At 72.1% G+C, this 56,058-nt stretch carries 48 protein-coding genes and 2 pseudogenes (2 of these 50 cut by a window edge); 24 read left to right on the top strand and 26 right to left on the bottom strand.

What is annotated here, in order from left to right; genetic code table 11:
- Together fbaA and MTQ01_RS02635 are read right to left on the bottom strand one after the other, a co-directional pair.
- Positions 1–799, bottom strand: partial view of a class II fructose-bisphosphate aldolase gene (gene fbaA / locus MTQ01_RS02640; RefSeq protein ID WP_247486656.1) — the 5' portion only. Its footprint begins 224 nt before the window's first position; only the first 799 of its 1,023 coding nucleotides appear in the window; its start codon is at positions 797–799; its stop codon lies beyond the left edge, outside the window.
- A 309-nt stretch (positions 800–1,108) separates the two neighbouring features.
- Positions 1,109–1,480 (bottom strand): helix-turn-helix domain-containing protein, encoded by a 372-nt coding sequence (locus tag MTQ01_RS02635; RefSeq protein WP_247486655.1) that lies wholly within the window; start codon positions 1,478–1,480, stop codon positions 1,109–1,111.
- A gap of 84 nt (positions 1,481–1,564) precedes the next feature.
- Here MTQ01_RS02635 and MTQ01_RS02630 point away from each other — a divergent pair, with 84 nt between their 5' ends.
- Positions 1,565–2,485, top strand: coding sequence for an NAD(P)-binding domain-containing protein (locus MTQ01_RS02630; RefSeq protein WP_308294349.1), 921 nt, complete (start codon positions 1,565–1,567; stop codon positions 2,483–2,485).
- A 38-nt stretch (positions 2,486–2,523) separates the two neighbouring features.
- Here the strand turns inward: MTQ01_RS02630 and pyrE are convergent, their stop codons facing one another.
- From pyrE to MTQ01_RS02600, 6 genes are all read right to left on the bottom strand, one after another.
- On the bottom strand, positions 2,524–3,120 hold the full coding sequence (gene pyrE / locus MTQ01_RS02625) for an orotate phosphoribosyltransferase (protein ID WP_247486654.1): 597 nt from the start codon (positions 3,118–3,120) through the stop codon (positions 2,524–2,526).
- Between the two features lie 53 nt (positions 3,121–3,173).
- On the bottom strand, positions 3,174–4,007 hold the full coding sequence (locus MTQ01_RS02620) for an aldose 1-epimerase (RefSeq protein WP_247486653.1): 834 nt from the start codon (positions 4,005–4,007) through the stop codon (positions 3,174–3,176).
- Positions 4,008–4,181: 174 nt separating this feature from the next.
- Positions 4,182–5,444, bottom strand: coding sequence for a serine/arginine repetitive matrix protein 1 (locus tag MTQ01_RS02615; protein WP_247486652.1), 1,263 nt, complete (start codon positions 5,442–5,444; stop codon positions 4,182–4,184).
- 387 nt (positions 5,445–5,831) lie between these two features.
- Positions 5,832–7,886, bottom strand: a complete 2,055-nt coding sequence (locus MTQ01_RS02610; RefSeq protein WP_247486651.1) for a polyamine aminopropyltransferase — start codon at positions 7,884–7,886, stop codon at positions 5,832–5,834.
- A 253-nt stretch (positions 7,887–8,139) separates the two neighbouring features.
- Entirely contained in the window at positions 8,140–8,676 is a 537-nt protein-coding gene (locus tag MTQ01_RS02605) for a DUF2617 family protein (protein WP_247486650.1), read from the bottom strand.
- Positions 8,677–9,308: 632 nt separating this feature from the next.
- On the bottom strand, positions 9,309–9,557 hold the full coding sequence (locus MTQ01_RS02600) for a hypothetical protein (protein ID WP_247486649.1): 249 nt from the start codon (positions 9,555–9,557) through the stop codon (positions 9,309–9,311).
- Positions 9,558–9,832: 275 nt separating this feature from the next.
- On the opposite strand from MTQ01_RS02600, the gene MTQ01_RS02595 reads away from it, so the two are divergent.
- Positions 9,833–11,017 carry a pyridoxal phosphate-dependent aminotransferase gene (locus MTQ01_RS02595; RefSeq protein WP_247486648.1) on the top strand — a complete coding sequence of 395 codons (1,185 nt, stop codon included), beginning with the start codon at positions 9,833–9,835 and terminating at the stop codon, positions 11,015–11,017.
- Between the two features lie 231 nt (positions 11,018–11,248).
- Here the strand turns inward: MTQ01_RS02595 and MTQ01_RS02590 are convergent, their stop codons facing one another.
- Positions 11,249–11,512: a type II toxin-antitoxin system RelE/ParE family toxin gene (locus tag MTQ01_RS02590; RefSeq protein WP_247486647.1), complete on the bottom strand. Its 264-nt coding sequence runs from the start codon at positions 11,510–11,512 to the stop codon at positions 11,249–11,251.
- Positions 11,505–11,774, bottom strand: a complete 270-nt coding sequence (locus tag MTQ01_RS02585; protein ID WP_247486646.1) for a type II toxin-antitoxin system Phd/YefM family antitoxin — start codon at positions 11,772–11,774, stop codon at positions 11,505–11,507. The genes MTQ01_RS02590 and MTQ01_RS02585 overlap by 8 nt, the downstream gene beginning before the upstream one ends.
- 92 nt (positions 11,775–11,866) lie before the next feature.
- On the opposite strand from MTQ01_RS02585, the pseudogene MTQ01_RS02580 reads away from it, so the two are divergent.
- Positions 11,867–12,310: pseudogene (locus MTQ01_RS02580) on the top strand (aminotransferase class I/II-fold pyridoxal phosphate-dependent enzyme); the annotation flags it as partial.
- Between the two features lie 569 nt (positions 12,311–12,879).
- Positions 12,880–13,110, top strand: coding sequence for a hypothetical protein (locus MTQ01_RS02575; RefSeq protein ID WP_247486645.1), 231 nt, complete (start codon positions 12,880–12,882; stop codon positions 13,108–13,110).
- 166 nt (positions 13,111–13,276) lie between these two features.
- Here the strand turns inward: MTQ01_RS02575 and MTQ01_RS02570 are convergent, their stop codons facing one another.
- Positions 13,277–13,864, bottom strand: a complete 588-nt coding sequence (locus tag MTQ01_RS02570) for a snapalysin family zinc-dependent metalloprotease (RefSeq protein ID WP_247486644.1) — start codon at positions 13,862–13,864, stop codon at positions 13,277–13,279.
- A 443-nt stretch (positions 13,865–14,307) separates the two neighbouring features.
- On the opposite strand from MTQ01_RS02570, the gene MTQ01_RS02565 reads away from it, so the two are divergent.
- Both MTQ01_RS02565 and MTQ01_RS02560 read left to right on the top strand, forming a co-directional pair.
- Positions 14,308–14,568, top strand: a complete 261-nt coding sequence (locus MTQ01_RS02565) for a hypothetical protein (protein ID WP_247486643.1) — start codon at positions 14,308–14,310, stop codon at positions 14,566–14,568.
- Positions 14,569–14,945: 377 nt separating this feature from the next.
- The gene (locus tag MTQ01_RS02560) at positions 14,946–15,755 is read left to right on the top strand and encodes a carbonic anhydrase (protein WP_247486642.1); all 810 of its coding nucleotides are present in this window, start codon (positions 14,946–14,948) and stop codon (positions 15,753–15,755) included.
- A 131-nt stretch (positions 15,756–15,886) separates the two neighbouring features.
- Here the strand turns inward: MTQ01_RS02560 and MTQ01_RS02555 are convergent, their stop codons facing one another.
- Positions 15,887–16,492, bottom strand: a complete 606-nt coding sequence (locus tag MTQ01_RS02555) for a YbjN domain-containing protein (protein ID WP_247486641.1) — start codon at positions 16,490–16,492, stop codon at positions 15,887–15,889.
- 121 nt (positions 16,493–16,613) lie between these two features.
- A complete protein-coding gene (gene clpB / locus MTQ01_RS02550) occupies positions 16,614–19,223 on the bottom strand; it encodes an ATP-dependent chaperone ClpB (RefSeq protein ID WP_247486640.1) in 2,610 nt (869 codons plus the stop codon).
- Between the two features lie 542 nt (positions 19,224–19,765).
- On the opposite strand from clpB, the pseudogene MTQ01_RS02545 reads away from it, so the two are divergent.
- A pseudogene (locus MTQ01_RS02545) lies at positions 19,766–20,161 on the top strand (pyridoxamine 5'-phosphate oxidase family protein); the annotation flags it as partial.
- Positions 20,156–20,698 carry a GNAT family N-acetyltransferase gene (locus MTQ01_RS02540; protein WP_247487679.1) on the top strand — a complete coding sequence of 181 codons (543 nt, stop codon included), beginning with the start codon at positions 20,156–20,158 and terminating at the stop codon, positions 20,696–20,698. The pseudogene MTQ01_RS02545 and the gene MTQ01_RS02540, both read left to right, overlap by 6 nt.
- Positions 20,699–20,848: 150 nt before the next feature.
- On the opposite strand, the gene MTQ01_RS02535 is transcribed toward MTQ01_RS02540, so the two are convergent.
- Complete coding sequence (locus MTQ01_RS02535; protein ID WP_247486639.1) at positions 20,849–21,925, bottom strand: helix-turn-helix domain-containing protein; 1,077 nt, start codon at positions 21,923–21,925, stop codon at positions 20,849–20,851.
- Between the two features lie 409 nt (positions 21,926–22,334).
- Between MTQ01_RS02535 and MTQ01_RS02530 the strand changes: the two genes are divergently transcribed.
- Together MTQ01_RS02530 and MTQ01_RS02525 are read left to right on the top strand one after the other, a co-directional pair.
- Positions 22,335–22,856, top strand: a complete 522-nt coding sequence (locus MTQ01_RS02530; RefSeq protein WP_247486638.1) for a phospholipase A2 — start codon at positions 22,335–22,337, stop codon at positions 22,854–22,856.
- A 289-nt stretch (positions 22,857–23,145) separates the two neighbouring features.
- Entirely contained in the window at positions 23,146–23,565 is a 420-nt protein-coding gene (locus tag MTQ01_RS02525; RefSeq protein WP_247486637.1) for a DoxX family protein, read from the top strand.
- A 132-nt stretch (positions 23,566–23,697) separates the two neighbouring features.
- Here MTQ01_RS02525 and MTQ01_RS02520 read toward each other — a convergent pair whose 3' ends face one another.
- The 3 genes from MTQ01_RS02520 to MTQ01_RS02510 form a co-directional block, all read right to left on the bottom strand.
- A complete protein-coding gene (locus MTQ01_RS02520) occupies positions 23,698–24,153 on the bottom strand; it encodes a tellurite resistance TerB family protein (RefSeq protein WP_247486636.1) in 456 nt (151 codons plus the stop codon).
- Positions 24,154–24,355: 202 nt separating this feature from the next.
- Positions 24,356–25,450: an ABC transporter permease gene (locus tag MTQ01_RS02515; protein ID WP_308294348.1), complete on the bottom strand. Its 1,095-nt coding sequence runs from the start codon at positions 25,448–25,450 to the stop codon at positions 24,356–24,358.
- A 277-nt stretch (positions 25,451–25,727) separates the two neighbouring features.
- Positions 25,728–27,803: a PhoX family phosphatase gene (locus MTQ01_RS02510; RefSeq protein WP_247486635.1), complete on the bottom strand. Its 2,076-nt coding sequence runs from the start codon at positions 27,801–27,803 to the stop codon at positions 25,728–25,730.
- Positions 27,804–27,998: 195 nt separating this feature from the next.
- Here MTQ01_RS02510 and MTQ01_RS02505 point away from each other — a divergent pair, with 195 nt between their 5' ends.
- Positions 27,999–29,624: a VWA domain-containing protein gene (locus tag MTQ01_RS02505; RefSeq protein WP_247486634.1), complete on the top strand. Its 1,626-nt coding sequence runs from the start codon at positions 27,999–28,001 to the stop codon at positions 29,622–29,624.
- Positions 29,625–29,852: 228 nt separating this feature from the next.
- The gene (gene metG / locus MTQ01_RS02500) at positions 29,853–31,574 is read left to right on the top strand and encodes a methionine--tRNA ligase (RefSeq protein WP_247486633.1); all 1,722 of its coding nucleotides are present in this window, start codon (positions 29,853–29,855) and stop codon (positions 31,572–31,574) included.
- A gap of 154 nt (positions 31,575–31,728) precedes the next feature.
- Here metG and MTQ01_RS02495 read toward each other — a convergent pair whose 3' ends face one another.
- Positions 31,729–32,202: a hypothetical protein gene (locus MTQ01_RS02495; protein ID WP_247486632.1), complete on the bottom strand. Its 474-nt coding sequence runs from the start codon at positions 32,200–32,202 to the stop codon at positions 31,729–31,731.
- 176 nt (positions 32,203–32,378) lie between these two features.
- On the opposite strand from MTQ01_RS02495, the gene MTQ01_RS02490 reads away from it, so the two are divergent.
- Complete coding sequence (locus MTQ01_RS02490; RefSeq protein ID WP_247486631.1) at positions 32,379–33,758, top strand: VanZ family protein; 1,380 nt, start codon at positions 32,379–32,381, stop codon at positions 33,756–33,758.
- A 211-nt stretch (positions 33,759–33,969) separates the two neighbouring features.
- On the opposite strand, the gene aspS is transcribed toward MTQ01_RS02490, so the two are convergent.
- Positions 33,970–35,739, bottom strand: a complete 1,770-nt coding sequence (aspS, locus tag MTQ01_RS02485; RefSeq protein ID WP_247487674.1) for an aspartate--tRNA ligase — start codon at positions 35,737–35,739, stop codon at positions 33,970–33,972.
- A 167-nt stretch (positions 35,740–35,906) separates the two neighbouring features.
- Between aspS and MTQ01_RS02480 the strand changes: the two genes are divergently transcribed.
- Positions 35,907–38,144, top strand: a complete 2,238-nt coding sequence (locus MTQ01_RS02480; protein ID WP_247486630.1) for a SpoIIE family protein phosphatase — start codon at positions 35,907–35,909, stop codon at positions 38,142–38,144.
- 91 nt (positions 38,145–38,235) lie between these two features.
- On the opposite strand, the gene MTQ01_RS02475 is transcribed toward MTQ01_RS02480, so the two are convergent.
- On the bottom strand, positions 38,236–39,192 hold the full coding sequence (locus MTQ01_RS02475; RefSeq protein WP_247486629.1) for a pirin family protein: 957 nt from the start codon (positions 39,190–39,192) through the stop codon (positions 38,236–38,238).
- A gap of 364 nt (positions 39,193–39,556) precedes the next feature.
- Here MTQ01_RS02475 and MTQ01_RS02470 point away from each other — a divergent pair, with 364 nt between their 5' ends.
- Both MTQ01_RS02470 and MTQ01_RS02465 read left to right on the top strand, forming a co-directional pair.
- Positions 39,557–39,766, top strand: coding sequence for a hypothetical protein (locus tag MTQ01_RS02470; protein WP_247486628.1), 210 nt, complete (start codon positions 39,557–39,559; stop codon positions 39,764–39,766).
- A gap of 147 nt (positions 39,767–39,913) precedes the next feature.
- Positions 39,914–40,123 carry a hypothetical protein gene (locus MTQ01_RS02465; RefSeq protein WP_247486627.1) on the top strand — a complete coding sequence of 70 codons (210 nt, stop codon included), beginning with the start codon at positions 39,914–39,916 and terminating at the stop codon, positions 40,121–40,123.
- 28 nt (positions 40,124–40,151) lie between these two features.
- Here MTQ01_RS02465 and MTQ01_RS02460 read toward each other — a convergent pair whose 3' ends face one another.
- A complete protein-coding gene (locus MTQ01_RS02460) occupies positions 40,152–40,727 on the bottom strand; it encodes an SseB family protein (protein ID WP_247486626.1) in 576 nt (191 codons plus the stop codon).
- Between the two features lie 211 nt (positions 40,728–40,938).
- Here MTQ01_RS02460 and MTQ01_RS02455 point away from each other — a divergent pair, with 211 nt between their 5' ends.
- The 4 genes from MTQ01_RS02455 (at position 40,939) to MTQ01_RS02440 (ending at position 45,908) form a co-directional block, all read left to right on the top strand.
- The gene (locus MTQ01_RS02455; protein ID WP_247486625.1) at positions 40,939–42,765 is read left to right on the top strand and encodes an acyl-CoA dehydrogenase; all 1,827 of its coding nucleotides are present in this window, start codon (positions 40,939–40,941) and stop codon (positions 42,763–42,765) included.
- A 375-nt stretch (positions 42,766–43,140) separates the two neighbouring features.
- Positions 43,141–43,758, top strand: coding sequence for a TOPRIM nucleotidyl transferase/hydrolase domain-containing protein (locus MTQ01_RS02450; RefSeq protein WP_247486624.1), 618 nt, complete (start codon positions 43,141–43,143; stop codon positions 43,756–43,758).
- 236 nt (positions 43,759–43,994) lie between these two features.
- Complete coding sequence (locus tag MTQ01_RS02445) at positions 43,995–45,293, top strand: M18 family aminopeptidase (RefSeq protein ID WP_374207574.1); 1,299 nt, start codon at positions 43,995–43,997, stop codon at positions 45,291–45,293.
- A 471-nt stretch (positions 45,294–45,764) separates the two neighbouring features.
- Positions 45,765–45,908 (top strand): hypothetical protein, encoded by a 144-nt coding sequence (locus tag MTQ01_RS02440; RefSeq protein WP_247486622.1) that lies wholly within the window; start codon positions 45,765–45,767, stop codon positions 45,906–45,908.
- Between the two features lie 260 nt (positions 45,909–46,168).
- Here MTQ01_RS02440 and MTQ01_RS02435 read toward each other — a convergent pair whose 3' ends face one another.
- Complete coding sequence (locus MTQ01_RS02435; protein ID WP_247486621.1) at positions 46,169–47,380, bottom strand: glycosyltransferase; 1,212 nt, start codon at positions 47,378–47,380, stop codon at positions 46,169–46,171.
- Between the two features lie 171 nt (positions 47,381–47,551).
- On the opposite strand from MTQ01_RS02435, the gene MTQ01_RS02430 reads away from it, so the two are divergent.
- The gene (locus tag MTQ01_RS02430; protein ID WP_374207573.1) at positions 47,552–48,448 is read left to right on the top strand and encodes a class I SAM-dependent methyltransferase; all 897 of its coding nucleotides are present in this window, start codon (positions 47,552–47,554) and stop codon (positions 48,446–48,448) included.
- Positions 48,449–48,560: 112 nt separating this feature from the next.
- On the opposite strand, the gene MTQ01_RS02425 is transcribed toward MTQ01_RS02430, so the two are convergent.
- Together MTQ01_RS02425 and MTQ01_RS02420 are read right to left on the bottom strand one after the other, a co-directional pair.
- A complete protein-coding gene (locus MTQ01_RS02425; protein ID WP_247486620.1) occupies positions 48,561–49,529 on the bottom strand; it encodes an XRE family transcriptional regulator in 969 nt (322 codons plus the stop codon).
- Entirely contained in the window at positions 49,519–50,565 is a 1,047-nt protein-coding gene (locus tag MTQ01_RS02420) for a helix-turn-helix domain-containing protein (RefSeq protein WP_247486619.1), read from the bottom strand. Before MTQ01_RS02420 ends, MTQ01_RS02425 begins: the two co-directional genes overlap by 11 nt.
- A 359-nt stretch (positions 50,566–50,924) precedes the next feature.
- On the opposite strand from MTQ01_RS02420, the gene MTQ01_RS02415 reads away from it, so the two are divergent.
- Positions 50,925–51,422, top strand: coding sequence for a peptidoglycan-binding protein (locus MTQ01_RS02415; RefSeq protein ID WP_247486618.1), 498 nt, complete (start codon positions 50,925–50,927; stop codon positions 51,420–51,422).
- Between the two features lie 213 nt (positions 51,423–51,635).
- On the opposite strand, the gene MTQ01_RS02410 is transcribed toward MTQ01_RS02415, so the two are convergent.
- Positions 51,636–52,373: a DUF998 domain-containing protein gene (locus tag MTQ01_RS02410; RefSeq protein ID WP_247486617.1), complete on the bottom strand. Its 738-nt coding sequence runs from the start codon at positions 52,371–52,373 to the stop codon at positions 51,636–51,638.
- A gap of 302 nt (positions 52,374–52,675) precedes the next feature.
- Here MTQ01_RS02410 and MTQ01_RS02405 point away from each other — a divergent pair, with 302 nt between their 5' ends.
- Positions 52,676–53,110, top strand: coding sequence for an ATP-binding cassette domain-containing protein (locus MTQ01_RS02405; protein ID WP_247486616.1), 435 nt, complete (start codon positions 52,676–52,678; stop codon positions 53,108–53,110).
- 147 nt (positions 53,111–53,257) lie between these two features.
- On the opposite strand, the gene MTQ01_RS02400 is transcribed toward MTQ01_RS02405, so the two are convergent.
- Positions 53,258–55,111, bottom strand: a complete 1,854-nt coding sequence (locus MTQ01_RS02400; protein WP_247486615.1) for an NHL domain-containing thioredoxin family protein — start codon at positions 55,109–55,111, stop codon at positions 53,258–53,260.
- Between the two features lie 560 nt (positions 55,112–55,671).
- Between MTQ01_RS02400 and MTQ01_RS02395 the strand changes: the two genes are divergently transcribed.
- On the top strand, positions 55,672–56,058 hold the 5' portion of the coding sequence (locus MTQ01_RS02395) for a helix-turn-helix transcriptional regulator (protein ID WP_247486614.1). Its footprint extends 567 nt past the window's final position; 387 of the gene's 954 nt are visible here — the first part of the coding sequence; the start codon lies at positions 55,672–55,674; its stop codon lies off the right edge, out of view.

Raw genomic sequence — 56,058 nt, 5'->3', positions numbered from 1 at the left:
CGCCGTTGTCCAGCGCGGTGGCGATCTCCTCGGCGGTCGAGCCGGAACCGCCGTGGAAGACGAAGTCGAACGGGTCGGCCTTGCCGTGCTCGGCCGCGACGCCCTGCTGGAGGTCCTTGAGCAGCTCGGGACGGAGGACGACGTTGCCCGGCTTGTAGACGCCGTGCACGTTGCCGAAGGAGGCGGCGAGCAGGTAGCGGCCCTTCTCGCCCAGCCCGAGCGCCTCCGCGGTGCGCAGCGCGTCGTCGACGGTGGTGTACAGCTCGTCGTTGATCTCGTGGGTGACGCCGTCCTCCTCGCCACCGGTCGGGGTGATCTCGACCTCGAGGATGATCTTCGCGGCGACCGCGAGGGCCAGCAGCTCCTTGCCGATCTCCAGGTTGTCGGCGAGGGTCTCGGCGGAGCCGTCCCACATGTGCGACTGGAAGAGCGGGTTCTCGCCGCGCTCCACGCGCTCGCGGGAGACCTCGAGCAGCGGGCGGACGTAGCCGTCCAGCTTGTCCTTGGGGCAGTGGTCGGTGTGCAGCGCGATGTTCACCGGGTACTTCTTGGCGACGATGTGCGCGTACTCGGCCAGCGCGACGGCTCCGGTGACCATGTCCTTGCTGTACTGGCCGCCGAGGAACTCCGCGCCGCCGGTCGAGATCTGGACGATGCCGTCGCTCTCGGCCTCGGCGAACCCGCGCAGCGCCGCGTGCAGGGTCTGCGACGAGGTGACGTTGATGGCCGGGTAGGCGAACTTGCCGGCCTTCGCCCGGTCGAGCATCTCGTTGTAGACCTCGGGGGTTGCGATGGGCATGTGTCCGCTCCTTGGGAGATGTGCACGTGTGCGGGGTGTGAGTTGAGTCCAGCCCTGACCGTTGGGGCGACGTCATCGTCGGGGGCCATCCTTCCAGACGCACCGCCGAGCGCCCCAGGGGCCGCCCCCGTGCACCCGCCACCGACCCGCACACGGCCCCGGCCTGCGGCGCCGCGCCGACGTGACGGGACGCCGCGCCGGGCTGCGGTCAGCGGGACGGGGCAGCGGGCCCGGGCGCGGTCAGGGGTCAGGGCAGCGGGACGGGGCGCGGTCAGCGGGACGGGGCGCGGTCAGCGGGACGGGGCGCGGTCAGCGGGACGGGGTCGGTGCGGCCTCGACCGTCGCGCAGCCCTCGCGCCGCATCCGCTCCTCCCCCCAGTCGCCGAGCGCCGCGAGCGCCTGGTTGAGCGTGCGGCCGTGCTCGGTCAGCGAGTACTCGACCCGCGGCGGCACCTCGGCGTACACCTCGCGGTGGACGAGCCCGTCCGCCTCCATCTCCCGCAGGTGCTGCGTCAGCATCTTCTCGCTCACCCCCGCCAGAGCACGCCTGAGTTCGCCGAAGCGGCGTACGCGGTGGGAGTCGAGCTCCCAGAGGATCAGGCCCTTCCACTTGCCGCTCATCACGTCGAGCGCTGCGTCGATTCCACAGATGTAGGGCCCGCGCCTCAGCACTCCGGCCATCTCTGCTCCCCCTTACGAATTGGTCAGTACCGCAGAAAATAGTGGGTACTTCCGGCAGCGGCGAGACTCTTCGAGCATGGCGGTGTGAACAGACAACAGGGCTCCAACGACGCGAAGAACACCGCTGTGACCGTGATCGGGCTCGGTCCGATGGGCCGGGCGATGGTCCGCACCCTCCTCGCGGCAGGGCATCCGGTCACCGTGTGGAACCGGACTCCGGGCCGGGCCGACGGCGTCGTCGCCGACGGGGCCGCGCTCGCGGCCACGCCCGCCGAAGCGGTCGAGGCGAGCGGCCTCGTGATCCTCAGCCTCACCGACTACCGGGCGATGTACGACATCCTCGGCGACGCCACCGCCTCGCTCGCCGGCCGGACACTGGTCAACCTCAGCTCCGACACCCCCGACCGCTCGCGCGAGGCGGCGGCCTGGGCGGAGGGCCACGGCGCCACCTTCGTCACCGGCGGCGTCATGGTCCCCCCGCCGATGGTCGGCACCGAGGCGTCCCACGTCTACTACAGCGGGCGCACCCGACCGCCGGAGAGCCATCTCGCCACGCTGGCGCTGCTCGGCGCGCCCCGCCCGCTGGGTGAGGACCCGGGACTGGCCCAGCTGATGTACCAGGCCCAACTCACCGTTTTCCTCACCACCTTGTCCGGGCTGATGCAGGCCACCGCGATGCTGGGCGCCGCGGGGGTGAAGGCCGAGCACGCGCTGCCGGAACTCCTCGCCTCCACGGCCGGGGTCGGCGACATCCTGACGTCCGGTGACGAGAGCCCCGGCTCCGCGATCGACGCCGGAGAACACCCCGGAGAGCTCAGCACCGTCACCATGATGGGCGCAACGACCGACCACATCGTCGAGACCAGCACCTCGCTCGGCCTCGACCTCGCGCTTCCCCTGGCCGTGCAGGCCCACTACCGGCAGGCCATCGGCAACGGACACGGCGGCGACAACTGGACCCGCATCATCGACGGCATCCGGGAGCCCGGGACGATCGCACGCTGAACCCGGCAGTCGGGCGGGCCACGCGTGGCGGGCGGTGTTCAGCCCAGGTCGAGGTCGGCGAGGTCGTACGCCGAGAGGTACGTCAGCCCCGCCTCGGCCATCGCGCCGGCCGCGCCCCGCTCGACGATCGTCGCGACCGCGACGACCTCCGCGCCGGCTTCCCGGGCGGCCTCGACAGCGGTCAGCGGCGAGCCTCCGGTCGTCGAGGTGTCCTCCACGATCAGCACCCGCCGCCCGGCGATGTCCGGGCCCTCGATACGACGTTGCAGCCCGTGCGCCTTTCCGGCCTTGCGGACGACGAAGGCGTCGAGCCGGCGTCCGCGCGCGGCGGCGGCGTGCAGCATCGAGGTGGCGACCGGGTCGGCGCCGAGCGTCAGCCCGCCGACGGCGTCGAAGTCCAGATCGGCGGTGAGGTCCAGCATGACCCGACCGGCCAGGGGCGCGGCCTCCGCGTCCAGCGTGATCCGGCGGAGGTCGACGTAGAAGTCGGCCTCCTTGCCGGAGGAGAGCGTCACCCGCCCGTGGACGACGGCCTTCTCCTTGATCAGCCCCAGCAGCGCGGACCTCGGCCCGCTGTCGGCCGTGCCCGTACCGCTGTTCTCGCCCGTCACGCTCGTGTCGCTCGTCTCGCTCATGGGCACCGAGCGTAGCGCGGGCGGGCCGACCGGCTTCCCGGGCGGGTCGGCGGTCACTGCGGAGTGCGCCAGCTCCAACGGCTGCCCAGCTCCAACGGCGCGATGGGGGTGACCAGTTGGGGATGGGTGTTGAGCCCGTTGGGCGGACCGGACTGCGGTTCGACGCACACCGCGTCCTCCGGCTTGTCGTAGACGACCACCCACTCGGCCCGGCTGGTGATCTGCAGCTCCAGCTCGTCCGGCCAGGTCAGCGTGGCGTCGACACCGTCGGGCATGCCGAAGCAGTCGTCCCAGCGGCCGGTGCCCGCGTCCTCGGTGGCGAGCGCGGCCTCGTCCAGACGGTGGCCGGTCGGAATGTGGTCGGGTCCGCGCTCCTCGCGCCAGGCCGGGGCGAAGTCGAGCCGCACGTCACGGCCGCCGAGGCCGAGGTTGCGCCGGAACCACGGATGCCAACCCACCTGCGCGGGAAAGGAGTTGTCGTAGGTCTCGACGCTGAGCGTGTAGTTGACGCCGCTGCCGTCCTCGTCCAGCTCCACCACCTGGTTGACGGTGGCGGCCCACGGCCAGGGGTCGCCCAGCTCGCAGACGAAGGAGGCGCTGCGCTCGTCCGCGCGGACGGTGCGCCAGGGCCGGTCGTTGACGAGGCCGTGCAGCGCGTGCTCGCCGTCGTTGAGCGGCAGTTGGTGCAGATCGGCGCCGTTGCGGAAGCGCCCCTGCGCGGTGCGTCCGCACCACGGCGCCATCACGAAGGAGCCGTGTTCGAGCCCCTGGAGCAGCAGTTCCTTGCCGCCGACCCGCAGCGAGGCCGTCCGGCAGCCCTCCGAGGGGCGCAGCAGCAGCTCGGCGTCGCCGGCGGTGAGTCGTACGTCAGTGGTCTGGGTCGTCACCCTTCGAGACTAGGCCAGGTCGTACGACGGCGTCGGCAGCACAGCACACAGCCGGGCAGCGCCCGACCGGTCCCGGGCACGGATACGGGCGGCGGGACCGGGCCGGGCGGCGGGACGCGGTTACGGGCGGCGGGACGCGGATGCGGGACGGGTACGGGGCGCGGGCGGCTCGGGTCAGCGGTTGCGGCGGCGTACGGCCCTGCTCAGGACGACCACGCCGGCGACCGCGAGCGCCGCGGCGGGTGCGGCCCAGCGCAGCGTGGCGCCGGGCGCGGTCTGCGCCGGCGGCGGTACGGGGGCGTACCGGCCGCGCGGCGGCGCGTGGTCGACCTCCTCGGCGCTGCGGCCGATCATGGTGCGGCGCGCGTGCGCGGCCTCGGCGGGCGGTGCACCGGGTGCGGGGATCTCCGCGCCCCGCGGCAGCCCGGGCGGAGTCCCGGAACCGTCGGCGTCGCCGTTGCCGAAGGGGTCGTCGAAGGGGTCCCGGGAACCCACCGGGGTCTCCTCGGCGCCGGACGCGGTGCGGTCGGCGTCGGAGGGGTCGGTGCCGGACGGGTCGCCCTCGTCGGAGGTCCGGTCCAGCGACGGCGGGGGGATCTCGGTCTCGAACACCGAGAGCCCGGAGTCCTCGTCGTGCACGGCCTGCGGCGGCTGGTCCTGCCCGCCGCTCTCGCCCGCCGCACCACCGGTCGCCTCCTGCGGTGCCGGGGCCTCCTCCGACGTCTCCTCCGCATCGGCACGGGCCCGGGCCGCCTCGGCCTCGCCCGCAGCCGGCTTCGCCGCAGCCTCGGCGTCGGTGGTCTTCCCGTCGGTGGTCTCGGCGTCCGGGGTGGTGGCGTCCGGGGCGGGGATGCCCGGGATCACCGGCGCGTTGTCGTCCCCGGGCGGGTCGGCGGCGAGGCTGTCCGCCAGCGATTCGGCGAAGCGGTCCAGCAGCCGGCGCCCGGCCGCCCGCAGTTGCTTCTCCTCGAACTCGGCGATCCGGCCCTGCCCGCTCGCCGCACCGGTGAACGCCAGTACGGTGCCGGACTCCTCGGTGCCGCTCCGCGCGGCCTCCCGCGGTACGACGGTCAGCTCCATCCGCGCGGTACCGGCGCCGCGCGCCTCGGTGCCGTCGGCCTCGACGACGAAGCCGGGCTCGCGTGCGGTCAGCCGGAGCGTGCCCCGGTAGGTGACCGTGGAGCCGCCGATCCGGACCCGCAGACGGCCGCGCACGACCACCTCGTCGACGCCGTCGACCTCGTCGGCGGCGGTCCGCTCCCCGGCAGCGCCGGTCGCGTCGCCGGCTGTCGCGTCGCCGATCGCCGTGGCGTCGGGCCCACTTGCGGCCCCGGCCTCAACCGTCAGCCCCGGTACGCACCGCATCCCGCGCTCGGCCTCGGCGAGCGCGGCACGCACGGAACCCACGGGGAACGGAACGTGCACCTCATGCTCCATGCCCGGAGCCTACCCACGGCCCACCGAACATGCGCCGCCCTTGCACCGGGACACCGCGGAGAGTCGAAACTCACCCCTGTGGCCGGGCGCACCGGGCCAAATGCCGAGCGCCGCAACGGAGTTCACCGCCCTCCGGAACACCTCCGGAACACCTCCGGAACGCCTGCGGCACCTGACTGCGCGGTCTGCGGCAGGAGCCCGCACGCCGTCGCGCAGGGCAGGCGAGGACGGAACGAAGGTTCACGAAAGGCGGGGGGCGTCGAAGTCCGCAGGGAGACGAACCCGGAACGGAGGACCCGGGCGGGCGGCCGGACGGAGCAACCGGGCGGTGGGCGGGCGGTGGGGCCGGCCGGGCGGTGGGGCCGGCCGGGCGGTGGGGCCGGCCGGTCAGAAGCGGGGGTGCAGGAGAGTGGAGGCCGGGAGGTCGGCGTGCCGGTGGTCGGCGGCCGTCGCGGCGGCCCGCCGCAGATCGTCCTCCGTGAGCCGGTCGGGCCGGTGCGCCGAACCGGACAGCCGAAGCGCCGGCCCCCCGGCGGCCGTGGCGCCGCCCTCCCCGGAGCGGGCGCCCAGCAGGAACCCCCAGTCCTTCGGCGGGTCCTCCGCACTGCTGCGCTGCGGGCGGTCCGGCGAGTTGCCGAAACCGGAGAGCCGACCGTCGAGGGCGTACGGGGTGGTGACCAGCCCCGCCGCCCGCAGGGTGGCGTCGATGGTCCAGAAGGTGCGCGGGTCCGCCGCGACCGGGCCCGCGTGCACCGCCAGCCGTCCGCCCTCGGCGAGCGAGCGTCCCAGCAGCCCGTAGAACTCCAGCGAGTACAGCTTCGTGCTCGTGGTGAGCCGCGGGTCGGGCAGCGCGGAGACGATCACGTCGTACGGCCCGCCCCCGTCCCGGTCGCCGCCGCTGTCGCCATCGCCGTCCCCGTCGCCGCCGCCGCTGTCGCCGTCGCCGTCGTCGCCGTCCGGGAGGTGGTCGCGGAGCCAGCGGAAGGGGTCGGCGCTGACCCGGCGCACCCGGGGGTCGTCGTGCGCGCCCTCGTTGAGCGTGCTCAACTTCGGGTCCCGGCGGGCGAGTTCGAAGAGTTCCGGGTCCCGGTCGACCACCGTCACCCGGGAGACGTCCGAGTGGCGCAGCACCTCGCGGAGCGCGAGTCCGTCGCCGCCGCCCAGTACGAGCACACGTTCCCGGCGGCCGGTCGCCATCGCGGGGTGCACCAGGCCCTGGTGGTGCCGTGCCTCGTCCGAGCTGCACACCCGCAGCCGGCCGTCCAGGAAGAGTTCGAGGCTGCTGTCCGGGTCGGCGTGGGCGGCGCGTTCGCCGGCCGCGGCGCCGTCGGTGAGCACGATCTCCTGGTACTCGCTCTGCACGGCGACCCGCACCGCGCTGCCGTACACCGCCCGCCTGGCCGCCTCCTCGAAGGCGGAGGAGGCACCGACCGCGCCGAGCAGCAGCGCCAGCACCAGCGCGTTGGCGAGCAGCAGCCGGTTGCGGGTGCGGCGGCTCAGTTCGTGCCGGAAGAGCCACAGCACGACCACTCCCCCGGCGAACACGTTCACCACTCCGACCAGCAGCGCACCGGTCAACTGCCCGAACATCGGCAGCAGCAGGAAGGGGAACGCCAGCCCGCCCACCAGCGCTCCCACGTAGTCGGCGGCGAAGAGGTCCGCGACCGCACCCCCTATGTCCTGCTCCCGGATCCGCTGGATGAGGACCATCAGCAGCGGCATCTCGGCGCCGATCAGCACGCCGATCAGCAGCGAGAAGACGACCAGCGCCGTACGGGACTCGCCGAACCACGCGAAGCAGGCGTGCAGCGCCATCACCGAGCCGCCGCCGACCAGCGCGAGCAGGGCCTCGATGAAGCCGAAGCCCGCCGCCGCACGGGCGCACAGACGTTTCGCCAGCAGCGAGCCGATGCCCATCGCGAAGACCATCATGGAGAGCACGACGGATGCCTGGGTGATCGAGTCGCCCGCCAAGTACGAGGCGAGCGCGACGAGTTCGAGCTCGTACACCAGGCCGCAGGCAGCGCAGACGAACACCGAGGCGAGCACCAGCAGCCTGCCCACGCCCGGCCGCACCGGCAGCCGGACGCCCTCCCCGGCCGACTCGGCCTGCTCGACCTGCTCGACCTGCTCGACCTGCTGAGCCTGGTCCGCCGGCCCGGCCTGCTGCGCCTGCTTCACGTTCTCCGCCTGCTGCGCGTCGTCGCCCGGGCCGCCGGTGTGGCCGGCCTGCTGCGCGGCCTCCGTGGCTGCGGCGGCTCCCGCCTCCGGGCCGGATCCGCGCGAGCCGGGCGACGGCGCGACGGCCGGGGACGGCACGGCGGCCGGAGAGGGGGCGCTGCCCGGACGGGAGCGGGGTGCGCCGCCGCGGGCCCCGGCCGGCTCGTACGACGGCGCGCCCGTCCTTCCTGCGGTCCCGGGCGGCGCGGGCTTGTCGATCATGCCGTGAACGCTACGTGAACGCCCAGCTTCGTCATGTCACGTACGGAGAAGGGCAGTTGGCGACGGACTCCGCCCTCGACCGCACCTGCGGCCGACCCCTTCCGTGCGCCGCCGCACCCTCGCGTTCGAACAGCCCCGCACACCCGGTGTGACGGCGCCGTCCACCGGCCGCGGACGCCGTCCGCGCCGCCGACTCCCGCGAACGGTCCCCCGGCCGGACGCCCCGCGAGGCAGCTCCCGTAGCCCGGGTACGTCACGCCATGGACGCTTCGCGTACCTCGCCCAACGTACGTACGGCGATCCTCGTGCGCGTCGCCACCAGCCGGCCCTCCTGCGGGTACGAGTGCCAGGTGCGCCAGGACACCTGCCCCTCGGCTCGCTGCACCAGCAGCGCGGTGAACGCGTGCGGGCTGCCGGGGAAGTTGCCGGCCAGTCCGTGCGGATGGTCGGCGACCAGCGCGAGCAGCTCCTGGGCACGGCCGGCGAAGGAGCCGCTGGAGAGCGTCTCGACGCGGGCCGCGAACTCGTAGTCCCAGATGCCCACTCGCTTGGAGACGCCCACCGGCAGCGGCGCGCTGCTGCCCGGCATGCACGCGACGGTCTCGGAGCAGACCTCGCCGTCCTCCTCGACCAGCACCTGGTGGGAGGCGCCGAGGAGACGCAACTGCACCCGGGTGGCGTCCAGTTCGAGGTCCAGAGTGGCCAGGGACGGCAGCGGTTCGTGGCCGAGCGCCCAGGACAGGTCGCTGGAACGGGTGTCGGAGTAGGCGGTTTTCAGGGTCGTGAGCATGGGTCGGCTCCGCAAGCACATGTGAAGGATGAACGGTCGTCACCCCTCGGTCTCCACCTCGGGACGAGCAATCGCCGGGTCATGCCCACTGGGGTCCGGACAGGACTTCACCGAATCATGAATTGCGTCAAGTCCACAGCGTTTTTACCCAACTTCGTAGGGTTTCCATACGCCAGGGGGCAGGGGTGGTCAGGTGTTCAACGAGGCAATCCATCACATCGAGTGACTGCCCGGGCAGCACGAGCCGTACGACTCGAACATCTCCGCGGAAACCGGCAACGGGCCTGATCCGACGCCACCGACGACACCAATACCGCCGACGCCGCCCGACCGGGCCCGTGCGAGGTGCGCACCGGTCTCAACCGAGTTGCGCGGGCGGGCCGTTGGAACGAGATCCGCCGTTCCGCCCGGAGACCGCGCCCCGACAATCCCGTCCGTGGTGCCACCCGTCGCGGCCGTCCCGCAACGCCGACCCGCAACGCCGACCCGCAGCGCCGTCCCGCGCGTCGCGACGGCCCGGACGCACCGGCTGCGAGGGGCGGCTCGACGCTGTCCGCCGCCGCCTCAACTCGCCGCGCGCACAGGCCCGTTCAACGCACTCGACCGGCCCGGAGGATCAGCAGCCCGGAGGATCAGCAGCCACCGCCACCGCCGCCGTCACCGCCGCCGCTGCTTCCGCCGCTGTCGCTGCCACCACCGCAGTCTCCGCCGCCGAAGAATCCGCCGGACCCGCCGTCGTCCCCGCCGGTGCTCCAGAACGGGGTGTGGGACGCACCGGCGGCCCGAGCCTTCCCCTGCGCCCGCCCAAGTCGCATGGCCAGCATGCCGACCACTCCGCCGACCAGCACCATCACTCCCACGACTGCCAAAGTCACCAGCATCGCAACTCCCCCTGTTTCGACCGTCGTTCGGTACAGCCGCGTTCGCGACCGCCCGGATCCGCACCGTGCCGGCCGGCCTTGCGCTCCAACGGCCTTGCCCGCACGGTGAGTTCGACGCCCCGGTGCCCGACGCGGTTCCCGTCCCGGACACCGCGACGCCTCCGCCGGTCCTCCGCCGCCCTGCCGGTGTGCCGCGTCAACCAGCGCGAACGACACGGCGCGCCCACCCGCCGGGCCGGTTGAGGAAGGCCACCCGATCACCGAGGATGAGCCGTATGGGACGACCACCGCTGAACCGACGACTCGCCGAGTTCGGGACGACGATCTTCGCCGAGATGTCGGCCCTGGCCACCTCCACCGGCGCGATCAACCTCGGGCAGGGCTTCCCGGACACCGACGGCCCCGAGGAGGTCCGCGAGGCGGCGGTTCGGGCGCTGCGGGACGGCCGCGGCAACCAGTACCCGCCGGGCCCGGGCGTGCCCGAGCTGCGACGGGCCGTCGCCGAGCACCAGTCGCGCTTCTACGGGCTGTCCTACGACCCCGACACGGAGGTTCTCGTCACCGCCGGTGCGACCGAGGCCCTCGCCGCCTCGCTGCTCGGCCTCGTGGAGCCCGGTGACGAGGTCATCGCGCTGGAGCCCTACTACGACTCGTACGCCGCCGGGATCGCCATGGCGGGCGGCACCCGGGTGCCCGTCACACTGCGCCCGGACGGCGAGCGGTACCGCCTCGACCCGGACGAGCTGCGCGCCGCCGTCACCGACCGCACCCGGCTCATCCTCCTCAACACCCCGCACAACCCCACCGGCACCGTGCTGGACCGCGACGAGCTGGCGATGATCGCCGAACTCGCCTGCGAACGCGACCTGTTGGTGGTCACCGACGAGGTGTACGAGCATCTGGTCTACGACGGCGAGCACGTTCCGCTGGCGACCTTCGCCGACCGCTTCCCCGAGCTGCGCGAGCGGGTGCTCACCATCTCCTCGGCCGGGAAGACCTTCAACTTCACCGGCTGGAAGGTCGGTTGGGTGACCGGCGCACCCGAGCTGGTGAGCGCGGTGCGGGCGGCGAAGCAGTATCTGACCTTCGTCTCCGCAGGACCGTTCCAGTACGCGGTCGCCGAGGCACTGCGGCTCCCCGACTCGTACTTCGCGGAGATCCGCGACGACCTGCGAGCCAAGCGGGACCTGCTGAGCGCGGGACTCGCCGACGCCGGCTTCCGGGTCTTCCGGCCGGCCGGCACGTACTTCGTCACCACGGACATCCGCCCGCTCGGCGAGAACGACGGCATCGCCTTCTGCCGTGCCCTTCCGGAGCGCGCCGGCGTGGTGGCGATCCCCAGCGCCGTCTTCTACGACCACACGGAGACGGGCGCCCCCTGTGTCCGGTTCGCGTTCTGCAAGCGCGCCGAGGTACTGAGGGACGCGGCGGAACGGCTCCGCAAGGCATTCGCGCACTGACCACTGCCCTACGGGGCCAGTCGTCGCATTCCTCGTTGCCTGCCACCCCTCACCCGCCAGGGACTTGCGCCGGAGACGCCCCGGTCTCGGCCGTCGTTTTGACACTTGCCGCACCGCCCAGCTCCACGTCACAGCGGCGCATGACCGCGGCGGCGGTCGCCGCAACGCCCGCCGCCGACGCCCGGACATCGAGTCCGCCCGACGTCAGGAGTGCTCAGGTGTCAGGAGTGCTCAGGTGTCGTAGACGGTGGAGCGATGCCCTACGTGTACGACCCACACCACCAGCTCGCCGTTGTCGATTGTGTAGATCACGCGGTAGTCGCCCACCCGTAGGCGGCGCCGGTCAGGCTGGGAGACGAGGGCCGTGGTGTTGCACCCCGTCGAGTCGCCCTCCAGTTCGGTCAGCTTGACCAAGATGCGGAGGGCCATGTCTCGCGGGACCTTGCGGAGCTCGGCCTGAGCCTCGGGCCGGAAGACGGTGCGGTACTCACTCACTGCGCGCCAGCGTCTCCCTCATGATGTCCTCGATCGGGATGCCGGGTGCCGGGTTGCTCATGCGCTCGTCGATGATCCGGTTGATCTCGCGCTCTTCCCACTCCTGGTACTTGCGCAGCACCTCAATGGACACCACGGCGGCGACCTGCTTGCCGCGCCGAGTGATGACGGTGGGTACATCGTCCCTGTCGGCCCGCTCCACGACTTCGGCGAGGTGTGCCCGGACATCGCGAATGGACTCTATGGGCATGGGCTGCGTCATGCGCCCAAGAGTACCGAATGTCGCATGTGTACACAACAGCTTCGAGAATGCACTCCTGTCGGCCCGCATGCCAATGAGTGCGTGAACGTGGAGTGGACTGGGTGACCGGCGCACCCGAGGTGGTGAGCGCGGTGCGGGCGGCGAAGCAGTATCTGACCTTCGTCTCCGCAGGACCGTTCCAGTACGCGGTCGCCGAGGCACTGGCCCTGCCCGACCGGTACTACACGGAGTTGGCCGACCGGCTGCGCACCACCCGCGACCTGCTCAGCGAGGGTCTGCGAGAGGCCGGCCTCACCGTGTACCGGCCGGCCGGCACGTACTTCGTCACCACGGACATCCGCCCGCTGGGCGAGAGCGACGGGCTCGCGTTCTGCCGCGGGCTGCCCGAGCGCTGCGGCGCGGTCGCGATCCCCAACGCGGTCTTCTACGACCACCGCGAGGAGGGCGCGCACTTCGTACGATTCGCCTTCTGCAAGCGTCCCGAGGTCATCCGGGAGGCCGGCGCCCGCCTCGCCCGCCTCGCGGACCGCCCCTGACCCGACCCCGGTCGGCGCGGACCGGCACGACGGCCCGGCCTCCACGGGCCGGCACGACGCCGGGCGGCGCGGCGGCTCGTGCGGCGGTCCCGCGCACGCCGAGACCGGTCGGCATGCAGCCCGCACAACTCACAGGGCACTGGGGCGAGTTCGGAGCCGGTCGGCGCAGTGGGAGCCGGTGGCGGGGCAACCGGTACGGGGAGGCGGACGCGGCGGGGGCGCCTGACCGTCTGCCGGCCGCTCCGTCGCCCAACTGCCCCGGCGCGCACCACCCTTCGCACGGATGCTCCAGCGCGTCCGGCGTACCCGGTCGGCCCGGCCTCGACCGCTCGCCGACCCCGGCGGGCTACGTTGGGCGTGCCCGGCGGAACGCCGTCAGCGGGTACGCGGCCCGGTACGCGCGAGGGACAGACGGACGTACAGCCCGCACGTACTTCCGGCACCTGCGGTCGGGCCCGGCACCGGAAGCGCGGCGGCCGGCCGCGAAGCACCGCCAGAAGAAGGGAAACAGCGTCACCGCACGCGACTCTGCACCGCAGCGAGCGCGCCGGAGACGCCGGGACCAGCGTATGGAGTGGTACGACCCCGCCGACGAGCCCGAGGGCGACCAGTGCGAGTGGTGCCAGGGCGGTGGAGCAGTGGCCCGCGCCACGGCGTACGTCGCCGGGCCGCATCCGTTCCGGGGCCCGATGGAGACCGTCCACCACCCGGCGGAGTGCAAACACTGCCGGGGCACCGGCATCTACGACTCGGCGCTCGACCCGACGCTGGAGCACGAGTTCCGCCGACGCCGCCGCTGACTCCGACGACGCCGACGCCGGCCCGACCTCAGGGCCCGGACCTCCGCCCGCCCCCAACCTCCCACCCGTACAACGGCGTTGGCTCCGAGCCCGTGGGGGCCCGGAGCCAACTGTGCTCAACCGCCCCGCGCGCCGGGGGAGTTCGGGCGCGCGGACGTTCGCGCCGTCAGTCCTGGTGGACGCGGCCGACGGTGAGCGGAATGCGCTTGAAGTCCGCGTCGCTCTTGAAGTGCAGGGCGCTGCCGAAGTTCTCCTCGACGCTCGCCTTCTCCGACTCGTCCGGGTAGGCGTTGGTGCAGTCCGTTCCGGCGCTCGCGCCGGACATCAGGCTGGTGCACGGGCCGGGCTTGATGTCCGGCAGACCGAGGATGTGGCCCAGCTCGTGCGAGGCGATCCGCAGGGTGTTGTGGCCCTCCTCGACTGCCTGGCGCCCCATCCAGATGCGCCCGTTGCCGAGCGAGGTGGTCTGCGCACGCGGCCAGCCGTCGTCGGCGACGATGGTGATGTTCGCCTGCTCGCCGGCCTCGGCGGGCTCCAGCTGTACGCCGGTGACGCTCTCGTTCCAGACGTCGGCGCCGCCGTCGACGGCCTCGATGAACTCCTCGGCGCCGGAGGCGTCGTAGGTGACGACGGTGGCGGCCTTCTCGGGGGAGCCGGTGGGGGCGACGCCGGCGAATGCCTGGCCTCCGGCAAGGGACAGCAGGGTGGTGGCGCCGAGCACGGCGACCGCACGCAGGGTCTTCTTGGTTGTCACAGTGTCTCCACTCTCGTTCGTGTGGGGGTTGAAACCAGGTGGAAGGACATGGCCCGACCTCGCCGAACTGCCCGCTGCGAAAGGCGAGTCGACTCTCGCAGCAGCGACGGACACAGGGCCGGGCGACGGCCGCGAGGGACACTACTCCGCCCGTCCGCCCCCGTCGACACCCCCTCGTTACCTCACACCGACCCCACACAACCCCGGGGAGGCGCGCGGGAGTCGGACACCTGCCCTCCGTGCAAAGGGACCGGAACGCACGGGCAAAGGGACCGGCACGGCGGCGGAAAAGGGCACACACACCGCCCGGCCTGCACTCGCGGCGCCGCACCCGCAGCCCGGGCCAGGCCCGCCGGCCCCGGTCCGGGCCCGGGAGCGGGCGCACGCCTGGCGCCGATCCGCACTCCTGCTGCCGACGACGGCGGGCCACGTAGCCTCGAGGCATGTTGAAACTGATTCTGGTGCTCGTGGTCGTCGCCGCCCTCGTCGTCACGGTGGTGACCAGCCGTATGGCCCGGCAGCGCCGGGAGGAGTTCTCGCGAAGGTTCCCCGCCTACGAGGACTTCGCGGCGGCGGTGGACGGCCCGAAGATACGCGCGGTGCGGGACAGCGAGGGCATGGTGGCCGCCGTCAAGGCGGTGCGTGCCGACTTCCCGGAGGCCTCGCTGCTGGACTCCAAGCGGTACGTGGACGAGCTGGACTGACGGACGAGCCGGACCGACGGACGAGCTGGACTGACGGACGAGCCGGACCGACGGCTGCCCCGCCAACCCCGTCCGGACGCGACTCGGGCCTGCCCGGACGCGCCCCGGGCGTACCGGGACACCGCCGTACGAAGGCCGGGCCGCTCACGCGCGCACTCCCCGCAACAGCCGTACCGAGCCGGGGAGTTCGCCCGCCGCCCGGGCCCGCCCCGTCCCACTCCGCCCCGGGGCGAACAGGCCGGACGCCCTGTCGCGCGAGCGGGTTGCCTCCCTTTCGGTAATGAACTGCCCTAGCGGTCATCGCAGTTGACCCAAGCCTTGGCCAAGACTCCCCAGGTGCCTCCTGTTGGCTCCGCACGCGTTCATAGGTTCAACTCATGAACCCGAACGAACGTACGGACCACGGTCCGGGAGACTTCGCCGCCCCGACGGCGATCGACACAACCGGCACCGGAGCCCACGCCGGGCCTCGCGCCGGCACCGGCAGGCGTGCGCTGCTGCGCGCGGTGGTCGGCGGTACGGCGGTGGTGGGCGCCGGACTGGCGCTGGGCGGCGGCGCGGTGGCGGCCCCGGCCCGCGGCCGAGGTCTGCTGACGGAGCGGCCGAGCACCCCGGCCGCGGCGCTCAAGGAGCTGGCCGAGGGCAACCAGCGGTGGCGCCGGATGCGCCAGGAGCACCCGCACGAGTCCGAGGAGATACGCCAGGTCCTGGTCTCCGGCCAGAACCCGTTCGCGGTCGTGCTCGGCTGCATCGACTCGCGGGTGCCGCCCGAGCTGGTCTTCGACCAGGGCCTCGGCGACCTGATGACGGTGCGCTCCGCCGGCGAGGTGCTCGACAGCAGCGTGATCGGCAGCGTCGCCTACGGTGTGCTGGAGCTCGACATCCCGCTGATACTCGTCCTCGGTCACCAGTCCTGCGGCGCGGTCGCCGCGGCGGTCGAGGCGGACGAGAGCGGCGAGGAGCTGCCCGGCCACCTCCAGTACGTGGTGGAGCAGATCTTCCCCTCGATCGACCACTCCCAGCACGGCGACGCCCGGGTCGACGCGACCGTGACGGCCCACGCGCTCAACGTGCGACGGCAGTTGGCGGCCGAGCCGGATCTGGCGGAGCGCGTCGCGGACGGCAGGCTGGCCGTGGTCGCCGCCCGCTACGAGCTGGCCGACCAGCGCGTCCACCGCATCTCCTGACCCTCGCCCCGGCCGGCAGCCGCGGCGAGCTCCGTCTCCGGCTCACGCACCGCCTCCGCGGACGCGACGGCGGCCGGTCCCGGGTTCCGCACCCGGGGCCGGCCGCCGTCGTCGTCGAGGAACGCGCGGACTCAGGACTTGGCGTCCCCGGTCCCGCCCTCGCCGTCGGTCTTCTCGCCGTCGCCGCCGTCGGCCTTGGCACCGTCGGCGCCCTCGGCCTTCTCGCCGTCGGCGGACTCGGCGTCCTTCTCCAGGCCGAGGGCCTCCACCAGCCACTTGTCGAACTCGATGGACGCCCGCACCCAGCTCACCGTGGAGGAGACGAAGTGCTCCAGCGCGACGCCCATGCCGATGAGGGTCTGGGCCTCACCGATGAGACGGACGGTGCCGTCGTCGTGGGTGTGGGTGTAGACCTTCGGCCACAGCGTGCGGCGGTTCCAGTCGTCGATCGACTCAAGGAGCTTGCCCTTGTCCTCGATCGGGTGCGGCCGGTCGTAGAAGGTGCGGACGGAGAAGACCTGCTGCTCCTCCTCACCGCGGAACATGAAGTACGTGCGGAATTCCTCCCACGGCGCCGCGAGGTCGCCCTCGTCGTCGACGACGTACTTCAGCTCCATCTGCTCCAGGAGCTGCTTGACGAGCTCCTGGTCCGGGACGACCGGTCCCGCCGGGCCACCGCTCTGCGGCTCTGGCTGCTGGCCCCCGAAGTTCGGAATCGAGGACGGGTCGATGCTCACGTGGAACTTCCCTTCGTACGAGTCCGGCCATCCTCCCTCACCCCCGCCCCTTCGTGGCAAGCCGAACCGGCCACGAAAAGGGCGGGGCGGGGTGCGAAACGGCACGTCCCCGGCACGGACGTCACTCCTGCCCGTCGGGGCGCACCGCGGTGACCCGCAGTCCCCGGCCGTCCTCGCCCGCCGCCGTGACCCGCACGGTGTCGCCGTCGTGGACCTCGCCGCCCAGGATCTTCCTGGCCAGCTGGTCGCCGACGGCGGTCTGCACGAGCCTGCGCAGCGGCCGGGCGCCGTACGCCGGGTCGTTGCCCTCGACCGACAGCCACTCCAGCGCCTCGGGCGAGATGTCCAGGGTCAGCCGGCGGTCGTTCAGGCGCCGCTGGAGGCTGTCGATCTGCAGCTGCGCGATGCGCTCCAGCTCCGGCCCGCTGAGCGCGGAGAAGACCACCAGATCGTCCAGCCGGTTCAGGAACTCGGGCCGGAACGCCGCCCGTACGGCCGCGAGCACCTTCTCGCGCTGCTCCTCGGGCTTGGCCAGCCGGTCCAGCAGATGCTGGCTGCCGAGGTTGGAGGTCAGCACCAGGATGGTGTTGCGGAAGTCGACCGTACGGCCCTGCCCGTCGGTGAGCCGGCCGTCGTCCAGCACCTGGAGCAGGATGTCGAAGACCTCGTGGTGGGCCTTCTCCACCTCGTCCAGCAGCACGACGGTGTACGGGCGCCGCCGCACCGCCTCGGTGAGCTGGCCGCCCTCCTCGTACCCGACGTAGCCGGGCGGGGCGCCGACCAGACGGGCGACCGAGTGCTTCTCGCTGTACTCGCTCATGTCGATGCGGACCATGGCCCGCTCGTCGTCGAAGAGGAAGTCGGCGAGCGCCTTGGCCAGTTCGGTCTTGCCGACGCCGGTCGGACCGAGGAAGAGGAAGGAGCCGGTCGGCCGGTCCGGGTCGGCGACCCCGGCCCGCGAACGGCGCACCGCGTCGGAGACGGCGCGCACCGCCTCGCCCTGGCCGATCAGCCGCTGCCCCAACTCCTCCTCCATGCGCAGGAGTTTCTGGGTCTCGCCCTCCAGCAGCCGGCCGGCCGGGATGCCCGTCCAGGAGGCGACGACGTCGGCGATGTCGTCCGGGCCGACCTCCTCCTTGACCATGGTGTCGCGGGCCACCTCCTGCTCGACCTCGGACGCCTCCACCAACTGCTGCTCCACGGACGGGATCTCGCCGTAGAGCAGCTTGGAGGCGGTGTCGAAGTCCCCGTCGCGCTCGGCGCGTTCGGCCTGGCCGCGCAGCTCGTCCAGCCGTTCCTTGAGCTCGCCGACCTGGTTCAGGGACTGCTTCTCCTTGTCCCAGCGGGCGTTGAGCTGCCGCAGCTCCTCCTCGCGGTCCGCCAGATCGCGCTTGAGCCTGGCCAGCCGCTCCCGCGAGGCGACGTCCGACTCGCTGCTGAGCGCCATCTCCTCCATCTTCATCCGGTCCACGGAGCGCTGGAGTTCGTCGATCTCCAGCGGCGAGGAGTCGATCTCCATCCGGAGCCGGGAGGCCGCCTCGTCGACCAGGTCGATCGCCTTGTCCGGCAGGAAGCGCGAGGTGATGTAGCGGTCGGAGAGCGCGGAGGCGGCCACCAGCGAACTGTCCGCGATCTGCACCTTGTGGTGCGCCTCGTACCGGCCCTTGAGCCCGCGCAGAATCGCGATGGAGTCCTCCACCGACGGCTCGGCCACCAGCACCTGCTGGAAACGCCGCTCCAGCGCCGGGTCCTTCTCGATGCGCTCGCGGTACTCGTCCAGCGTCGTCGCGCCGACCATCCGCAGCTCGCCGCGGGCCAGCATCGGCTTGAGCATGTTGCCCGCGTCCATCGCGGAGTCGCCGCCCGCGCCCGCGCCGACGACGGTGTGCAGCTCGTCGATGAAGGTGATGATCCGGCCGTCGCTCGACTTGATCTCGGCGAGGACCGTCTTCAGCCGCTCCTCGAACTCGCCTCGGTACTTGGCGCCGGCCACCATCGCGCCCAGGTCGAGCGAGACGAGCCGCTTGTCGCGCAGCGACTCCGGCACGTCACCCTTGACGATCCGCTGGGCGAGGCCCTCGACCACGGCCGTCTTGCCGACGCCCGGCTCACCGATGAGGACCGGGTTGTTCTTCGTGCGCCGCGACAGCACCTGGACGACGCGACGGATCTCCTGGTCGCGGCCGATCACCGGATCGAGCCGGCCGTCCCGCGCGGCCGCGGTCAGATCCGCGCCGAACTTCTCCAGCGCCTTGTACGTGCCCTCCGGGTCCGGCGAGGTCACCCGCTGCCCGCCCCTGCTGCGCTCGAAGGCGTCCAGCAGCTTCTTGGCGGTGGCGCCCTGGTCCTTGAGCAACTCGCCCGCCCGGCCGCCCCGTTGGGCGACGCCGATCAGCAGGTGCTCGGTCGAGACGAACTCGTCGCCCAGCTCCCGGGCACGCTGCGAGGCGTCCGCGATGACGGCCAGCAGCTCGCGGTTGGGCTGCGGTTTGGCGACGGTGTCGCCCTGCACGCTGGGCTGTGCGGCGAGCAGCCGCTCCGCACCGCCGCGCAGCGCCGCCTGGTCGGCGTCGACCGCGGCGAGGAGGTCCTGGATGTTCTCGTTGTCGGCCCCCTCCAGCAGCGCGAGGAGGAGATGGGGCGGCGTGATGTCGCTGTGGCCGTCGGTGAGTGCGCGGTTGTTCGCCGCGCCGAGCGCGTCCCGGCTCTTGTTGGTCAGCTCGGCTTCCACGTGCGGTCGCTCCTCCGTGGTGTGGTCGATCTCTGTGTGGTCGGTGTCGGTGTGGTCGGTCTCGGTGACGGCGTCGGCCCGCCGCGGCACGGGCGCCGGGGCGGCGGTCGGGGCGGGCGGTCGTCGGTGTCGTTCGGTGTCCTTCGGTGCGCTGCGGGGCGCCGGCTCACGGGCCGCCGGACCCCGTACCGGCTCGCGGCGTACGGGCTCGCGACCCGGTGGGCGCCGGCCGGACGCACCGACCGGACCCGCTCCGGCCCGGCGGACGGTCGTGCCCGGGTGCCCCGCATCGGGCGGAGGTCACGGAACCACCCCGATCCCCATGATGTCAGCCCCCGATTCGCCCTGACTCCCCCAACGTACACAAAGTTGAGTCTATTCCACTCAATGAGGCTCTCGCACCCCTCCCGGCCGCCTCCTCGCAGCTCTCGCCCCTCGACCCACCGGACCGGGCCGGACCGGACCGACCGGACCGCGGTGCCGGTCGTCGGGCCGCTCCCCCGCCCCTGCCCGTGCGCCGGCCGTTCGCATACGCTCGCGCCATGGCGACAGACGTGCGCAACCCCGATCCCGCCTATCTCGACTTCTGGCGCGAGCCGCTGCCGTGCACGCTGACCACACCGCGTCAGGACGGCACCCCGCACGTCGTGGCCGTGCACGCCACGTACGACCCGGAGGCCGGGCTCGCCCGGATCATCACCAACACCAGGAGCCACAAGGCCGCCCACATTCGCGCGGCGGGCGAGAGCGGTGCGCGGGTGGCCATCTGCCAGGCGTCCGAGGGGCGTTGGGCGACGCTGGAGGGCGTCGCACGGGTGGTCGAGGACGAGACGGCGGTGGCGGAGGCGGTGCGCCGCCACGCCGAGCGCTACGAGCGCACCCCCGCGCCCAACCCGGACCGGGTCGCCGTGGAGATCACCCTCACCCGGGCGATGGGGAACGTACGGGTGCGCAGGCCGAAGGAGAGGACCCTCACCGGCGCACTGGTCACGCTGCGCACCGTGCGCGACTCGGACGTCCCGCAGCTCGCGGAGATCCGCCGCCGCCCCGAGGTGTACGCGTACTGGCGCGGCGGCGAGGACCTGGTGGCCGCGGTGCGCGAGGACCTGGCCGAGGAGGGCACCGAGACCTTCGCCGTGCTGCACGAGGGACGCGTGGTCGGTGCCATCGGCTGGTACAGCGAGGACGAACCGGACTACCGGCACGCCGGGATGGACCTCTACCTCTCCCCGGCCGTGCACGGAAAGGGCCTGGGGACCGACACGGTCCGCACGCTCGCCCGCCACCTCGTCGAGGAGCACGGTTTCCACCGGCTGGTGATCGACCCCGCGGCCGACAACGCCGCCGCGATCGCCTGCTACCGAAAGGTCGGCTTCCGCCCGGTGGGCACCCTGCGCAAGTACGAGCGGAACGCCGACGGCAGGGGCTGGCACGACAGCCTGCTGCTCGACCTCCTCGCGGAGGAGCTGACCTGACCCGGGGACGACGGGCCGGGCAGCGGAAGCGCGCGGACGGCCGGGGCGCGGACGGCTCGGGCGGTTCCGCGGGGACGGCGCGCACGGCTCCGCGCGTGCGGCAGCGCGGCAGCCGGGGCGGCGGCGGTCCGTCTCCCTGGGCCGACTGCCTTACGCCGCCCCGGCGTTGACCCGCGCGGCTCCGTCCGGAGCACCGCCCAGGGCGGCGTCGTCCCCACTGTCGGAGGCGTCCTTGCCGTCGGACGCGTCCTTCCCGTCCGAGCCCCCGTCGCCGGACGGGCTCGGGTCGCCGGAGGGCTTCTCGTCCTCGGGGGTGGTGGAGGGTGCGGGCGGCGGCGGGATCGGTTCGGCGCCCCCGGGCTCGGAGCAGACGGTGAGCGGCTGGTCCCGGCCCTCCTTGATCTTGACTCCGCAGGCCCGCACCGAGGCGGGGTAGGGCGCGTTCATCATCATCGAGAAGACGTCGCCGTCGTAGCTGATCGCCCGCTCCTCGCTCTGGCTGCCCCTGCGCGGCACCACCCGGGCGATGTCCCCCACCTCGGCGTGGCTGATTCTCGCCCATCCCGCCCGGCAGCTCGGGCTGTAGCGCAGCTCGATGAAGCTGCCGTCGAACTCGCGCAGCGCGGCGGTGTAGGCGTCCAGATCGCATCCGTGGGACGCGGGGTTCTTGCCCTGGCAGTCCTTGCCGACGCAGCCGACCGGCCCGCCGGCGCCGGTGGCCGGGACGTCCCCCTCGGTGTCCCCGCCCGAGCTGAGCCGCAGCGCGGTGAAGCCGCCCAGCAGCAGCACCGCGACCAGCGCCTGCGCCAGCGCGGCCCGACGGGTGCGCAACACGGCGGGCACGGCGCTCTCCAGCCGTCGCACGCGCCGCTCCTCGCGCACGCCGCCACCACCGCCGAGCAGCTCCGTGCCGGAGTGCCCGGTGGTGCCGGTGGGGCCGGAGACCTCGCGGGCGCCGAGCGCGGCGGTCTCCTCGCGACCGCCGTCCGTCAACTGCTCGTCGTCCGCCTCGCGTTCGGCGGCCCGGTGGCGGGCCTGTGCGGCCAGGTCCCACAGGAGCAGCAGCCGGTCCGGTTTGACCCCGACGGCGCGTGCGAACGCCGCGACCGCGGTGCGCGGCGGAAACTTCTTGCCGTTGAGGTAGCGCTCCCAGGAGGACTTGCTGACACTGGTCCGCTCGGCCAGAGCCGCCAGCGTCAGTCCGCTGCGGGTACGCAACTCCCTCATGTTCTCGGTGAGTTCGCGAACACTTTCCGATACGCCATGATCTGTGCGCTCTTCGCCTGACATCCCACGCCCCGGTAGGTCCAACGTTCCGCTCATGTCTAGCAGTGCCGGGCGCGGAGATCGACAGCTCCGCCCGGAACGGCACCGGGTCCAGCGCCGCCCCACCCGTCCCACAGCGTCCCACGGCGGGGCTGGGACAAGGCCCGAAACCGCAGATCACGCCCGCTGCGGACGGCGGTCGTCCCAGCGCGGCGGCATCGGGCTGGTGGCGGTCCCCCCAATTTCCGCACAGTGAGGGCGTCTTGAGGACACGGCCACGGACAACGGCCGCCGCACGGACTCGTACGACGGCCGCCCCACGCACCCGGGCCGGCCGCCACCGCCGTACACCACCCACGGGAGTACGCCCATGCGCAGGACGTTCAGAACCACGGTCGCGGCCGTGGCGGTCGCCGCCTCGGCCGCACTCGGCGGAGGTCTGCTCACCGCCGCCCCGGCAGTCGCAGCACCCCTCGCGGAGAAGAGCACCGCGAGCAGCCAGAGTTCGGCGCGCTCGAACCTGAGCGTGGCGAGGGGATACATGAACCTCAGCCACACCCAGTTCGCCGGACTGAAGAAGGTCAAGCCCTTCAACTGGACGAACAACGGCTGCTCGGTGCCCACCGGCTACGCGCCGTACATGAAGACCTTCACCAGCTCCTGCAACCAGCACGACTTCGGCTACCGCAACTTCGGCTCCGCCACCAAGGGGCTCAAGCTCGACCCCACCAGGACGGCGAAGAACTGGATCGACGCCCGCTTCAAGGCGGAGATGCGCCGCGCCTGCAAGACCAAGTACAAGAAGGGCAACCCGCTCAAGCTGTGCAACACGGCAGCCGCCGCGTACCACCTCGCGGTGAACACCGCCGGGGACAAGCACTTCTTCGGCTGACCCGGGGTCGCCGGACGGCGGGCGGACGCGGAACACGGGGGTGTTCGCGTCCACCCGCCGTCCGAGTTTCCGCATCCGCGTTTCCGCACCCGTCCGTCGACCCGCCTGTCCGCACCCGTCCGTGCCTCCGTCGGTGGTTCCGCGCCCGCACCCCGTACGCCGCGTCCCGCGCCGTCCCATCACCGCTGACCTGGGACGACGCCGCGCTGCGGGGCTCGGTGAAGCGGCCTACGCTGGAAGAGGCGCGAAAGCGCCCGAACCGGTCGACGCCGCACCGCCGGAGGACGTGATGGATGTACTCGTACTGATCGGACGGCTTCTCTTCGTCCCGCTCTTCCTGGGATCGGCCGTCGGGCATCTGACCAAGAGCGGGGACATGGCGCAGTACGCCGCGGCCAAGGGAGTCCCCGCGGCGAGGCTCGCGGTGATCGGCAGCGGTCTGCTGCAACTGGTCGCCGGGCTGAGTCTGCTGCTCGGCATCTGGCCGGACCTGGGAGCGCTGCTGCTCGTGCTGTTCCTGCTGCCGACGGCAGTGCTGATGCACAACTTCTGGGCCCAGAGCGACCCCGGGGCGAAGACGGCCGAGACCCTGCACTTCCAGAAGGATCTCGCGCTCGCGGGGGCGGCGCTGATGCTGTTCGCCTTCTTCGCACACCTCGGCGACGATCTCGGCCTCACGATGACCGGCTCGTTCTTCGACCTCTCCTGACCGGCCTTCCGACCGGCCGCGGTCCGCGCGCACCCGAGACGTCCGTCGAACGCGAACACCCCGCGCCGCCGGCCCGAACGGGGCGCGGCGCACGGGGTGTTCCCCTCACACGCTACGGACGGGGGGCCGTGCTCACAGGTCGAACTCGTGCGGCGGGATGCCGAGCGCGAAGCAGGCCTCCCTGACGACCGCACGCTCGTCCTGGTCGAAGTCGCCGTCCGCACCGCCGATGACGATGCCGATCTGGACGACCGCACGCGCCTCGGTGGGCTTCTTCTCCAGCTTGCCGACGATCTGCATCAGCTCGACCTTGTTGAGCTCGTAGTCGGCGGTCAGCTTCTGGCAGTTGTCGTCGAAACGGCTCTGCAGGTCCTGCGGCGGGAAGTTGCGGAGAACGTCGTTGCTCGCGATCAGCGCGGAGACCCGCTGACGCTCCGCCGGGTCGATCGAACCGTCGGCGGCGGCCACCAGCGCGCACATGGCCATGCTCGCGTCACGGAAGCCGCCGCTCTTCAACTCGTTCTTCTTCTCGTTGAGTTGAGACTGCATCGTCGATGCGGATTCCTTGATCCGGTCCCACAGCGCCATCTGGCTCTCCCTCGGCTCGGTGAACGGACTCCTCGGCCCGCTCCGTCTCCTCGGAAGCTACCAACTCGCGGCGCCCGCACCCCGGGCGTGGCCGAATACCGACCCACCCGGGGCCGTTCTCGGCGGGCCTCAGTCCCGTCCGGCACGACCCGGCGTACGCGGCTCCCCGCCCGCGTGCGCGGTTCCCCGCCGCGTACGCGGTTCAGCGCGCCCAGGACGGCTTCAGCTCATCCTCACGCGCCCGTCTGCGGTGCCGCAGGGTGAACAGCAGCGTCAGCACGACGCCCGCGGCAGCCCACGCGCCCAGCACCAGCAGCGGCCCGCCCAGCGCCGCGTTCTGGAAGTACGCGATCGACCGCGCGCTCCAGGTGGCGGCGCCGGTCGGCAGCAGCGGACCGATCTCCCGCCAGAACGTCGGCAGCAGCGGACCGCCGTACGCGCCGCCCGCGCTGGGGTTGCCGAGGACGACGACGAGGAGGATCGCCAGTCCGATTCCCACCGTGCCGGCCAGCGACTGGAGCGCCAGCGTCGCGGCGCCCACCGCGAAGACCGTCAGCGCACCGAGGCCCGCCATCGGCAGCACACCGCCCGGCAGCGCGTCCAGCAGCGGTCCGGCGATCAGCGCCCCGCCGAGCCCGGCGAGCAGCGAGTAGACCACGACCGCCGCCAACCGCACCCCGGCCCTGCGGACGGTGCTGGGACGTGCGCCATAGCTCATCGCCAGTACGGCCGCGCTCAGATAGCCGCCCACGCACCAGCCGATCGCCAGGTAGAACGCCGAGAGGCCACGACTGTCGCCGGTGCGCGCCGGCACCAGGTCCTCGGTGCGCAGCTCTCGGTTCTCCTCCCGCTGGACGCGTTCGAACACCTCCTCCAGCGCCTGCGCGGTGGAGGCGCCGGCCGCGCCGGCGACCAGCAGGGTGTCGGTGCGCCCGCCCGGGTCCACGACCCAGACCCCGTCCACCTCGCGCTGCCGCAGCCGCCGCTCGGCGCTCTCCCGGTCGGAGGTGCCGCGCACGACGTCCAGCGGCCGTCCGTCCAGCGCGTCGAGCCGGCGTTCCAGCTCCGGCCGGGACCGGTCCGGGGCGACGACGTCGATCGGGACGCGCTGCGGGTCGGGCCGGTGGAAGGCGCCGATGTAGGAGGCCACGAAGGCGAGTTGGAGGAGCAGCACCCCGAGCATCAGCAACGCGGCTCTGGGGGTCACCGCCCCGCCAAGGAGCCCGCCGGAGCGACGCCCGCTCTCCCGGTGCCGCCCCGCCGTACGGGTGTCCTCGTCAACCCTGCGCGCTCCCATGCGGCCAGGCTTGCGGCCCCCGCACCGCGCCGCACACCGGCGTCCGCCATACGGCTGACCCGCGCGCCGCCCACCGCGCCGGCGGCGGCGCACCCCGGCCCACGGCCGCACATCCGCGACGCGCCCACGCCCGGACGCCGCACCGCTGCCCGTACGCCCGCGACACCTCGCCGGGACGCGACGCGCGGCGGTCGGGCTCCGCGCCTCACGCGCCGCCCCGACCGCCGCGCCGGATCACCGCACGGGATCACCGTGCCGGATCACCGGCTCGTCCGGTTCAGACGCCGATGCGTCGGCCGTCCTTGCGCCAGACCGCCACGACCGACGGCCGGTTGATCTTTCCGGGGCCGTCCGGCCACCGGGAGCCGGGCTTCTCCGCGGAGGCGTCGTCCAGCTCGCCCGGGTGCTGCACGGCGACCAGGACCCGGTCCTCCTGAACGATCGGCCCACAGGTCTCCGCGCCCTTGGGAACGGTCAGGAACTGCTTGACCTCACCGCGGCGTTCACCCGCCGTGGCGACGCCGAACAGGCCGTCGTGGCTGCCGAGGGCGTTGCCGTCGGTGGATATCCACAGGTTGCCGTACGGGTCGAAGGTGAGGTTGTCCGGGCAGGAGATCGGCGAGACCTTGTCCTTGGGGTAGCCCGCGAAGTACGTCGACTCGTCCTCGGGGTCGCCGCAGACCAGGAAGAGGCGCCAGACGAAGCCGTCGGAGGACGGGTCGTCCCAGTTCTCGGCGATCTCCAGAACGTGGCCGTGCTTGTTCTCGATGCGCGGGTTGGCCTCGTCGGGGCCCGCGCCGTCGTCCACGCCGCGCGCGGTGTTGTTGGTGAGCGCCGCGTAGATCCGGCCGGTGCGGGGGCTCGGCTCGACGTCCTCGGGGCGGTCCATCTTGGTGGCACCGACCTTGTCACCGGCCAGGCGGGTGAAGAGGTAGACCTCCTCGGCCGTCATGCCGTCGACGAACGACTCGTCGCCGCTCGCCAGCGGGATCCACTCGCCCGTACCGTCGAACTCCCCGTCGCTCGGCAGCTTTCCGGAGCCGTCGATCTCCTTCTTCGGGCTGTCGCCGGTGAGTTTGGCGACGTAGAGCGTGCCGTCGTCCAGCAGCGTCATGTTGTGCGCGCGGTCGGCGCGTGACCTGCCCTTGCGCACACGCTTGTTGGAGACGAACTTGTAGATGTAGTCGAAGCGCTCGTCGTCACCGCTGTAGACGACCGGGCGGCCGTCGGCGGTCAGCTGCGGCTCGGCGCCCTCGTGCTTGAAGCGGCCGAGCGCCGTGTGCTTGACGGGGGTCGAGTCCGGGTCGTACGGGTCGACCTCGACGACCCAGCCGAACCGGTTGGCCTCGTTGGGCTCCCGCGCCAGGTCGAAGCGGGTGTCGAACTCCTCCCAGCGGCGGGCGGTGGCGCCCTCCTCGAAGCCGTATCGCTTGAGCCGCGCGGCGGCCTCGGCGTCGGTCACCTTGTCGAGGTTGCCGAAGTACTGGTTGAAGTTCTCCTCGCCGGAGAGCACCGTGCCCCAGGGCGTGGTGCCGCCGGCGCAGTTGTTGAAGGTACCGAGCACCTTCGTGCCGGTGCGGTCGGCCGAGGTGCGCAGGAGTTCGGAACCGGCCGCGGGGCCGGTCAGCCTGAACTCCGTCCGGCTGTGGAAACGACGGTTCAGCTTGTGCCGGGGAACTGCCTTCAGCTTTCCGGTCTTTCGCTCCTCCTGCACCACCACGACACTCAGACCGTGCGCCGCTTGGGCGATCTCGACCTGCTCCTTGGTCGGCTTCTCCGGGTCGTATCCCCGGAACATGATCTCTTCGTTGGTGTACTCGTGGTTCGCGAAGAGAACTTGGCGACCGTGCTCGCCCGGAAGAGGAAGCAGAGTGAGGAAGTCATTGTTGTAACCGAACTGGCCCGCCTGTGCCTTGGCGGACTGCTTGTCGGCGTCGAAGTCCGGCGCGCCGCGCAGAATGGGGTCGCCCCAACGGATGACCAAATTCTGGTCATAACCGGACGGTACGGTCACCGCATCCTTGGTGTTGGGCTCAACGGGTCGGAAACGCAGCCCCTTTGCACCGTCCGGCCTGCCCGGCCGGCCGGCCGCGCCCGCCTTCTCCACCGGCGCCGCGCCCGCCGTCGAGCAACCGCTCAGCGCCGCACCACCGGCGACCGCGACCGTAGCCACCGCGCCGGCGCGCAGCATCGAGCGGCGCGACAGCGCCCCGGCGACAATGTCGCCGAAGTACGAGTTGTCACTCTTGTTGGGCACTTCCTTGAAACAAGCGTCACCACACCGGTAGTGACAGGTCATTGCAGAGCGTCCACCACTAGGGTGCTGACTAATCAGCGGAAGCAGCTTGCGCATGGGCCCCTCCAGATCCGTACGCCATCACATCCATACGGGGCGTGAAGTTATTGGTCAGGACCGTCCCGTGGACAACTCTTCGGTGAACGCAGCATGAAACCCGGGAAGCTGTGGCCGATGCGGTATCCGCCGTGATCGACCTCTACTCTTGCCGAACCGCCCAGCGCACGCATCTGATCGAAAGGCGCACTCCCCATGGGTATAAGGAGTCTCCTGCGGAATCTCTTCGGCCGCTCGGCGGAACCGAAACGGGAGCCGGAGCCCTCGCCGGCTGAGCAGCACGCAGTACCGCAGACTGCGAAGGACCAGAACGACACCGATCCCACCACCGACCGGCCCGCCGGGACCGGCGCGACCGCCGCGGCAGACAGCCCGGCCCCGGAAGCGACGGACACGGCTGACACGGCTGACACGGCGAACGCCTCGGACGCCTCGGACGCCTCGGACGAGAAGGCCCCGGCGGCCTCGACGGAGCCGGCGGACCGTACGGACTCCCCCGCCACCTCGCCGAGTTCGGCGGAGAACCGGGACGACGAGGACGACGAGGACGACAACCGCGTACCGTCGCCACGTTTCGCGGCGGACGACGCCCGTTCGGAGAACGGCGGTTCGGAGGGCGTCAGCTCCTCCGGCCGTACGACCTCGGCGGACTTCCTGGACTCCGTGGCCGGCGCCGGCCACGAGGAGTCGCCCGACCTCGGCACCGTCGAGCCGACCCGCCCGGCAGCCGCGAGCGCGGCAACCGACACACCGGCGGCCGACACCACTGCCGACTCCGACTCCGACTCCGACTCCGACGCGAACGACGACACGAACGACGTCGACAAGCCGGAGACGGCGGACACGAAGGCACCGGCCGCGGACGCGAGTTCCGCGGACGCACAGCCCGAGGCCGCCCAGCCCGAGGCCGCGCAGGCCGCGAAGCCGGAGACCGTCGAACCGGAGACCGGCACCCAGGAGGCCCAGGAGACTGCGGAGCCCCAGGAGGCCCCGGAGCCCCGGGAGGCTGCGGAGCCGCGCACCGCGACCGTTCCGCACCAGGCCAGCGAGCCGACCGAGGCGACCACCCGGGCCACCACCGAGACCTCGGAGAACGCCACCGCCGCCGTCTCGCTGGAGAAGGTCACGGCCACGGCGCCCGGGCTGATCAGCCTGTACAAGGCCGCCGCCGTCTCGCTGGAGAAGCGCGGCATCGCCGGTCAGCGGGCCGCCGTCTACCTCGTGCTCGACCGTTCCGGCTCGATGCGCAGGTACTACAAGGACGGTACGGTCCAGCACCTCGCCGAGCAGGTCCTCGGGCTCTCGGCCCACCTGGACGACGACGGCACGGTGCCGGTGGTCTTCTTCTCGACCGAGATCGACGGCAGCGACGAGATCGACCTGACGAACTACAGCGGCCGGGTCGAGGAACTCCACGCCTCCTACGGGCACATGGGCCGCACCAACTACCACCGTGCGGTCGAGGCGGTCATCGAGCACTACGAGCAGTCCGGCGCCACCGACCCGGCGCTGGTCATCTTCCAGACGGACGGTGCGCCCACCAGCCGCGCCGCCGCCGAGAAGGCGCTGTGCGACGCGGCGAGCAAGCCGCTGTTCTGGCAGTTCATCGGCTTCGGCGACCCGAAGTCGGCCGGCCTGAACTTCCTGCGCAAGCTGGACTCCGGCCTGCCGGTGCCGGAGCGGCGCGCGGTGGACAACGCGGGCTTCTTCCACGCCGGTCTGGAGCCGCGCTCGCTCTCCGACGCGGAGCTCTACGACGCGCTGACCGAGGAGTTCCCGCAGTGGCTGGAAGCCGTTCGGGAGGCTCAGATCCACGCATGATCCGCTGATCCGGCGGGCCGGCACGGGCGGCGTGCGCACCGATCTCCGGTGCGTGCGCCGCCCGTTGCCGTACTCGCACGTGCGGCCGCCCGCGAACGCCGAGGCCCGGCGCTCCCGGCCCCGCCCGCCGCGAAACCGCGGCGCGGTCGCGGGCACGGCTCGGATACCATAAATGCGGCCGTTCGGCCACAACTGATCACTGACGGTAACGACTTGGGAGCAGCCGCAATGGCTCGACACCTCATCACCAGCGCCCTTCCCTACATCAACGGGATCAAGCACCTGGGCAACATGGTGGGGTCCATGCTCCCGGCGGACGTCTACACGCGCTACCTGCGTCAGCGCGGCCACGAGGCGCTGTACATCTGCGCCACCGACGAGCACGGCACCCCCGCCGAGCTCGCCGCCAAGGAGGCCGGACTGCCGGTCGCGGAGTTCTGCGCCCAGCAGCACGAGGCGCAGAAGGCGATCTACGACGGCTTCGGGCTCGCCTTCGACCACTTCGGCCGCAGCTCCTCCCCGCAGAACGCCGAGATCACCCAGCGCATCGCCCGCAGCCTGCACCGGAACGGCTTCATCGAGGAGCGCGCCATCCGCCAGGTGTACTCGGTCGCCGACGACCGCTTCCTGCCGGACCGCTACATCGTCGGCACCTGTCCGCACTGCGGCTACGACAAGGCCCGCGGCGACCAGTGCGAGAACTGCACCCGCGTCCTGGACCCGACGGACCTGCTGGAGCCGCGCTCGGCCATCAGCGGCAGCAGCGAGCTGGAGGTCCGCGAGACCAAGCACCTCTTCCTGCGCCAGTCCGCGCTGGCCGGCGAGGTCGAGGCGTGGATCGACGAGGTCGGCGAGGAGTGGCCGACGCTCGCCTCCTCCATCGCGCGCAAGTGGCTCACCGAGGGCCTCCAGGACCGTTCGATCACCCGTGACCTGGACTGGGGCGTGCCCGTACCGGCGGACACCTGGCCGGAGTTGGCCGCCGAGGGCAAGGTCTTCTACGTCTGGTTCGACGCCCCGATCGAGTACGTCGCGGCGACCAAGGAGTGGGCGGACTCCGCTCCCGACGAGAACCGCGACTGGGCGTCCTGGTGGTACGGGGACGCGGCGGCGGACGTGCGCTACACCGAGTTCATGGCCAAGGACAACGTCCCCTTCCACACGGTGATGTTCCCGGCGACGCTGCTCGGCACCCAGGAGCCGTGGAAGCGCGTCGACTACGTCAAGGCGTTCAACTGGCTGACGTACTACGGCGGGAAGTTCTCCACCTCCCAGCGCCGCGGCATCTTCACCGACGCCGCGCTGGAGCTGCTGCCGGCCGACTACTGGCGCTACTTCCTGATGGCGCACGCACCCGAGTCGGACGACACCAGCTTCACCTGGGAGCTCTTCTCGGCCACCGTCAACAAGGACCTCGCCGACACCCTCGGCAACTTCGTCAACCGCGTGCTCTCCTTCTCCCGCAAGCGCTTCGGCGACGAGGTGCCGGCCGGCGCCGAAACGGGCGAGGCCGAGCGGCAGTTGGGCACCGAGATCTCCCGGCTGCTGGCGGAGTACGAGGAGCACATGGAGGCGCTCCAGTTCCGCAAGGCCGCGCACGCGCTGCGTTCGCTGTGGAGCGCGGGCAACTCCTACCTGGAGGAGAAGGCTCCCTGGCTGGAGATCAAGACCGACCAGGACGCCGCCGCACTGACCCTGCGCACCGCGATGAACCTCATCCACCTCTACTCGGTGGTCTCCGAGCCGTACATCCCGACCGCCGCCCGGGCGATGCGCAACGCCTTCGACCTCCCGGCCGACGACGCGACCTGGGTGAGCGCCGAGCAGGCCGCGGCGCTGGACGCGGTCCCCGCCGGTACGCCGTTCACGGTGCCGCCGGTGCTCTTCGCCAAGCTGACCGAGGACGACCTGGCCGGTTACCGCGAGCGGTTCGGCGGCGGCGAGGAGTGAGCCGCGCGGGCCCGGCAGCGGGCCCGCGCCTCCGCAACAGCTTCCCGTGAGGGCGGTGTCCGGCCGACCGGACACCGCCCTCACGCCGTCGCCCCCGCCCCGCCGGACCCGCTCGGTCGCCTCACTCGGCCCAGCGGGTCCGATGCCCGGTCGCTCAGTCGGCCAGCTTGCCCCTGAAGGTCCCGCTCGCGAAGTCCAGCTGGATCGTGTACTTCGTTCCCGGGATCACATCGGTCGCCAGCACCCGCCACTTGTTCAGCGTTTCGGCCTTCTTCAGGCCCTTCCAGGGAGCGCAGAAGTCGTTGCCGCCGGTCGGCTTGAAGCAGATCCGCGAGCGCAGGGTCGAGGCGTTGCCCCAGGTGGTGATCTTGAGGTTGATGTCGCCGCACTTTCTCGGATTGGCGGTCCAGTACGGCCCGAAGGTGTGCGCGGCCTCGTCCGAGCCCATGGCGAACGTGACGTTTGTGGCGCTGCCGTAGCAGGTCGCCGCCTCCGCCCCGCCGCTCGCCCGGTCCGGTGCGGGCGCCGCCGTCGCGACTCCCGTACCTGCCGTCACGCCGACGCCGACGGACAGGGCCAGTCCGCTCGCCACCGCCGCGCTCCGCAACCGCCTGCTGATCCCGTTCATGGTTCCCCCCGAGTCGTGGTGCCGTCGTGGGACGGGCCTTCGGCGGCACGCCCCGCCCGTACCGTCGCGCACCACGGCACCACCGGGAACCTCGGAACTCTGAGGCAACCATGGGCCGTCGTGCCCGTCCCAGCAGCTATGCACTCGATGTATACATGGCGTGTATAGTCCTCCGCGTGGTCCAGTCATACGTGCTCCCGGTCCAAACCGCCGCGACGGTCTTCCCGCTGCTCGCGCTGCTGCTCTTCCTGCCGAGCGCAGTGGTGCTGTACCGCAGACACGGGGTGCTCTCGCGCTGGCGGGCGCTCTCGCTCTGCGCCTTCGGGTACTACCTGCTGACCGCGGTCTGCCTGACGCTCATCCCGCTGCCACGCCTCACTCCCGACTTCTGCCGACGCTTCGCGGCCAAGGCCGACCCCGAGTGGACACCGGGCCACACCTTCACCGACATCTGGCGGGAGGCCGGCAGCGACATCACCGTGAAGACGCTGGTCCTCCAGAACCCCGCCGTCGCCGGCGCGCTCTTCAACCTGCTGCTGCTCCTGCCGCTCGGCCTCTTCCTGCGCTATCACTTCCGGCGGAACCTCGCGACGACCGTGGCGCTCGGATTCGGGCTCTCGCTCCTCTTCGAGGCCACCCAGGGCACCGCCCTGTGGGGCGCCTACCCCTGCCCCTACCGGCTCTTCGACGTCGACGACCTGCTGACCAACACCGCCGGCGCCGCCCTCGGCTGGTTCCTGGCCGGCCCGCTGCTTCGGCGGCTGCCGAGCATGGCTTCGTTCGACGCGAAGGCGCTGGCCCGTCGACCGGTCCCCGTCGGGCGCCGACTGACCGCGCTGACCGTGGACATGATCGGCGTCGGCGCGGTGACACTGGTCGGCCTCGCACTCGGGCTGCACCAGCGCGGCCTCACCCCGGCCGTGGTGCTGGGCACACCGCTGCTCGTCTTCGTCTGCTGGTTCGGCCTCGCCCCGTGGGCGACCGGCGCGACCCCCGGAAAGCGCCTGCTGCGACTGGAGTTGGTCGACGACGCCGGCCAACGGCCCGCGCTGTGGCGCCTGTTGCTGCGCTCGCTGCCGCACGGAGTGCTGCTCACGCCGATGCTGGCCCTCGGTGCACTGGCCGGTGTCGACCTGCTGGTCAGCCGGTCCCTGGTCGACTCGCTGCGGGAGGCGCGCGCCGACGGCGTACTGGCACTCTTCCTGCGCGTACTGCTGCAGGACCCGTCCGTGGTGCTGATGCTCCTGCTGCCCGCGGCGCTGATGCTGATCGCCGCACACGGCGGACTGCGCGGCCGCCACGAGGCCCTCTCCGGCGTCCGCAACCGCGCGCTCCCCCAGCCCGCGCCCGCCTCCCGGCCCGCACCGACGCAGCCGGGCGCCCGGGCAGAGGACTTCACCGGGCCGCGCCCCCGGCCCGCGGACGGCGAGCCGTACGGGCAGCCGGCACCACGGCCGTACGCGGAGCGGGAGGACCCCGGGCCCGCACCGGGTCGCCCGACGGGCCGGGGGCCGGACACGGCGCGGCGGGAGCACATCGGCGCGGGCAGCCGCTGACCCCGGCCGGCGAGGCCGACCGGAACGCACCGGACCGGCCACGCCGGCACCGCGCCGGAACGAGTCGGAACGAGTCGGAACGAGTCGGAACGCACCAGAACGCACCAGAACGACGCCGGAACCGGAAACGGCACCGGCCGGGGTCGGTCCCGCGACGGGACCGGCCCCGGCCGGTGGAGCGGGGCCGCCCGACTCGGCGGCCCCGGTGCCGTTACTTGTTCGTCTGCGGCGGCTTGCGCAGCGAGAGGTGCAGCTCGCGCAGACGGGCGTCGTCGACCTCGGTGGGCGCGCCCATCAGGAGGTCCTGCGCGTTGCCGTTGAGCGGGAAGGCGATGGTCTCGCGGATGTTCGGCTCGTCCGCGAGCAGCATCACGATCCGGTCGATGCCGGGGGCGATGCCGCCGTGCGGCGGGGCGCCGAACTTGAAGGCGCGCAGCATGCCGCCGAACTCCGCCTCCACCGCCTCCTTGTCGTACCCGGCGATCTCGAACGCCTTGTACATGACCTCGGGTTCGTGGTTCCGGATCGCGCCGGAGGAGAGCTCCACGCCGTTGCAGACGATGTCGTACTGCCAGGCCAGGATGTCCAGCGGGTCCTTGCCCTCCAGCGCCTCCAGGCCGCCCTGCGGCATCGAGAAGGGGTTGTGGGAGAACTCGATCTTTCCGGTGTCCTCGTCCTTCTCGTACATCGGGAAGTCGACGATCCAGCAGAAGCGGAAGACGTTCTCCTCGAAGTGGCCGGTGCGGCGTGCGGCTTCCACCCGCACCGCGCCCATGATCTTGGAGACCTCGTCGAACTCGCCGGCGCCGAAGAAGATCGCCGCACCGGGCTCGGCGCCCAGCGTGCCGAGCAGGGCGGTGGTGTTCTCCTCGGTGAGGAACTTGGCGATCGGGCCGGTCAGCGTCCGGTCCTCGCCGACCCGCACCCAGGCCAGGCCCTTGGCGCCCTGCTCGACCGCGAAGTCGCCCATGCGGTCGAAGAACTTCCGCGTCTGGTCCGCGGTGTCCGGAACCACCAGCGCACGGACGTGCTTGCCGGCGAACGCCTTGAAGTCCGAACCGGCGAACACGTCGGTGACATCGGCCAGTTCAAGCTTCGCCCGCAGATCGGGCTTGTCCGAGCCGTACTTGAGCATCGCCTCGCGGAACGGGATGCGCGGGAACGGCGAGGTGGCCTCCCGGCCGCCGCCGAACTCCTCGAAGATCTCGCTCATCAGCTTCTCGACGACCTGGAAGACGTCCTCCTGCTCGACGAAGCTCATCTCGACGTCGAGCTGGTAGAACTCGCCCGGCGAACGGTCCGCGCGGGCGTCCTCGTCGCGGAAGCAGGGCGCGATCTGGAAGTACCGGTCGAAGCCGGCGATCATCAGCAGCTGCTTGAACTGCTGCGGCGCCTGCGGAAGCGCGTAGAAGCGGCCGGCGTGCAGCCGCGAGGGGACGAGGAAGTCGCGCGCGCCCTCGGGCGAGGTCGCGGACAGGATCGGGGTCGCCATCTCGTTGAAGCCGAGGGCGGTCATCTTGTGCCGGATCGCGGAGATGACCGCGGTCCGCAGCAGGATGTTGCGGTGCATCCGCTCGCGGCGCAGGTCGAGGAAGCGGTACTCCAGGCGCTTCTCCTCGTTGACCCCGTCCTCGGTGTTGATGGTGAACGGGATCTGCTCGGCGGCGCCGAGGACCTCGACGTCGGAGACCTCGATCTCGATCTCGCCGGTCGGCAGCTCGGGGTTGACGTTGTCCGCGCCGCGGGCGACGACCCGGCCGTCGATCCGTACGACGCTCTCCTTGCTCAGCGAGCCGAGCGCCTCGTTGGCCGGGGTGCCGGGTCGGGCGACGAGCTGGACCAGGCCGTAGTGGTCACGCAGGTCGATGAAGAGGATGCCGCCCAGATCGCGCCGATTGTGCAGCCAGCCGCTCAGCCGGACGTCGGTGTCGATGTCCTGCGATCGAAGCTCGCCGCAGTGGTGGGACCGGTACCGGTGCATCATTCATCCAAGTCGTCAGGTCAGTGTCGTCGGTGGAGACGCGCCTTCCTCCCCGGCCGGCGGCCGGTGCCGTCCGTTGCCGCGATGCCCGCGCGATCCGCCCCTCAGACTACCGCCCTGGCCGTCGCTGCCGGGCGGGAGCGGCAGGTAGTCCATACAGTGGCCCCATGCGCAGCGAGGACGTCCTGGCCGCCACCGGAACCGGCATCTGGCGCTGGGACCACTCCGCCGGATCCGTCATTCTCGATGCCACGTCCGCCGAGCTGCTGGGGCTGCCCGCCCGCCCCACCCGCGCGGTCGAGTCCACGCTGCGCTCCTGCTTCCACGTCGTCGACTTCGTGGAGCTGAGCGGGATCGTCACGCTCGCGCTGGCCGAGGGGCAGATCGCCGAGGCGCTGCTGCGGGTGGTGGACTCCAGCGGCGCGGTGCGGCGCACGGTGCGCGCCCGTATCCGCCCGTACAGCGAGGGGACGGCCTCGCAGGCGACTGCGGGGCCCTTCAGCCTGATCGGCACTCTCTCCCAGGTGCCCGATCCCTCCCAGGGCCAGACGCAGATCACCGGCGACTGGCGGCGCTCCCGGGAGGCGTTCCTGCTGGACGCGGGCCGGGCGCTGGCCGAGGCACGGTCCACCGACGAGGTCCTGCGGGTGGCGTCCGGTCTGTCGATGCCGGGCTTCACCCCGTCGGGGCTCGCGGTGTTCGGCGTCGACGGCGACCGGCTGACCCTCGTCGGGCTGCACGGCCACGACCACGGGCCCGATCTGCCGATCACCGAGATCCCGCTCGACACCGCCTATCCGGCCGCCGATGTGGTGCGCAGCGGACGGGCGGTCTATCTGAGCAGCCCGGAGGACTACCAGCGCCGCTACCCGCTGACCTGGCCGTTGGCCAAGGCGTTCGGGCGCCGGGCGTGGGCGTTTCTGCCGCTGGTGGTGGCGGGGCGCACCACCGGGGCGTGGATGGCGTCCTTCGAGCACCCGACCCCCTTCACACCGGACGAGCGCGCGGTGCTCACCACGGTGGCGCGGATGCTCGCGCAGGCGCTCTCCCGGGCCTATCTGCACGAGAGCGAACGCGAGTTCACCGACGGACTGCAACGCACCATGCGGCCGACCCGGTACCCGGACATCAAGAACATGACGGTCGCCGGCCGGTACGTGCCGACCGGCGGCGGCCTCCAGGTGGGCGGCGACTGGTACGACGTCATCCCGCTCCCCTCGGGCCGTACCGCGCTGGTCATCGGCGACGTGCAGGGCCACGACGTGCGCGCGGCCGGGGTGATGTCGCAGCTGCGGATCGCGCTGCGGGCGTACGCCGCCGAGGGGCACCGGCCGGAGGCGGTGCTCGCCCGGGCCTCCCGCTTCCTGGCCGGGATGGCCTCCCCGGTCGAGCAGGGCCCGGAGGACGAACCCGCCGACGAGCGGTTCGCGACCTGCCTCTACATCGAGGCCGATCCGCTGCTCGGCACCCTGGACATCGCCCGCGCGGGCCATCTCGACCCGGCCGTACGGCTGCCCGACGGCACACTGCTGGTGCGGCCGACCGCGGGCGGGCTGCCGCTCGGCATCGCGCCGGGCGGCGACCGCCACTCGCCGGGCAACGGCGACTACCCCACGACCCGGCTGGTCCTCGAACCGGGCGAGACGCTGATGCTGTGCACCGACGGCCTGGTGGAGACCGGCGGGCACGATGTGGAGACCGGCTGGTCCCGCATCCGCGAGGTCTTCCGCGCGCAGGCCGCGGAGCAGTCCGCGGATGACGGCGGCCGGCCCGACCTCGACGGCCTGGCGGACGCCCTCGTACAGGCTGTGCACGGTCCGACCTCGCACCACAACCGGGGCCCGCTCGCCGACCGCAGGGAGGACGACATCGCCCTGCTGCTGGTGCGCCGGGACGACGGCCGGGCCGCTCCGCTCACCGCCCGCCGTACGGTCCTCACCGTCTCCCAGGCGGACGCGGGCCGGGTCGCGGCGGCCCGGCACCAGCTGCAGGAGATGCTCTACGACTGGGCGGCCGGAGCCCACGACTCCCCCGGCGAGAGCGAGTTGATGCCCGGGGTGGAGGGCGCGGCGGAGTCGGTGGGCGACGCCGCGGCGAACGCGGTGGACGGGGCGGTGCTGATGCTCTCGGAGATGCTCACCAACGTACTCGTGCACACCGACGGCGACGCGCTGATGGTCGCCGAGGTCACCGGGGAACCGGGCACCAGGGTGCTGCGGGTGGAGGTCTCCGACCAGTCCGACGAGCTGCCGCACCGCCGCGATCCGGGCGAACTGGCCTCCTCCGGGCGGGGGTTGGTGCTGATGGACCTGCTCGCCGGTTCCTGGGGCGTCGATCCGCGCGGCGAGGGAAAGGTCATCTGGTTCGAGATGCGCGAGGACTCCCCGGCGCCGGTCTGGGAGTGACCGGCGCCCGGGAGCCCGGGACGCCTCGCGCGGTGCCGACGCCCGCGCACCCGCCGTCGGGCGTGCGCGCCGGCGTCGGGTGCGCCCCGCGTCAGGCGCGGGTCGGCGGGATGCGGCCGAGGCGGCCGGCCTGGAAGTCCTCGAAGGCCTGCTGGAGCTCGGCGCGGCTGTTCATGACGAACGGGCCGTAGTGGGCGACCGGTTCACGGATCGGCCTGCCTCCCAGCAGCACGATCTCCAGGGCCTCCGTACGGGAGTCCTGGCTCGCGTCGGCGTGGAAGGTGAGGCTGTCGCCGTCGCCGAACACCGCCGTCTGGCCCGACTCGATCGGACGCCGGTCGCTGCCGACACCGCCGGTGCCGGCGAGCACGTAGGCGAGCCCGTTGAAGTCCGAACGCCAGGGCAGCGTGACCCGGGCACCCGGGCTGACGGTCGCGTGGACCATGCTGATCGGGGTGTGGGTGATGCCCGGCCCCTGGTGTCCGTCCAGCTCACCGGCGATGACGCGCAGCAGCGCGCCGCCGTCCGGGGTGCTGAGCAGCTTGACCTCGCCGCCGCCGATGTCCTGGTAGCGGGGGCTCGTCATCTTGTCGGCGGCCGGCAGGTTGACCCAGAGCTGGAGGCCGTGGAACAGGCCGCCGGAGACGACCAGTTCCTCGGGCGGCGCCTCGATGTGCAGCAGCCCGGAACCGGCGGTCATCCACTGGGTGTCGCCGCCGTTGATCGTCCCGCCGCCGCCCTCGGAGTCCTGGTGCACGAAGGTGCCGTCGATGAGGTAGGTGACGGTCTCGAAGCCGCGGTGCGGGTGCCAGGGCGTGCCCTTGGGCTCACCCGGCGCGTACTCCACCTCGCCCATCTGGTCCATCATGATGAACGGGTCCAGATAGCGGTTCTTGATCCCGGCGAACGCACGGCGAACCGGGAAACCCTCGCCCTCGAAGCCTCCCGGCGCGGTCGTCACCGCGAGCACGGGCCGATCGGTCACGTCTCCCACCGGCGCTGCGACGCGGGGCAGGGCAAGCGGGTTGGGTGCGGTGATGGCGGGCATGTCTTCGCCTCCTTGGCTGCGGACTCCAGCTTAGTTGAAAACTGAACAACTGCAAGCCGTGCATCCATTCCCGACCCCCGCGCCGCACCCCTCCGACCGCACACGCCGGCCGCACACGCCGCCCGCGCGCACCGACCGCGCACGCCGGGATCAAGCACACCGACTCCGATCGGCAGTGCGAACAGGAGGCCCGCAGAGCCGCACCGCCGATCGGTCGACTACCGTCTGTTCCGAACGGAGCGCGGAGAGCGGGCAGTTCAGGCACGACCGTGCCTCGTCGGCGCCGTCGCCGTATTCGTCGCCACGGCGACGGTGTGGCCCGTACGCACCCGCCGCAGATCCACCGAACCGACAGGGGAGACAGATGCTCGCAGTCATCTTCTTCGTGATGGCCGGGCTGATGCTGGCCACGGCGGCGCTGCCGCACGACAGGCTGTGGGCCCTGCGCTCCTGGCAGTACCGGGACCCCGAGGCGCACCGGCCCTCGCCGGCCGCGTTCCGCAGCCAGAAGAACCTCTGCCTGCTGGCCGGCCTGATCTGCGTCGGCCTGGGGATCTACGCCCTGCTCAACTGAGCCCGGAACAGCGGCAGTTGACGGTGCGCGACGGAACCGTCACCAAGAGACCCGCGTCCACTCACACGACGGGCGAACATCCGGAACGCCCCGCGCTGCACCCCAGCGCCGCACGACCACGAATCCGGACTTCAGCAAGGGGGAAAAATGGCAACGGTCATATTCTTCGGCCTGGCCGTGCTCTCGTTCAGCCTGGCAGCACGCCCGGCGGAGAAGGTCGCACAGACGCTCACCTGGCAGTACCGGAACAGAGAGGCCAACGAACCCTCGGACGCCGCGATCCTGGGGCACCGGATCCAACTAGCAATAGGCGGCGTCGGCATGACATTGGCAGGGGTGCTGAGCCTGCTCAGCTAGCGCGCTGCGCGCGCAAGGCGCCGGATCGTCAGCCGTACATCCGGTGCATGGCGAAGTCGACCATCTCCGTCACGGCCTTGGCGTCGAAGACGACGCGGTGGTCGCCCTCTATATCGAGGACGAAGCCGTAGCCCGAGGGCAGCAGGTCGAGCACCTCGGCGCCGGTGATGACGAAGTACCGCGACTCCTTGCCCGCGTACGCCCGCAACTCCTTGAGCGTGCTGAACATCGGGATCACCGGCTGCTGAGTGCTGTGCAGCGCCAGGAAGCCGGGAGTGTCTCCGCGCGGACAGTAGACGCGGGAGTTGTGGAAGATGCCCTGGAAGTCCTCCGGCGACATGGTGCCGGTGGCGAAGGCGCGCACGGCCTCGCCGAGCGAGGGCGGCGACGGCTCGGGATAGAGCGGCTGCTGCTGGCCGTAGCCGGACGGATCGGGCGGGGCTTGATGTTGGCCGTGTTGGCCGTGCTGCCCGTGCGGCTGGTGCGGCACGTACTGACCGTGCTGCGCGTGCTGCGCATGTTGCGCGTGCGACCCGTGTGGCGCGTGCTGCCCGTGGCCCCCGGGGTGGTGACCCGCGCTCGCGGTCTGGTCGTAGCCGTACATGCGCCCCAGATTACGCGGCGCGGGGTGTTCGAGGGGCGGGAGGAGGGCGATCGACCGCGTTACCGGAGGTAACAAACCGAAAACGAGCCAGCTCCGTCACACTGACGGCGTTTGGGGTTGCTTCTTATTACCGACGGGTAGCACTATGGGTGCTACTACCTGGTACGCATCGGAGGAGCACTCCCTCCCCGTCATTACGGAGCCTGTCGCCATGGGCCACTACAAGTCGAATCTTCGGGACATCGAGTTCAACCTGTTCGAGGTCCTCGGTCGCGAGTCGGTGTACGGCACAGGGCCGTTCGCGGAGATGGACGTCGAGACCGCCAAGAGCGTGCTCTCCGAGATCGCTCGCCTCTCCGAGAACGAGCTGGCCGCCTCCTTCGAGGACGCCGACCGCAACCCGCCGGTCTTCGACCCCGAGACCAACACCGCCCCGGTACCCGCCTCGTTCAAGAAGAGCTACCAGGCGTTCATGGACGCCGAGTGGTGGCGTCTGGGCATCCCGGAGGAGATCGGCGGCACCGCCTCGCCGCGCTCCCTGCTCTGGGGCTTCGCCGAGACCATCCTGGGCGCCAACCCCGCGATCTGGATGTACTCCTCCGGCCCGGCCTTCGCCGGCATCGTCTTCGACGAGGGCACCGAGGAGCAGCAGAAGTGGGCCAAGATCATGGTGGACAAGCAGTGGGGCTCCACCATGGTGCTGACCGAGCCGGACGCCGGCTCCGACGTCGGCGCCGGCCGCACCAAGGCCGTTCAGCAGGCCGACGGCTCCTGGCACATCGAGGGCGTCAAGCGCTTCATCACCTCGGGCGAGCACGACATGTCCGAGAACATCGTCCACTATGTGCTCGCGCGCCCCGAGGGCCACGGCCCGGGCACCAAGGGCCTGTCGCTGTTCATCGTCCCGAAGTACGAGTTCGACTTCGAGACCGGTGAGCTGGGCGAGCGCAACGGCGTCTACGCCACCAACGTCGAGCACAAGATGGGCCTGAAGGCCTCCAACACCTGCGAGATGACCTTCGGCGACCGCCACCCGGCCAAGGGCTGGCTGCTCGGCGAGAAGCACGACGGCATCCGCCAGATGTTCAAGATCATCGAGTTCGCCCGGATGATGGTCGGCACAAAGGCCATCGCCACCCTCTCCACCGGCTACCTCAACGCGCTGGAGTACGCCAAGGAGCGTGTCCAGGGCGCCGACCTGGCCAAGTTCACCGACAAGACCGCGCCGCGCGTCACCGTCACCCACCACCCGGACGTGCGCCGCTCGCTGATGACGCAGAAGGCGTACGCCGAGGGCATGCGCGCGCTCGTCCTCTACACCGCCTCCGTCCAGGACTCCATCCTGGTCAAGGAGCACGCCGGTGAGGACGCCTCCGCCGAGGAGCGGCTGAACGACCTGCTGCTGCCGATCGTCAAGGGCTACGGCTCGGAGCGCTCCTACGAGCAGCTGGCCCAGTCCCTCCAGACCTTCGGCGGCTCCGGGTACCTCCAGGAGTACCCGATCGAGCAGTACATCCGGGACGCCAAGATCGACACCCTGTACGAGGGCACGACGGCGATCCAGGGCCAGGACTTCTTCTTCCGCAAGGTCGTCCGCGACCAGGGACAGGCGCTGACCGCGCTGTCCGAGGAGATCAAGAAGTTCCTCGCCGAGGCCAAGGGCGGCGAGGAACTGGCCCCGGCGCGCGAGCAGTTGGCGAAGTCGGCGGTGGACCTGGAGGCGATCGTCGGCACCATGCTGACCGACCTCGCGGCCACCGAGAAGGACGTCAAGTCCATCTACAAGGTCGGTCTGAACACGACCCGCTTCCTGCTCGCCTCCGGCGACGTCGTCATCGGCTACCTGCTGCTGCGCGGCGCCGTCGTGGCGGCCGAGAAGCTGGCCGGCGCCTCCGCGAAGGACAAGGCGTTCTACCAGGGCAAGATCGCGGCCGCGAAGTTCTTCGTGACCAACATCCTGCCGAACGTCGCCGTCCAGCGTGAGCTGGCCGAGAGCGTCGACCTGTCGGTCATGGAGCTGGACGAGGCCGCGTTCTGATCGGTCGGCCACCGGCCCGTTCGCGCGGGCGCTGAGGCGCGGGCGCGACGGCCGAGCAGTACACGGCAAGGGTCAGGGGCCCGCTTCCCGGTCGGGGGAGGCGGGCCCCTGACGCGTACGCGCACCGGTACGGAGAGCGCCGCCGGGAGCGGGGCGGGTGCGGGTGTAGGCCAGGCGTGTGCCTGGGTGTAGGCCCGGGTGTGTGCCAGGCGTAGGCCCGGATGTAGGCCAGGTGTAGGCCCGGATGTAGGCCAGGTGTAGGCCCGGATGTAGGCCAGGTGTAGGCCCGGATGTGGGCCGGATGTAGGCCCGGGGTGCGCACGGGGCGCGCGTAAATCGCTGTCTGTCGCGGGTGGCTTGGCAGAGACTCGGTGCATGGCTGACATGGGTGCGTTCCGGCGGGCTGTCACGGTGTGGGCGGCCGGTGGCCCGGGAGAAGAGGCCGGTGAACTGGCGGCGCGGCTGCCGGTGAGCGGCGCGGTGCTGCTGGAGGGTCCCAGCGACGTCGCCGCGGTGGAGGCGCTTGCCTCCCGGCGCGGGCGCGACCCGGCCGACGAGGGCGTCTGCGTGCTGTCGATGGGCGGCGCGATGAGCGTCGGCAGATACACCTCGCTGCTCGGCCCGCCCGGACTCGGCCTGCGGCTCACCGGTCTGTGCGACGAGCGGGAGCGCGACTTCTACGCCCGTGGCTGGGAGCGGGCCGGTGTGGTCGGCGAGCAGTTCTTCGTCTGCGCCGCCGACCTGGAGGACGAGCTGATCCGGGCGCTGGGCGTGGAGCGCGTACGTGAACTGGTCGAGCAGCAGGGCGATTTGCGGGCGCTGGACACCTTCGTGCGCCAGCCCGCCCAGCGCGGACGGTCGGCGGGACAGCAGCTGCGTCGGTTCCTCGGCACGAAGAAGGGACGCAAGATCCAGTACGGTCGGGTCCTCGTGGAGGCGCTGGCCCCCGACGAGGTGCCCGAGCCGCTAGACGCGCTCCTGGCTGCGCTCTGACCGGAAACGGCGACCGATGCGCCGGGCACGGGCGGCGGACGGCACCGGAGACGGGAGACGGGAGACGCGCGGCGCGCAGCGAGGACGGGGGCGCCGGCGTTGCGGGGCGGCAGTGGCCTTCCGGGGCCGGTGGGGCGCGACGGGTTCAGGCTCTGTGAGGGCTTGGAGCAGAAGCTGTGAGGGCGACCACGGGGAACCGCCGTACGGTACGAGCGGACGTTCGTATGCTGGTCCTCATGCAGCCTTCGACCCCACGCTTCGACCGTGGCCTCACCGATGACCTCATGGGTTACCTCGCGGCTTCTCCGACGCCGTACCACGCGGTGGCGAACGCCGCCGAGCGGCTGGAGAAGGCGGGGTTCAGCCAGGTCGCCGAGACGGACGAGTGGGACGCGTCGGCCGGCGGCAGGTACGTGCTGCGCGGCGGCGCGCTGATCGCCTGGTACGTGCCGGAGGGGGCGTCGCCGACGACCCCGTTCCGCATCGTCGGCGCACACACCGACTCCCCCAACCTGCGGGTCAAGCCGCAGCCGGACACCGGCTCGTTCGGCTGGCGGCAGTTGGCGACCGAGCTGTACGGCGGCGCGCTCCTCAACACCTGGCTCGACCGCGACCTCGGCCTCGCCGGCCGGTTGACCCTGCGGGACGGCTCCACCCGGTTGGTGAACGTCGACCGGCCTCTGCTGCGCGTGCCGCAGCTCGCCATCCACCTCGACCGGCAGGTGAACGACGGGCTGAAGCTGGACCGGCAGCGTCACATGACCCCGATCTGGGGACTGGGGGACGCCGCCGAGGGCGATCTGATGGCCTTCCTCGCCGACGAACTCGGCCTGGACGCGGCCGAGATCACCGGCTGGGACCTGATGCCGCACCCGGTGGAGCCGCCCGCCTACCTCGGCCGCGACCAGGAGCTGTTCGCCGGACCCCGGCTGGACAACCTGCTGTCGGTGCACGCCGGTACGGCCGCGCTCGCCGACGCCGTGCAGTCCGGCGCGGAGCTGAGCGCGATCCCCGTCCTCGCCGCCTTCGACCACGAGGAGACCGGCAGCCAGTCCGACACCGGTGCCGACGGCCCGCTCCTCGGCAACGTGCTGGAACGCTCGGTCTTCGCGCGCGGCGGGAGCTACGAGGACCGTGCCCGCGCGTACGCCGCGACGGTCTGCCTCTCCTCCGACACCGGCCACGCCGTCCACCCCAACTACGCCGAGCGGCACGACCCCACGCACCACCCGATGCCCAACGGCGGCCCGATCCTCAAGGTCAACGTCAACCAGCGGTACGCCACCGACGGCGGTGGCCGGGCCGTCTTCGCCCGCGCCTGCGAGGCGGCCGGAGTGCCGTGGCAGAACTTCGTCTCCAACAACGCCATGCCGTGCGGAACGACCATCGGTCCGATCACGGCGGCGCGGCACGGCATCACGACCGTGGACATCGGCGTGGCGATCCTCTCGATGCACTCCTCGCGCGAGCTGGCCGGCTCGGACGACCCGCATCTGCTGGCCGGTGCGCTCTCCGCGTTCCTGCGCGACGCCTGAGCCCAACCGCAGCGCGCGGCAGGCGAGTTCGGCGGCGTACGGGCGAACCGGCCCCGTACGCGGGGAGGTTGAGAGAGCGGGGCACCTCAGCCGGGGCGTCCGGCGGTGAACTCCGGGCGGACGGAAGCCCGTTGAGCACGTCCGGAGTACGGTGCTCCGCTCGCTGTCGACAGCTCGGCATCCGGCCATGACAGTTCTGTGAAGATCGCCGACCACAGTGGTCGCAACGGGGGAAGAGGGGTTCGCCGGAAACGGCGGGCCCCTCTTTCGTTGCCCGTCTTCCATTGCCCGCGCACCTCGCACCCCTCGCGCCGCGAGCGGGCCCACACCCGTCGGCGAGCGCGGCGGCGACCGGCGGAGAGAACGGCGAAGCAGTCAACTCTTCCCGGGTGCACGGGCGTCTACACCAGCGATCGGGTCGGAACAGTCGATACGGACCGCGAGGAGACTCGCGGAGCAAGGGGGGACGTCATGAGCGGTGTGGAAAGCACACGGAGCAGAAAGCGGCGGTTCGCCCGGCGCGCAGCCGTGGTGATCGCGGCCACGGCCGCGGTGGCCCTCGCGACCAGCCTCGGTTCGGCCTTCAGCCACGGCTACCGCCACGGCAGGCCGTAGACCGACACCCGCCGTGCCGGCCGCAGCCGCCGTACGCGCCGTACGCGCCGTACGGGCAGCGCCGACGGGCGCGTGCGTCGGCAGGCGGCAGGCGGCAGGCGGCAGGCAGACACCGGACGAGCGAACCGGGACACCGGGCGGGCCGCACGGACACCCTCGGCCGCACACCCGCCGGGCACGCGGCCACCGCTGCCACCCCGCCGCCGACTGCGGGCCGCCCCGAGGGCGCCGGCTGCGGGCTGTCGCGGGGGTGCGGCGGGTCAGCCGGCCATGGCCGGCAGCGCGGCAGCGGCGCGTTCGGCGCCGTCGGTGCGGATACGGGGCGCCAACTCCCGTGCGCCCAGGCGGGTTTCCGCACTGAGCGCGACATCGAGCGCGGTCGAGAGCGTGGTGGCCGTGGGCACCGGCCCGTCGTGTGCGACGCCCGCGCCGAGCTCGGCGATTCGCTGCGCCCAGTAGGGCTGGTCGGCGGCCTGGGCCACGACCACCTGGGGGACCCCGGCACGCGCGGCGGCGGTGGTGGTGCCGGCACCGCCGTGGTGCACCACCGCGGCGACCCGGGGGAAGAGCCGCTGGTGGTTGACCTCGCCGAGCACCAGACAGTCCTCCTCCGTCGCCACCGCCGTCAGATCGGCCCATCCGCGGGAGAGGAGGAGACGGCGGCCCTGTGCGCGCACCGCCTCCGTGACCGCTCGACCCGCGTCCTTCGCACCGTGCAGCGGCATGCTGCCGAAGCCGACGTACACCGGCGGCTCGCCCGCGTCCAGGAACGCCAACAGCTCGTCGGGCAGCGGGCGTTCGTCCTCCGTCAGCCACGCACCGGTCTGTACGACGTCCAGGTGCGGAGCGCCCTGCCAGGGGTCGAGCACCGGGTCGGTGGCGAGCCACGGGCGGTCGCCGACGACGTACCCGGCCACCGCGTCCACCGGAGGCAGCCCGACGGTCGTCCGGTTGCTGTTGAGCGCGTCGCCGAAGAGTTCGTCGCAGACACGGGCGTCCAGCTCCCACAGCTCGCGGATGCCGGTCACCTCCGGCGGGTGCGGCCTGCCCGCGTACTCCAGCGGCGGCCGCAGCAGCGAGGGGAGGGTGAGCTGCTGGAAGGTGACGGAGACCGAGGGGATGCCCAGCAGCTCCGCCACCGTCAGCGCGCCGGCCGCGGCGGGCAGCATGCCGGTGGCCACCAGTACGTCGCAGTCCCGCGCGGCACCGGTCACCGACTCCAGCTGTCCGGCGATCAACTCCGCGGCGCGTTGCGGGATTTGGGAGGGCGACGGGGTCGCGACCGTCAGCTCGTGTGCCGACGGGCCGACCGGGACCAGCGGCACACCGACTCCGTCCAGCCGCCGGGCGAAGTCCTCGTCGGGCGGCGCGCAGACCCGCACCGACGCCCCGTGCTCGCGGAGCCGGACAGCGAGCCCGACCAGGGGTTCGATGTCCCCACGCGATCCGTAGCTGGACAGAAGCACGCGCATGTGTCGATTCACCTGTTTCTGTGTCTTCTTCGTGTGCGGGTGGATTCTGCTCCACGAGAGGGGTCTTGCCGCAAGGCCCCCTGCCGGCTGTACGTTGAACACGGCAGGGGAGCGGTGCTCTCCTGCTATTTCGTTTGCGCCGGGGCCGTGCGCGGGGCACAGGATGGCCCCATGAACACCTCGGACGGCTCGGCCGGTTCTGGAACCCCTGGCAGCGCGGACGGGCCGGGCAGCGCGGACGGGCCGGGCAGCGCGCACAACGGGTACGGCCGCGACGCTGGTCATACCCGGGGCCGCGGACGCCCCGCGCCGGACGACTTCGACGCACTGGTCGAGGAGGCGGCGGCCGCACCGATGGAGGGCTGGGAATTCGCCTGGCTGGACGGGCGGGCCACCGAGGAACGACCGGCATGGGGGTACCAGCGGCTGATGGCCGCCCAACTCGCCCGCGCCCGCGCCGCACTCGACATCCAGACCGGTGGCGGTGAAGTCCTCGCGGAAGCGGGCGAGTTGCCCCCGACGACGGTCGCCACCGAGTCGTGGCCGCCGAACATTGCGAAGGCGACGGCGCTGCTGCACCCGCGCGGCGCGGTGGTCGTGGCCGATCCGGACGAGCCGCCGCTCCCGTTCGCCGACGCCGCCTTCGACCTGGTGACCAGCCGGCATCCCGCCACCGTCTGGTGGAGCGAGATCGCCCGCGTGCTCGCGCCCGGCGGTACGTATCTGGCACAGCACGTCGGGCCCGAAAGCGTCTTCGAACTGGCCGAGTTCCTGCTCGGCCCGCTGCCGGAGGAGGCCCGCCGGGGCCGGCACCCGGACGCCGAGTCCGCGGCGGCCCGGCAGGCGGGTCTGGAGCCGGCGGACGTACGGACCGCACGGCTGCGCATGGAGTTCCACGACATCGGCGCGGTGGTCTGGTTCCTGCGCAAGGTCATCTGGATCGTGCCGGGCTTCACCGTCGAGGGGCACCGGAAACGGCTGCGCGAGCTCCATCAACTCCTGTGCGCAGACGGCCCGTTCGTCGCCCACTCCACCCGGACGCTGTTCGTCGCGCGCAAGCCGCGGTGAACGCGTCGGCCGACACGGGCAGTTGGCCCGTGCCGGCCGCCGCGACCGCCGCGGCTGCGCGTACGTACGCCTGCGCGTCCCCTTGCGTACGCACCTCCACCCGTCCGTGCGGCTACACGGTCGGATGGAAGCACTTGCGCTGATCCCCGCGGATCAGGCAGACGCGCACCTCGTTCAGCTCCGACTCAGCCACCGCCACCATCGGTGTCGAGACCGAGGCCGTCGTGTCGAACCGGTCGGCCACCTCGACCAGTTGATCCTCCTGACCGGGTGCGCTGATCCGCACCCTGTCCCCTTCGAGGCCACGGTCGATGCGCGCCCAGACGGTGTCGCAGGCGATGGACTGCCGGATCTTGACCACTGTCTCCCCACCGAACCCGCGCTCCCCGAGGTCTCCCGGCGGAATCCGGGCGTGCGAGCAGCGCGTCACCTCCGGGTCCTTGCCGGTGCAGGTGTCCTCGGTGCAGCTGGTGCGGAAGTCGGCCTCGGTGCCGAGCCCGCTGCCGGTTGCCCCCTGGCCGGGAGAGGCCGTGGTTCCCGCGTCGCCGTCGGCGACGCGGGCCTCCTCGGCGTCGCCCCTGAGACCGTCCAGAGCTCCGGTCAGCAGCAGACCGGCCGCGATCAGCGCCGCCACGGCGGCCACCGCCGCACCCGCGAGCCCGAACCGCCGGTGTGCGACGGGCTCTTCGGCCCCGGCGACCGGCTCCACCCTCGACGGACCGGCCTCCGGCGGACGCACCCGCACCCGGGAGGGCCCGCCGGAGGAGAGCCGGCCGGAGGAAGGTCCGTCAGGGGAGAGCCGTTCGGAAAGCGGCCCGTCCGCACCCGCGCGGCTGCGCCAGGCGGTCTCGGCCAGCTCCCAGTACGCGAGCGCCTTGCCCGGCCGTACCGAGGCCAGCGCGCACAGCGCCTCCACCGCCTCTCTCGGCGGCAGCGCACTGCCGGAGAGATAACGCCCCCAGGAGGACTTGCTGTACGGCGTGCGTTCGCCGAGTGCGGCCAGGCTCAGACCGGTTCGCTCCCGCAGCTCCCGCAGCAGCGCCGCGAGCCGCGCGTACTCCACCGGACGGTCAGCGCTCACTGCGCAGCACCTTCCAGGTGTCGGGTCCGACCTTGCCGTCCACCGCGATCTTCGCCCGCTCCTGGAGGCGTTTGACCGACCGCTCGGTGTTGTTGCCGAACGCGCCGTCGGCCGGGCCGGGCGCCATGCCGTGGTACGTCACCAGGCACTGCGCCTCCACCACCGACCAGCGCGAGGCGTCCTTCTCGATCAGCTCCTGCCGGGTGCGGCTGTAGCCGGAGTACATCAGTCCGTCGTCCTCGTCCTTGCTCACCGCGCACTCGTACTCCTTGCCCGGCTCGTAGACGAACTCGCCCAGCTCCGGATGGACCGGCCCGGTGTACGGCTTGTTCTCCGGCGCGGAGGGGCCGGGGCGGGCGTCGTCGTGCGAACTCCCCTTGTCCCAGGGCGCGATGAGCGCCAGCCCGATGAGCATCACCGCCGAGGTGGTGACGCTGGTGAGTGCGATGGCGAGCCACGGGATCGGCTGTGCGCCACGGCCGACGGCGCGCTTGTCCCCCGCCGTCTCCGGTCTCTCCTGCGGGCCGTCCCCCGGGCCCGGCACCGAGCCGGCGCCCGTCCGCGCGGCGCCCCCCGGGCCGGAGAGCCCGCTCGGTTCCGCGTCCGCCCCGGTCGCGCCCAGGTCGGACGCGGGGCCGGCCGCGGCGCCCTCCGGGCCGGGCAGGTCCGGCGAACCGGCCTGCCCCGCACCGGAGTTGAGGGCCACGGTGTCTTCGGTCGACTCCGCGGCGCCGGCCCCTCCCGAGGCGCTCTCCTCCTCGGCTCCCGCAGCGCTGCGCGCGCCCTGCGCGACGTCCCGCAGCGCGAGCAGCCTGGCGGGGTCCTCCCCGCACACGCCGGCCAGTGCCTCGATCGCCCCGACGGGCGGCAGCGTCCGGCCGTTGAGGTAGCGGTCCCAGGAGGACCGGCTGTATCCGGTTCTGGAGGCCAGCGCCGAACCGCTGAGCCCACTGTGGTCCTTGAGTTCGCGCAGACGTACGACGAGCTGCCTGGTGCGCGGATCGAGCGCGCTCGGCAGCGCCTTCCAACGGGTCATGTCCCCACCCCTAGTGGTCCGTTGTCCGGAAGCAGTTCCCCCCGCTTCCGTGTTCCGCGGAGCGCGCAGGACCGGCGAAGGGCCCTGACACATCCCGCGAACGCCCCTTCCCTCCTGACAAAACCGCAGGTCAGGCCCTGGGACGCCCCAACATTGTCTCAGCGGCCCTGCCCAGCTGGCCAGACAACCGACGGCGAGGCCATCGTGAGTTGCGCACCGACCGCCGCCGGTTCAACCACCGGAAAGCGAACAGGTGTTGCCGGAAGGGCAGCTTCCGCCGAGGTGCATCAGCAACTGCGTACCCGGACGGACGCACCGCCATTCGGCGCAGGGGGAACACTCACTCCGAGGAGAGACACATGCAGAAGACGACCACCAGAATCCTCGCCGCGGCCGGCACGAGCGCGCTGGCCATCACGAGCTTCGTCGGCGTCAGCCACGCCACCGCTCCGGCCGCTCAGGAGCAGGGCGACCGCGTCGGCCAGGTGCGCACCGTCCCCGCCGAGGTCTCGACCAAGGCCGCCGGCTACTGCACCACCAGCAAGACGTTCCGCAAGAACGGCTACGTCTACACGCTGCCGGTCGACAGCAACGGCAACCGCGGCTGCACCATGGGCCAGGGCGCGGGCGGCAAGCATGTGACCGCGCTCCAGAACGCGCTGAAGTTCTGCTACTCGCAGAGCATCGACGTGGACGGCATCTGGGGCCCCAGAACGACCGTCGCTCTGAAGAACGCCCAGAAGAAGATGGGCGTCACCGCCGACGGCCGGTTCGGCCCGAACACCAACGCCAAGACCAAGTGGCGGGCGATCAAGGACGACCCGAACAACCCGGTGAGCAGCTGCCGCACCTACTGAGACGGCGACCGGGGCCCGGTGAGGGGCGCCCCGGAACACGACCGCACCGGCTCCGCACACTCTGCGCCGCCGCGACCTCGGGGGAGTCGCGGCGGCGCAGTACGCCCACGGCCCGGCCTGCCGCCCCACGCACAGGACCACGTCACGTCCCACGCTCAAGCTGCGTCACGCCCGACGCACGGAGCGGTGACTCAGTACGCACACGGCCCGGCTTCACGCCGAAGGGTGTCGGCGGGCGGTGAGCAGCAGCGTGCAACCGGTCAGCAGCTCCCAGGCGGTGATCGGGTAGACGGCGAGCCGCTCCCAGACCCCGTCGGGGAGGAGGTGGAACGCCGAACTGCCGCTGTCCGCAACGAACATGACCAGACTCAGCAGCCCGAGCACGCCGAGCGCGGCACTCGCGCACCGGTACCGCCGCCCGGCGCCGAACCGTCCGGACGCCCGGGCGGCCACGATCGCCAACACGTTGCCGCACACGATCGCCGCGCCGGCCCCGACGGCGTGCGGCAGGCTCGTCCCGTCCGCGGCCTCGCGCGGTCCGGCGTGGACCGCACCGACGAGCAGCATCCCCGCCGCGTACAGCACTCCCGGTCCGAGGAGCGGCGCACGCGGCACGCCCCGCGCCCCCCGGAGCAGCAACACCACCCCGAGCAGCAGCAGTACGCCCTGTCCGACGAACGCCAGGTTCATCAGGAGCGCGGCCCCCGAGCGGAAGCCCCGGCCCTCCTCGCTCTCGTACGGAACGCCCAGATCGCTGATGTAGTGGTGCGCATAGCTGTAGCCGGGAAACCGCGACGCCGCCAGCGCCTCGCACAGGACGTACCCGACAGCGGCGACGACCAGCACGACACCGGCCCACCACAACGTTCCGGAACGCCGAACGGCGGGGCCGGGGCCGCCTCGTGGGGCGGGACGCGGCCGCAACCGCGGGACGTGCGGGTTCGAACTCACGCGCACACCGTCGCCTGTACGATCAACGGATTCAAGGTGAGTCCGGTGCGGACGTGTTCACGGGGAGCCCTTCTCCTGCCTGACACCTGCGCCGGAAGACTTTCACAGCACGCGGGGCCGGAGCCTCGGAGGGCGACCGGCTCGCCGCGTCCCGGGCACCGCGATCTGCTTCGGTCGGCCCGCGGCCGGACCGGAGAGCCGCTCCCCGTCCGGGTGGAGGGTCGTGGTCGCTCACCGAGACGTCGTCGGCGGGGGCGGGGGCCGGGTGCGCCCGCCCCCGCCCCCGTGCGCGAGGAGCACACATGCCGCTGAGGTTCTCGTCCTGCACCTTCGGGTACCGGCGCAAGCACCCGGTGCTGCGCGATCTCGACTGCGACCTCCCCACCGGCCGTACCGTCTTCCTGGGCCCCAACGGGGCAGGAAAGAGCACGGTGTTGGGGCTCGGCGCCTCCGCGCTGCTGCCCGTCTCGGGCCAGGTGGGGTACCGGAGGATGCGGACCGACGACCGCCGGACGCTGCGCGAGTACCGCAGGCGCGTCGCCTGGATGCCGCAGCACCTGACCACCGTCCCCGGCCTCACCGCACGTGACCAGGTGGCCTACGCGGGCTGGCTGAAGGGGATGTCCCGGACCGAGGCGTGGGACGGGGCACTGGACGCGCTGCGGCGGGTCGAGATCCCGGGTCCCCGCCTGCGGAGCCTGCGCCACGCGCTCACCAACGCCGTCCCGCGCAACTGACCGGGCCCACCTGCGGGTCTTGGGTTCCAGGGCGTACGCCCGCCGAGCCGCACCCGGCCCGCCCACGGGCACGGGCGCGTACGCCGGGGTGCCCGTACGCCGTGTGCCCGTACGCCCGCCGTACCGGCACCCCGGCTCCGCCCGTCGCTACGCGGGGCCGCCCGCGGACTCGTCCAGGCCGGCGAGCACCAGTGCGAGGCGTGAGCGTCCGGCGTCGGTCACCCGTACCGGTACGCCCCAGTCCTGCTGGTGCATGTGGCAGGCCGGGTACTCGTTCGCCGGGTCGTCGTCGCAGGAGGCGGCCATCGCCGAGACGTGGAGCACGCCCTCGGTGACGCCCTCCGCGAGCCGCACCGTGCGACGCAGCTCGGTGCCCTGCCCCTCGCCGTCGGCGAGCAGCTCGGGCGGGGTGGCGGAGACCAGCAGGCGGGTCGACGGGCCGTAGCGGTCGTCCAGCTTCTGCCCGGCCGGAGCCTGGAAGACGATGTCCAACTCCACCTCGCCCGGGGCGACTTCGGTCGCTTCCCGCTGGGTGCGATGGGCCACCTCCGCGACCCGTACGGCCTCCTCCGGGAGCCGCAGCCGGGTCAACCGGTGACGGGCGGACTCGACGACCAGAATCTCGTCACCACCCGGTTCGTCGCCGTGCGCGGTGCCGAGCACCGCGTCCGAGAGCTCCCTCAAGTCCGTTGCCAGCGTGGTCACTTCGCCGGAGACCGGATCGTAGCGACGCAGCGCGTGGTTGTACGTGTCGGCGACGGCCACCGAACCGTCGGGCAGCACCGTCACGCCCAACGGGTGCTGGAACAGGGCCTGTTCGGCCGGTCCGTCCCGGTGGCCGAAGTCGAACAGACCCGTACCGACGGCCGTGCGCACCCGGTACCCCTCGCCCTCGCGCTCCACCCACCGCAGTGCCGAGGTCTCGGAGTCGGCGACCCACAGCCGCTCGGCCGAGGCCGCGAGCCCGGAGGGCTGAGCGAACCACGCCTGGTCGGCGGGCCCGTCCACCAGACCCTCGTTGGTGGTGCCGGCCGCGACCGCCACCCGGCCGGAGTCCGGGTCGTACGTCCACAGCTGGTGGACACCGGCCATCGCGATCCACAGCAGCCCGTCGAACCAGGCCACGTCCCACGGCGAGGAGAGCGCCACCTCGTGCCCCGGCCCCCGGGTCGCGTCGCCCTGCCACCACTGCTCCCCGGTGCCGGCCAGCGTCTCGGTCGTGCCGGTCACCGGATCGAAGGCGCGCAGCGCGTGGTTGACGGTGTCGGCGACCGCGACCCGGCCGTCCGGCAGCAGCGCCATGCCCTGCGGCTCGCTGAACCGCGCCGCGCTCGGCGGGCCGTCGACCAGCCCGCGCTCGCCCCCGCCGATCCGCCGCAGTACGCGCTCACCGTCCGCCGCCAGCTCCACCAGCTCGTGCCGGGTGGTGTCGCTGACCAGGAAGGTGCCGCTGGGCAGCCGCAGCACCTTGCCGGGAAAGCGCAGATCGGTCGCCTCCGGCTCCGGCGGTACGTACGGGCCCTCGCCGCGCCGCAGGGTCCCCTTGGCGCCGTGCTCGGCGACCAGCTCCTCGACCAGGGCCGCGATCGCGTGCGCATGGCCCTCGCCCGCGTGCTGCGCCACCACGTACCCCTCGGGGTCGATCACCACCAGCGTGGGCCAGGCGCGGACCGCGTACTGCTTCCAGGTGGCCAGCTCGGGATCGTCCAGGACCGGGTGGTGCACCTCGTACCGCTCGACCGCGTCGAGCACCGCGCGGGGCTCGGCCTCGTGGACGAACTTGGGCGAGTGCACCCCGACGATCACCAGCGAGTCCCGGTGCGCCTCCTCCAACTCCCGCAGCTCGTCCAGGACATGGAGGCAGTTCACGCAGCAGAAGGTCCAGAAGTCGAGCAGCACCACGCGACCGCGCAGCTCGGCGAGCGACAGCTCCTTGCCACCGGTGTTGATCCAGGCTCGTCCTTGCAGCTCAGGGGCGCGCACGCGCGATCGCTTGCTCATCCCTCCAGCGTGCCACGGTGGACACCCCAGCCCGATGATGGGCGTCCCCGGTCCGCCACCAGCGCAACGGCGACCGTGCGGGCAGTAGATCCCCTTGCCCCGGCATCGGCACGGCGCATCGGACCGCCGAGTGCACTCGCAGACTCGGTGTGGTCCGGGACAGGTGCCTGCGGCTGCGCTCACCAGATGTGCCCCGTAGCCACCAGAAGCAGGAATGCCGCCGTGGTGCCCCACGTCGCTACGGCGAAGAGCGGGCCGGCAAGGCGACCACCGGCGCGGAAGGTGCGCCTCATGGCTTGCTCCGGCCACGTCGCCACTCCGTCAAGTAGGCCACTGCGGCATCACCTGCGGCAGCGTCATCGCCCTGCGGCGCCGGCGGTGCGTCGGGGCACCTCGGGGTGCCGCACTTGCACGGCGGGAAGGCGATGGTGATGGGAAGCGCTGCGAAGCGGTCTCCCAGGGACTGCTCAGATGGATTCTCCATGCTTACCAGCGTCGGACGGTAACCGGTCGACTACTAGCGGCCCCCTGTGGGCCCGTTGTGGGCCAGAATGGGCATCATGAGCAGCGTTGGGGAGCGCATCCGCGAGGCACGGCACCGCCTTGAGTGGTCGCAGGGTCGGTTGGCACGCGAACTGTGCCGAGCCGCAGGTGTCGCAGGCGAACCAGTCGACCGGCAGACAGTCAGCCGGTGGGAACGCGGAGTCCGCACGCCGCGTGAGTGGATGCCGCTCTTGTGCCGAGTGCTGGGTGCCGACCTGCGAGACCACCGGGCGCCGGCGGTGAACAACCCATCACGGCTGGACGGCGCGACCGTCGATGCTCTCGCCGACGTGCTGAGCGCGTACCGGCGGCTGGACGACCATGCCGCCCCCCACGCGCTCCTGGCGCCCGCTGTGGCACATGCGAACGCCGTGCTTGGGGTGTTGCGCGAGGCACGGGGTCCG

It is taken from the genome of Streptomyces sp. XM4193 (genome assembly GCF_023072595.1).
Lineage (GTDB): Bacteria > Actinomycetota > Actinomycetes > Streptomycetales > Streptomycetaceae > Streptomyces.
Note: the sequence above shows the minus strand (reverse complement) of the source record. Positions and strands in the feature narration are given on the sequence as shown.

Coding starts and splice junctions, on each gene's coding strand:
- MTQ01_RS02635 (WP_247486655.1), bottom strand. CDS start 1,480: ATGGCCGGAGTGCTGAGGCGCGGGCCCTACATCTGTGGAATCGACGCA.
- pyrE (WP_247486654.1), bottom strand. CDS start 3,120: ATGAGCGAGACGAGCGACACGAGCGTGACGGGCGAGAACAGCGGTACG.
- MTQ01_RS02615 (WP_247486652.1), bottom strand. CDS start 5,444: ATGGAGCATGAGGTGCACGTTCCGTTCCCCGTGGGTTCCGTGCGTGCC.
- MTQ01_RS02610 (WP_247486651.1), bottom strand. CDS start 7,886: ATGATCGACAAGCCCGCGCCGCCCGGGACCGCAGGAAGGACGGGCGCG.
- MTQ01_RS02605 (WP_247486650.1), bottom strand. CDS start 8,676: ATGCTCACGACCCTGAAAACCGCCTACTCCGACACCCGTTCCAGCGAC.
- MTQ01_RS02600 (WP_247486649.1), bottom strand. CDS start 9,557: ATGCTGGTGACTTTGGCAGTCGTGGGAGTGATGGTGCTGGTCGGCGGA.
- MTQ01_RS02595 (WP_247486648.1), top strand. CDS start 9,833: ATGGGACGACCACCGCTGAACCGACGACTCGCCGAGTTCGGGACGACG.
- MTQ01_RS02585 (WP_247486646.1), bottom strand. CDS start 11,774: ATGACGCAGCCCATGCCCATAGAGTCCATTCGCGATGTCCGGGCACAC.
- MTQ01_RS02575 (WP_247486645.1), top strand. CDS start 12,880: ATGGAGTGGTACGACCCCGCCGACGAGCCCGAGGGCGACCAGTGCGAG.
- MTQ01_RS02565 (WP_247486643.1), top strand. CDS start 14,308: ATGTTGAAACTGATTCTGGTGCTCGTGGTCGTCGCCGCCCTCGTCGTC.
- MTQ01_RS02560 (WP_247486642.1), top strand. CDS start 14,946: ATGAACCCGAACGAACGTACGGACCACGGTCCGGGAGACTTCGCCGCC.
- MTQ01_RS02540 (WP_247487679.1), top strand. CDS start 20,156: ATGGGGAACGTACGGGTGCGCAGGCCGAAGGAGAGGACCCTCACCGGC.
- MTQ01_RS02535 (WP_247486639.1), bottom strand. CDS start 21,925: ATGAGGGAGTTGCGTACCCGCAGCGGACTGACGCTGGCGGCTCTGGCC.
- MTQ01_RS02530 (WP_247486638.1), top strand. CDS start 22,335: ATGCGCAGGACGTTCAGAACCACGGTCGCGGCCGTGGCGGTCGCCGCC.
- MTQ01_RS02525 (WP_247486637.1), top strand. CDS start 23,146: ATGGATGTACTCGTACTGATCGGACGGCTTCTCTTCGTCCCGCTCTTC.
- MTQ01_RS02520 (WP_247486636.1), bottom strand. CDS start 24,153: ATGGCGCTGTGGGACCGGATCAAGGAATCCGCATCGACGATGCAGTCT.
- MTQ01_RS02515 (WP_308294348.1), bottom strand. CDS start 25,450: ATGGGAGCGCGCAGGGTTGACGAGGACACCCGTACGGCGGGGCGGCAC.
- MTQ01_RS02510 (WP_247486635.1), bottom strand. CDS start 27,803: ATGCGCAAGCTGCTTCCGCTGATTAGTCAGCACCCTAGTGGTGGACGC.
- MTQ01_RS02505 (WP_247486634.1), top strand. CDS start 27,999: ATGGGTATAAGGAGTCTCCTGCGGAATCTCTTCGGCCGCTCGGCGGAA.
- metG (WP_247486633.1), top strand. CDS start 29,853: ATGGCTCGACACCTCATCACCAGCGCCCTTCCCTACATCAACGGGATC.
- MTQ01_RS02495 (WP_247486632.1), bottom strand. CDS start 32,202: ATGAACGGGATCAGCAGGCGGTTGCGGAGCGCGGCGGTGGCGAGCGGA.
- aspS (WP_247487674.1), bottom strand. CDS start 35,739: ATGCACCGGTACCGGTCCCACCACTGCGGCGAGCTTCGATCGCAGGAC.
- MTQ01_RS02480 (WP_247486630.1), top strand. CDS start 35,907: ATGCGCAGCGAGGACGTCCTGGCCGCCACCGGAACCGGCATCTGGCGC.
- MTQ01_RS02475 (WP_247486629.1), bottom strand. CDS start 39,192: ATGCCCGCCATCACCGCACCCAACCCGCTTGCCCTGCCCCGCGTCGCA.
- MTQ01_RS02470 (WP_247486628.1), top strand. CDS start 39,557: ATGCTCGCAGTCATCTTCTTCGTGATGGCCGGGCTGATGCTGGCCACG.
- MTQ01_RS02465 (WP_247486627.1), top strand. CDS start 39,914: ATGGCAACGGTCATATTCTTCGGCCTGGCCGTGCTCTCGTTCAGCCTG.
- MTQ01_RS02460 (WP_247486626.1), bottom strand. CDS start 40,727: ATGTACGGCTACGACCAGACCGCGAGCGCGGGTCACCACCCCGGGGGC.
- MTQ01_RS02455 (WP_247486625.1), top strand. CDS start 40,939: ATGGGCCACTACAAGTCGAATCTTCGGGACATCGAGTTCAACCTGTTC.
- MTQ01_RS02450 (WP_247486624.1), top strand. CDS start 43,141: ATGGCTGACATGGGTGCGTTCCGGCGGGCTGTCACGGTGTGGGCGGCC.
- MTQ01_RS02445 (WP_374207574.1), top strand. CDS start 43,995: ATGCAGCCTTCGACCCCACGCTTCGACCGTGGCCTCACCGATGACCTC.
- MTQ01_RS02440 (WP_247486622.1), top strand. CDS start 45,765: ATGAGCGGTGTGGAAAGCACACGGAGCAGAAAGCGGCGGTTCGCCCGG.
- MTQ01_RS02435 (WP_247486621.1), bottom strand. CDS start 47,380: ATGCGCGTGCTTCTGTCCAGCTACGGATCGCGTGGGGACATCGAACCC.
- MTQ01_RS02430 (WP_374207573.1), top strand. CDS start 47,552: ATGAACACCTCGGACGGCTCGGCCGGTTCTGGAACCCCTGGCAGCGCG.
- MTQ01_RS02420 (WP_247486619.1), bottom strand. CDS start 50,565: ATGACCCGTTGGAAGGCGCTGCCGAGCGCGCTCGATCCGCGCACCAGG.
- MTQ01_RS02415 (WP_247486618.1), top strand. CDS start 50,925: ATGCAGAAGACGACCACCAGAATCCTCGCCGCGGCCGGCACGAGCGCG.
- MTQ01_RS02405 (WP_247486616.1), top strand. CDS start 52,676: ATGCCGCTGAGGTTCTCGTCCTGCACCTTCGGGTACCGGCGCAAGCAC.
- MTQ01_RS02400 (WP_247486615.1), bottom strand. CDS start 55,111: ATGAGCAAGCGATCGCGCGTGCGCGCCCCTGAGCTGCAAGGACGAGCC.